This is a genomic window from Rhodoferax sp. XS2R6, from assembly GCF_056521365.1.
On the sequence record NZ_JBWMAY010000005.1, the window covers coordinates 1 to 56,796 of the forward strand.

55 protein-coding genes (1 of these 55 only partly in view) are annotated in these 56,796 nt (G+C 61.7%); 18 read left to right on the forward strand and 37 right to left on the reverse strand.

The annotated features are described in order from the left end of the window. From AC097A_RS16030 to AC097A_RS16070, 9 genes are all read right to left on the reverse strand, one after another. Positions 1-216: GTP-binding protein (locus AC097A_RS16030; protein ID WP_479621608.1), on the reverse strand; the 216-nt coding region annotated here is incomplete at its 3' end. A gap of 152 nt (positions 217-368) precedes the next feature. Beyond that, on the reverse strand, positions 369-2,471 hold the full coding sequence (gene fusA, locus AC097A_RS16035; protein WP_105261722.1) for an elongation factor G: 2,103 nt from the start codon (positions 2,469-2,471) through the stop codon (positions 369-371). A gap of 146 nt (positions 2,472-2,617) precedes the next feature. Continuing rightward, on the reverse strand, positions 2,618-3,091 hold the full coding sequence (gene rpsG, locus AC097A_RS16040) for a 30S ribosomal protein S7 (RefSeq protein ID WP_105261723.1): 474 nt from the start codon (positions 3,089-3,091) through the stop codon (positions 2,618-2,620). 177 nt (positions 3,092-3,268) lie between these two features. Beyond that, complete coding sequence (gene rpsL / locus AC097A_RS16045; RefSeq protein WP_011466063.1) at positions 3,269-3,646, reverse strand: 30S ribosomal protein S12; 378 nt, start codon at positions 3,644-3,646, stop codon at positions 3,269-3,271. A 116-nt stretch (positions 3,647-3,762) separates the two neighbouring features. After that, positions 3,763-4,947 (reverse strand): serine hydrolase, encoded by a 1,185-nt coding sequence (locus tag AC097A_RS16050; protein WP_315849404.1) that lies wholly within the window; start codon positions 4,945-4,947, stop codon positions 3,763-3,765. Between the two features lie 25 nt (positions 4,948-4,972). After that, positions 4,973-5,602, reverse strand: coding sequence for an alpha/beta hydrolase (locus AC097A_RS16055; RefSeq protein WP_479621609.1), 630 nt, complete (start codon positions 5,600-5,602; stop codon positions 4,973-4,975). 69 nt (positions 5,603-5,671) lie between these two features. Beyond that, positions 5,672-6,022, reverse strand: a complete 351-nt coding sequence (locus AC097A_RS16060; RefSeq protein WP_315494314.1) for a (2Fe-2S) ferredoxin domain-containing protein — start codon at positions 6,020-6,022, stop codon at positions 5,672-5,674. 9 nt (positions 6,023-6,031) lie between these two features. Continuing rightward, positions 6,032-7,126, reverse strand: a complete 1,095-nt coding sequence (locus AC097A_RS16065; RefSeq protein WP_479621610.1) for a VanZ family protein — start codon at positions 7,124-7,126, stop codon at positions 6,032-6,034. Positions 7,127-7,143: 17 nt separating this feature from the next. Next, on the reverse strand, positions 7,144-7,572 hold the full coding sequence (locus AC097A_RS16070; RefSeq protein ID WP_479621611.1) for a CopD family protein: 429 nt from the start codon (positions 7,570-7,572) through the stop codon (positions 7,144-7,146). Between the two features lie 1,368 nt (positions 7,573-8,940). On the opposite strand from AC097A_RS16070, the gene ltrA reads away from it, so the two are divergent. The 4 genes from ltrA to AC097A_RS16090 all read left to right on the forward strand — a co-directional run bounded on the left by ltrA (position 8,941) and on the right by AC097A_RS16090 (position 13,807). Continuing rightward, positions 8,941-10,698 carry a group II intron reverse transcriptase/maturase gene (ltrA, locus tag AC097A_RS16075; RefSeq protein ID WP_479621612.1) on the forward strand — a complete coding sequence of 586 codons (1,758 nt, stop codon included), beginning with the start codon at positions 8,941-8,943 and terminating at the stop codon, positions 10,696-10,698. 75 nt (positions 10,699-10,773) lie between these two features. Beyond that, positions 10,774-11,799: a porphobilinogen synthase gene (hemB, locus tag AC097A_RS16080; protein WP_479621613.1), complete on the forward strand. Its 1,026-nt coding sequence runs from the start codon at positions 10,774-10,776 to the stop codon at positions 11,797-11,799. A 75-nt stretch (positions 11,800-11,874) separates the two neighbouring features. Further along, entirely contained in the window at positions 11,875-12,996 is a 1,122-nt protein-coding gene (locus tag AC097A_RS16085) for a magnesium transporter CorA family protein (protein ID WP_479621614.1), read from the forward strand. A 67-nt stretch (positions 12,997-13,063) separates the two neighbouring features. Then, a complete protein-coding gene (locus AC097A_RS16090) occupies positions 13,064-13,807 on the forward strand; it encodes a substrate-binding periplasmic protein (RefSeq protein WP_479621615.1) in 744 nt (247 codons plus the stop codon). Between the two features lie 12 nt (positions 13,808-13,819). Here the strand turns inward: AC097A_RS16090 and AC097A_RS16095 are convergent, their stop codons facing one another. From AC097A_RS16095 to AC097A_RS16105, 3 genes are read right to left on the reverse strand one after another with little or no spacing between them, the layout of a single operon-like run. Further along, positions 13,820-14,509, reverse strand: a complete 690-nt coding sequence (locus AC097A_RS16095; RefSeq protein WP_479621616.1) for a dienelactone hydrolase family protein — start codon at positions 14,507-14,509, stop codon at positions 13,820-13,822. Beyond that, positions 14,506-15,501: a Bug family tripartite tricarboxylate transporter substrate binding protein gene (locus AC097A_RS16100; protein WP_479621617.1), complete on the reverse strand. Its 996-nt coding sequence runs from the start codon at positions 15,499-15,501 to the stop codon at positions 14,506-14,508. Before AC097A_RS16100 ends, AC097A_RS16095 begins: the two co-directional genes overlap by 4 nt. Before the next feature lie 60 nt (positions 15,502-15,561). Beyond that, on the reverse strand, positions 15,562-16,308 hold the full coding sequence (locus AC097A_RS16105; RefSeq protein WP_479621618.1) for an MgtC/SapB family protein: 747 nt from the start codon (positions 16,306-16,308) through the stop codon (positions 15,562-15,564). 43 nt (positions 16,309-16,351) lie between these two features. Here AC097A_RS16105 and AC097A_RS16110 point away from each other — a divergent pair, with 43 nt between their 5' ends. After that, positions 16,352-17,098, forward strand: a complete 747-nt coding sequence (locus AC097A_RS16110; protein ID WP_479621619.1) for an SDR family oxidoreductase — start codon at positions 16,352-16,354, stop codon at positions 17,096-17,098. A gap of 17 nt (positions 17,099-17,115) precedes the next feature. Here the strand turns inward: AC097A_RS16110 and AC097A_RS16115 are convergent, their stop codons facing one another. Continuing rightward, positions 17,116-18,027, reverse strand: coding sequence for an amidohydrolase family protein (locus AC097A_RS16115; protein WP_479621620.1), 912 nt, complete (start codon positions 18,025-18,027; stop codon positions 17,116-17,118). A 122-nt stretch (positions 18,028-18,149) separates the two neighbouring features. Here AC097A_RS16115 and AC097A_RS16120 point away from each other — a divergent pair, with 122 nt between their 5' ends. Next, positions 18,150-18,782 (forward strand): MarC family protein, encoded by a 633-nt coding sequence (locus AC097A_RS16120; RefSeq protein WP_315480526.1) that lies wholly within the window; start codon positions 18,150-18,152, stop codon positions 18,780-18,782. Positions 18,783-18,789: 7 nt separating this feature from the next. Here AC097A_RS16120 and AC097A_RS16125 read toward each other — a convergent pair whose 3' ends face one another. Genes AC097A_RS16125 through AC097A_RS16145 form a run of 5 tightly spaced genes read right to left on the reverse strand, consistent with a single transcriptional unit; the run spans position 18,790 to position 23,079 of the window. Further along, entirely contained in the window at positions 18,790-19,446 is a 657-nt protein-coding gene (locus tag AC097A_RS16125; protein ID WP_479621621.1) for an LON peptidase substrate-binding domain-containing protein, read from the reverse strand. Positions 19,447-19,462: 16 nt separating this feature from the next. Further along, on the reverse strand, positions 19,463-20,101 hold the full coding sequence (locus AC097A_RS16130; protein ID WP_236635360.1) for an ABC-type transport auxiliary lipoprotein family protein: 639 nt from the start codon (positions 20,099-20,101) through the stop codon (positions 19,463-19,465). Positions 20,102-20,153: 52 nt separating this feature from the next. Beyond that, entirely contained in the window at positions 20,154-21,155 is a 1,002-nt protein-coding gene (locus AC097A_RS16135) for an MlaD family protein (protein WP_479621622.1), read from the reverse strand. A gap of 14 nt (positions 21,156-21,169) precedes the next feature. After that, positions 21,170-21,961, reverse strand: coding sequence for an ABC transporter ATP-binding protein (locus AC097A_RS16140; RefSeq protein ID WP_479621623.1), 792 nt, complete (start codon positions 21,959-21,961; stop codon positions 21,170-21,172). Further along, positions 21,958-23,079 carry an MlaE family ABC transporter permease gene (locus tag AC097A_RS16145; RefSeq protein ID WP_479621624.1) on the reverse strand — a complete coding sequence of 374 codons (1,122 nt, stop codon included), beginning with the start codon at positions 23,077-23,079 and terminating at the stop codon, positions 21,958-21,960. Before AC097A_RS16145 ends, AC097A_RS16140 begins: the two co-directional genes overlap by 4 nt. A gap of 142 nt (positions 23,080-23,221) precedes the next feature. Here AC097A_RS16145 and AC097A_RS16150 point away from each other — a divergent pair, with 142 nt between their 5' ends. From AC097A_RS16150 to AC097A_RS16160, 3 genes are all read left to right on the forward strand, one after another. Further along, positions 23,222-24,493 carry a putative Na+/H+ antiporter gene (locus tag AC097A_RS16150; RefSeq protein WP_479621625.1) on the forward strand — a complete coding sequence of 424 codons (1,272 nt, stop codon included), beginning with the start codon at positions 23,222-23,224 and terminating at the stop codon, positions 24,491-24,493. Next, the gene (locus AC097A_RS16155) at positions 24,490-26,199 is read left to right on the forward strand and encodes a GMC family oxidoreductase (RefSeq protein ID WP_479621626.1); all 1,710 of its coding nucleotides are present in this window, start codon (positions 24,490-24,492) and stop codon (positions 26,197-26,199) included. Before AC097A_RS16150 ends, AC097A_RS16155 begins: the two co-directional genes overlap by 4 nt. A gap of 291 nt (positions 26,200-26,490) precedes the next feature. Continuing rightward, complete coding sequence (locus AC097A_RS16160; protein WP_105261743.1) at positions 26,491-27,255, forward strand: sulfite exporter TauE/SafE family protein; 765 nt, start codon at positions 26,491-26,493, stop codon at positions 27,253-27,255. Positions 27,256-27,264: 9 nt separating this feature from the next. Here AC097A_RS16160 and mrdA read toward each other — a convergent pair whose 3' ends face one another. The 4 genes from mrdA to AC097A_RS16180 all read right to left on the reverse strand — a co-directional run bounded on the left by mrdA (position 27,265) and on the right by AC097A_RS16180 (position 31,827). Then, a complete protein-coding gene (mrdA, locus tag AC097A_RS16165; protein ID WP_479621627.1) occupies positions 27,265-29,211 on the reverse strand; it encodes a penicillin-binding protein 2 in 1,947 nt (648 codons plus the stop codon). A 106-nt stretch (positions 29,212-29,317) separates the two neighbouring features. Continuing rightward, entirely contained in the window at positions 29,318-29,848 is a 531-nt protein-coding gene (mreD, locus tag AC097A_RS16170; protein ID WP_105261745.1) for a rod shape-determining protein MreD, read from the reverse strand. Next, positions 29,845-30,765 carry a rod shape-determining protein MreC gene (mreC, locus tag AC097A_RS16175; RefSeq protein WP_105261746.1) on the reverse strand — a complete coding sequence of 307 codons (921 nt, stop codon included), beginning with the start codon at positions 30,763-30,765 and terminating at the stop codon, positions 29,845-29,847. The genes mreD and mreC overlap by 4 nt, the downstream gene beginning before the upstream one ends. 18 nt (positions 30,766-30,783) lie before the next feature. After that, positions 30,784-31,827: a rod shape-determining protein gene (locus tag AC097A_RS16180; RefSeq protein WP_105261747.1), complete on the reverse strand. Its 1,044-nt coding sequence runs from the start codon at positions 31,825-31,827 to the stop codon at positions 30,784-30,786. Between the two features lie 203 nt (positions 31,828-32,030). Here AC097A_RS16180 and gatC point away from each other — a divergent pair, with 203 nt between their 5' ends. Genes gatC through gatB form a run of 3 tightly spaced genes read left to right on the forward strand, consistent with a single transcriptional unit; the run spans position 32,031 to position 35,402 of the window. Continuing rightward, on the forward strand, positions 32,031-32,330 hold the full coding sequence (gene gatC / locus AC097A_RS16185; RefSeq protein ID WP_315480519.1) for an Asp-tRNA(Asn)/Glu-tRNA(Gln) amidotransferase subunit GatC: 300 nt from the start codon (positions 32,031-32,033) through the stop codon (positions 32,328-32,330). Positions 32,331-32,343: 13 nt separating this feature from the next. Beyond that, positions 32,344-33,861 carry an Asp-tRNA(Asn)/Glu-tRNA(Gln) amidotransferase subunit GatA gene (gatA, locus tag AC097A_RS16190; protein WP_479621628.1) on the forward strand — a complete coding sequence of 506 codons (1,518 nt, stop codon included), beginning with the start codon at positions 32,344-32,346 and terminating at the stop codon, positions 33,859-33,861. Between the two features lie 2 nt (positions 33,862-33,863). Then, positions 33,864-35,402, forward strand: a complete 1,539-nt coding sequence (gene gatB / locus AC097A_RS16195; RefSeq protein ID WP_479621629.1) for an Asp-tRNA(Asn)/Glu-tRNA(Gln) amidotransferase subunit GatB — start codon at positions 33,864-33,866, stop codon at positions 35,400-35,402. A gap of 42 nt (positions 35,403-35,444) precedes the next feature. Here gatB and AC097A_RS16200 read toward each other — a convergent pair whose 3' ends face one another. Both AC097A_RS16200 and pyrE read right to left on the reverse strand, forming a co-directional pair. Continuing rightward, positions 35,445-36,095, reverse strand: a complete 651-nt coding sequence (locus tag AC097A_RS16200) for a DUF4124 domain-containing protein (RefSeq protein WP_105261751.1) — start codon at positions 36,093-36,095, stop codon at positions 35,445-35,447. After that, positions 36,092-36,775, reverse strand: coding sequence for an orotate phosphoribosyltransferase (pyrE, locus tag AC097A_RS16205; RefSeq protein ID WP_479621630.1), 684 nt, complete (start codon positions 36,773-36,775; stop codon positions 36,092-36,094). The genes AC097A_RS16200 and pyrE overlap by 4 nt, the downstream gene beginning before the upstream one ends. 10 nt (positions 36,776-36,785) lie before the next feature. On the opposite strand from pyrE, the gene AC097A_RS16210 reads away from it, so the two are divergent. Then, positions 36,786-37,577 (forward strand): exodeoxyribonuclease III, encoded by a 792-nt coding sequence (locus tag AC097A_RS16210; protein WP_479621775.1) that lies wholly within the window; start codon positions 36,786-36,788, stop codon positions 37,575-37,577. A gap of 66 nt (positions 37,578-37,643) precedes the next feature. Here the strand turns inward: AC097A_RS16210 and AC097A_RS16215 are convergent, their stop codons facing one another. The 9 genes from AC097A_RS16215 to AC097A_RS16255 form a co-directional block, all read right to left on the reverse strand. Next, positions 37,644-38,270: a PEP-CTERM sorting domain-containing protein gene (locus AC097A_RS16215; RefSeq protein ID WP_315494290.1), complete on the reverse strand. Its 627-nt coding sequence runs from the start codon at positions 38,268-38,270 to the stop codon at positions 37,644-37,646. A gap of 71 nt (positions 38,271-38,341) precedes the next feature. Continuing rightward, positions 38,342-39,178, reverse strand: a complete 837-nt coding sequence (locus tag AC097A_RS16220; protein WP_479621631.1) for a M48 family metallopeptidase — start codon at positions 39,176-39,178, stop codon at positions 38,342-38,344. Positions 39,179-39,244: 66 nt separating this feature from the next. After that, on the reverse strand, positions 39,245-40,624 hold the full coding sequence (locus AC097A_RS16225) for a pectate lyase family protein (protein WP_479621632.1): 1,380 nt from the start codon (positions 40,622-40,624) through the stop codon (positions 39,245-39,247). Continuing rightward, a complete protein-coding gene (locus tag AC097A_RS16230) occupies positions 40,584-41,732 on the reverse strand; it encodes an oligogalacturonate lyase family protein (protein WP_479621633.1) in 1,149 nt (382 codons plus the stop codon). The genes AC097A_RS16225 and AC097A_RS16230 overlap by 41 nt, the downstream gene beginning before the upstream one ends. Before the next feature lie 15 nt (positions 41,733-41,747). Then, positions 41,748-43,037 (reverse strand): extracellular solute-binding protein, encoded by a 1,290-nt coding sequence (locus AC097A_RS16235; protein ID WP_315494286.1) that lies wholly within the window; start codon positions 43,035-43,037, stop codon positions 41,748-41,750. Between the two features lie 29 nt (positions 43,038-43,066). Beyond that, a complete protein-coding gene (locus AC097A_RS16240) occupies positions 43,067-44,185 on the reverse strand; it encodes a sn-glycerol-3-phosphate ABC transporter ATP-binding protein UgpC (protein WP_315494285.1) in 1,119 nt (372 codons plus the stop codon). Positions 44,186-44,198: 13 nt separating this feature from the next. Further along, positions 44,199-45,071, reverse strand: a complete 873-nt coding sequence (locus AC097A_RS16245; protein ID WP_315494284.1) for an ABC transporter permease subunit — start codon at positions 45,069-45,071, stop codon at positions 44,199-44,201. Continuing rightward, positions 45,068-45,952 (reverse strand): sugar ABC transporter permease, encoded by an 885-nt coding sequence (locus AC097A_RS16250; protein ID WP_315494283.1) that lies wholly within the window; start codon positions 45,950-45,952, stop codon positions 45,068-45,070. Before AC097A_RS16250 ends, AC097A_RS16245 begins: the two co-directional genes overlap by 4 nt. Before the next feature lie 35 nt (positions 45,953-45,987). Beyond that, positions 45,988-47,142, reverse strand: a complete 1,155-nt coding sequence (locus AC097A_RS16255; RefSeq protein WP_315494282.1) for an enolase C-terminal domain-like protein — start codon at positions 47,140-47,142, stop codon at positions 45,988-45,990. A gap of 166 nt (positions 47,143-47,308) precedes the next feature. On the opposite strand from AC097A_RS16255, the gene AC097A_RS16260 reads away from it, so the two are divergent. The 5 genes from AC097A_RS16260 (at position 47,309) to AC097A_RS16280 (ending at position 52,899) form a co-directional block, all read left to right on the forward strand. Continuing rightward, on the forward strand, positions 47,309-48,073 hold the full coding sequence (locus tag AC097A_RS16260; protein ID WP_479621634.1) for a FadR/GntR family transcriptional regulator: 765 nt from the start codon (positions 47,309-47,311) through the stop codon (positions 48,071-48,073). A 139-nt stretch (positions 48,074-48,212) separates the two neighbouring features. Further along, on the forward strand, positions 48,213-49,298 hold the full coding sequence (locus AC097A_RS16265) for a porin (RefSeq protein ID WP_479621635.1): 1,086 nt from the start codon (positions 48,213-48,215) through the stop codon (positions 49,296-49,298). Between the two features lie 138 nt (positions 49,299-49,436). Then, positions 49,437-50,777 (forward strand): AmpG family muropeptide MFS transporter, encoded by a 1,341-nt coding sequence (locus AC097A_RS16270; RefSeq protein ID WP_479621636.1) that lies wholly within the window; start codon positions 49,437-49,439, stop codon positions 50,775-50,777. Between the two features lie 104 nt (positions 50,778-50,881). Then, positions 50,882-51,598, forward strand: a complete 717-nt coding sequence (locus AC097A_RS16275; RefSeq protein WP_479621637.1) for a response regulator — start codon at positions 50,882-50,884, stop codon at positions 51,596-51,598. 17 nt (positions 51,599-51,615) lie between these two features. Next, positions 51,616-52,899, forward strand: coding sequence for a sensor histidine kinase (locus AC097A_RS16280; protein WP_479621638.1), 1,284 nt, complete (start codon positions 51,616-51,618; stop codon positions 52,897-52,899). Positions 52,900-52,909: 10 nt separating this feature from the next. Here AC097A_RS16280 and AC097A_RS16285 read toward each other — a convergent pair whose 3' ends face one another. The 4 genes from AC097A_RS16285 to AC097A_RS16300 all read right to left on the reverse strand — a co-directional run. Next, positions 52,910-54,160 (reverse strand): ROK family protein, encoded by a 1,251-nt coding sequence (locus AC097A_RS16285; RefSeq protein WP_315494277.1) that lies wholly within the window; start codon positions 54,158-54,160, stop codon positions 52,910-52,912. A gap of 64 nt (positions 54,161-54,224) precedes the next feature. Next, a complete protein-coding gene (locus AC097A_RS16290) occupies positions 54,225-55,013 on the reverse strand; it encodes an ATP-binding cassette domain-containing protein (RefSeq protein WP_479621639.1) in 789 nt (262 codons plus the stop codon). Beyond that, complete coding sequence (locus tag AC097A_RS16295) at positions 55,013-55,972, reverse strand: ABC transporter permease (RefSeq protein WP_315480508.1); 960 nt, start codon at positions 55,970-55,972, stop codon at positions 55,013-55,015. The genes AC097A_RS16290 and AC097A_RS16295 overlap by 1 nt, the downstream gene beginning before the upstream one ends. Positions 55,973-56,086: 114 nt before the next feature. Beyond that, a protein-coding gene (locus AC097A_RS16300) for a sugar ABC transporter substrate-binding protein (protein ID WP_315480507.1) crosses the window boundary here: on the reverse strand, positions 56,087-56,796 show its 3' portion. The gene runs 277 nt beyond the window's last position; 710 of the gene's 987 nt are visible here — the last part of the coding sequence; its start codon lies off the right edge, out of view; its stop codon occupies positions 56,087-56,089.

Below are 56,796 nucleotides of genomic sequence, written 5' to 3' on the forward strand. Positions count from 1 at the left end.
CGTTTCGTATTCCACGTGGGCGGTGTTGATGGTAATACCGCGTGCTTTTTCTTCAGGTGCTGCGTCGATCTGGTCGTACGCCTTGGCAGAGCCGCCGAACTTGGCTGCCAGCACGGTCGTGATGGCTGCAGTCAGGGTGGTCTTGCCGTGGTCCACGTGGCCAATCGTGCCGACGTTGACGTGTGGCTTGGTTCGTGTGAATTTTTCTTTACCCATTTTTCAATTCTCCAAAAGAGCTATACCCGTGTGTTGGTTTTATGTCTGCACAGTGTTGCTAGTTCGCTCCGCACGGGCACAGAGCGGCACACTGTCGCAGACAATTCTTCAATCAGTTGAGGACAGAGCCAAAGATCTGCCCCGCAAACCCATTACTTTGCGCGCGCTGCCATGATGGCTTCAGACACGTTACGTGGGGCTTCCGCGTAGTGCTTGAATTCCATCGTGTACGTGGCACGACCTTGCGACATGGAACGCAGGGTGGTGGAGTAGCCAAACATTTCGGACAGGGGCACTTCAGCCTTGATGGCCTTACCGCCACCGACCATGTCGTCCATGCCCTGCACCATGCCGCGGCGGCTGGACAGATCGCCCATCACGTTACCGGCGTAGTCTTCAGGTGTTTCCACTTCCACAGCCATCATGGGCTCCAGAATCACGGGGTTGGCCTTGCGGCAACCTTCCTTGAAACCAAAGATAGCAGCCATCTTGAACGCGTTTTCGTTCGAGTCCACATCGTGGTACGAACCGAAAGTCAAGGTCACCTTGACGTCCACTACGGGGTAGCCAGCCATCACGCCCTGGTTCAAGGCTTCGATCACGCCCTTTTCAACAGCAGGAATGTACTCGCGAGGCACCACGCCGCCCTTGATGGCGTCGACGAACTGGAAGCCCTTGCCGGCTTCGTTGGGTTCAACGGTGAACACCACGTGGCCGTACTGACCCTTACCACCAGACTGGCGCACAAACTTGCCTTCGACATCCACCACTTGCTTGCGGATGGTTTCGCGGTAAGCAACCTGGGGCTTGCCCACGTTGGCTTCCACGCCGAATTCACGCTTCATGCGGTCCACAATGATTTCCAGGTGCAGCTCGCCCTGACCACCAATGATGGTCTGACCCGACTCTTCGTCGGTCTGCACGCGGAAAGAAGGATCTTCTGCGGCCAAACGGCTCAGAGCAATACCCATTTTTTCCTGGTCAGCCTTGGTCTTGGGCTCTACTGCCTGGCGAATCACCGAGTCAGGGAACACCATGCGTTCCAGCGTGATGACAGCGGAAGGATCACACAGGGTTTCACCGGTGGTCACGTCTTTCAAACCCACGCATGCAGCGATGTCGCCAGCGCGGATTTCATCGACTTCTTCACGGTTGTTGGCGTGCATTTGCACGATACGACCGATACGCTCTTTTTTGCCGCGCACCGCGTTGTAAACGGTGTCGCCTTTTTTCAGAACGCCAGAGTACACACGCACAAAGGTCAGCTGGCCCACAAACGGGTCAGTCATCAATTTGAACGCCAAGGCAGCAAACTTTTCGCTGTCGTCAGCCTTGCGGGTCACTTCTTTTTCGTCTTCGTCAAAGCCCTTGATGGCCTTCACGTCCAACGGAGAAGGCATCAGCTCAATCACGGCGTCCAGCATGCGCTGCACACCCTTGTTCTTGAACGCAGTGCCGCACAACATCGGCTGGATTTCGCCAGCGATGGTACGTGTACGCAGACCGGCGGTGATTTCCTCTTCGGTCAGCTCACCCTCTTCCAGGTACTTGTTCATTAGCTCTTCAGACGCTTCGGCCGCAGCTTCCACCATCTTTTCGCGCCACTCTTTGGCGGTAGCCACGAGGTCGGCCGGAATCTCTTCGAAGGTGAACTTCATACCCTGGGACGCTTCGTCCCAGATGATGGCTTTCATCTTGCGCAGATCAACCACACCGGTGAAGTTTTCTTCAGCGCCGATTGGGATCACGATTGGCACAGGGCTGGCCTTCAGGCGCAGCTTCATCTGTTCCACCACCTTGAAGAAGTTGGCACCGGTACGGTCCATCTTGTTCACAAAGGCCAAACGAGGCACTTTGTACTTGTTCGCCTGACGCCACACGGTCTCGGACTGGGGCTGCACGCCACCCACAGCGCAGTACACCATGCAAGCGCCGTCCAACACACGCATGGAACGCTCGACTTCAATCGTGAAGTCCACGTGTCCGGGGGTGTCAATGATGTTGATGCGGTGCTCGGGGAAGGAAGCATCCATGCCCTTCCAGAAGCAGGTCGTGGCAGCAGACGTGATCGTGATACCACGCTCTTGCTCTTGCTCCATCCAATCCATGGTGGCCGCACCATCGTGCACTTCACCAATCTTGTGGTTCACACCGGTGTAAAACAGAATACGCTCGGTGGTAGTGGTTTTGCCGGCGTCAATGTGCGCAGAAATACCGATATTGCGGTAGCGCTCAATGGGAGTAGTGCGAGCCATGATGGATCCTTGTTTGATCAAATTCTGTAAACCGCCAGCTGCACAGCGCAGCATGGCGTGCGGCCTTCAAAGTGTGAATGGCCCGCATGACAGCGCCATTGCGCCGCCAGGACCACCCCACCACTTGAAAGCCGCGGGGTCCGTTTTTAGAAACGGAAGTGGGAGAAAGCCTTGTTGGCTTCAGCCATGCGGTGAACTTCGTCACGCTTCTTCATGGCACCGCCACGGCCTTCAGTGGCTTCCAACATTTCGTTGGCCAGGCGCTGGGCCATGGACTTTTCACCACGCTTGCGAGCAGCTTCTTTAATCCAGCGCATGGACAAAGCCAGACGACGGACAGGACGCACTTCCACAGGCACTTGGTAGTTGGCACCACCCACGCGGCGGGATTTCACTTCCACCATGGGCTTGACATTGTTGATGGCAACCGTGAAGGCTTCCACCGGGTCTTTGTCAGGGTGCTTCTTGGCGATCAGTTCGAGGGCACCGTAAATGATGCGCTCGGCTACAGCCTTCTTGCCGCCTTCCATGATCACGTTCATGAATTTGGACAGCTCTACATTGCCGAACTTGGGATCCGGCAGGATTTCACGTTTAGGGACTTCGCGACGACGTGGCATTTTTTCACCTCTTTGCTTCAGTTGGCACCTTTGCAGGCACCGCGAGAGTTAATCAATAAGACTCTCACTTACTCGACCCAAACAGCGGGTCACTTCGTTCATTTATTGCGCCACGCAACAAACGAACACCTCTTATTTTTCGGATCCAAAGCTTTGCAGCGATGGGCCCAGGTCAAATTATTTGGCCTTTGGCTTCTTCGCACCGTACTTGGAGCGAGACTGCTTGCGGTCTTTCACGCCTTGCAAGTCCAGCGAACCACGAACGATGTGGTAACGCACACCGGGCAAATCCTTGACACGACCGCCGCGAACCAGCACAACGCTGTGTTCTTGCAGGTTGTGGCCTTCGCCGCCGATGTAGGAAATGACCTCAAAACCGTTGGTCAAGCGCACTTTGGCAACTTTACGCAGAGCGGAGTTAGGTTTCTTGGGCGTTGTGGTGTACACACGGGTGCACACACCGCGACGCTGCGGAGAGTTCTGCATCGCAGGGCTCTTCGACTTGATGGTCTCGACCTCACGGCCTTGACGCACGAGCTGGTTAATGGTTGGCATTGAAAACGTCCCTAAACGTTTGAAATATTACGAAAACGTGAATCTCTTCGGAATTTCCGAAAAGCCTTCTAATGTACCAGATTGAGGGTTTACACGCAATACATGCGCGGCGACCGTCAGCGGATCCAGAGGCGAATGCCATCCCAGGCCCGGCCGAAGATGCCGGCCTGCTCCACCCGGTCCAGCGCCACCAGTGGCACTTCGGCCACAGTTTGCTCACCGGCCAAAACCCGCAACGTGGCCAGTTGCTGGCCTGCCGCTACCGGGGCCACGACGGGTTCATTGCGTACCACTTCAGTTTTGAGGCGGCTGGCCGTACCTGCGGGCACCGCCACGATCAGCGCCTGCTTTTTGCCGACCTTCACCTCGGAAGCACTGCCTTTCCAGACCTTGGGGGTCACCACGGCCTGGTTGGCATCAAACAGCTTGACCGCCTCAAAGGCCGTGTAGCCCCAGTTCAAGAGCTTCTGCGATTCGTTGGCACGGGCGTTTTCGCTGTCGGCCCCCAGCACGATGGACAAAAGGCGGCGGCTGCCAGTCGCAGCGGCAGACCCCGCGGGTGCGCCCGCAGAGACCAAATGGGGGAAATCGCGCTTGGCGGTGGCCACCAAGCAGTAACCCGCGGCATCGGTATGCCCGGTTTTCAGGCCATCCACGGTCGGGTCGCGAAACAACAACAGGTTGCGGTTGCTGTCGTTGGCGGCGGGGGTGCCGGGGTAACGGTACTTCTTGATGGCATAAAAGTGCACGTACTCGGGGAAGTCTGACATCAGGCGGGTGGCCAGAATGCTCAGGTCGCGCGCGGTGGTGGTGTGGCCCGCCTCGGTCAGGCCCTCGGGATTCTTGAACCCTGAATTTTTCATGCCCAGCACCTTGGCCTGCTCGTTCATCATCTGAACAAAACGCTCCGCAGTGCCGCCCACGCCTTCGGCCAACGCCATGGTGGCGTCGTTGCCGCTTTGCACAATCATGCCCTTGATCAAATCCTCCACGGGCACCTGCATCTTGGGGTCGATGAACATGCGAGAACCCGGCATCTTCCAGGCACGCTCACTCACCGGCAGGGCCTGTTTGAAGTCAATTTTCTTGCTGCGCAAGGCATCAAACACCAGATAGGCCGTCATCAACTTGGTCAGAGACGCAGGCTCCACCGGCATGTCCATGTCTTTGGAAGCCAGGATCTGGTTGGCGGTCACATCCACCAGCAGGTAGGCGCGGGCGGCAATTTCCGGGGGTTGGGGGACTTGGGCGGAGACGGCCAAGCACACAGAGGCCAACAAGGCCGCAACAAAGGATTTCATGGGAGGTAGAAAAAGAAGAGAAAACTCACACGGTGCGCAAATGGCGCGCGACCAGACTGCGCAGAAGCGGCAATTGTCCATGAAAGAAGTGACCGCCCCCGGGCACCACGGTGACCGGCAGGGTTTGTGGCCGTGCCCAGGCCATGGCATCGGCCAAGGGCACGGTGTCGTCGGCCTCGCCGTGCAGCACCAGCGTGCGGTCGTGCAGCTCGGGGGCAATCGGCGCCACGGTGAAGCGGCTGGCGGCGGTACCGACCAGCACCACCGCGGCGGGGTCGCGGGCGGCCAAGGCGGCTACGGCATGGCTGGTCACAAAAGCACCAAACGAAAACCCGGCCAGCGCCAACGCTCCCTCGGGCGCACTGTGGGCCACCACCGCAAGCAGGTCCTGCAACTCGCCACGGCCTTCGTCATACGCGCCTTCGCTCGCGCCCACACCCCGAAAATTGAACCGCACCGCGCGCCAGCCGGACAGCACAAAAGCACGCGCGATGGTTTGCACCACCTTGTTGTCCATGGTGCCGCCAAACAACGGGTGAGGATGGGCAATCACCGCCGTACCCCGTGGCGCCACAGCGTCTGGCGGCAGGTCCAGCAAGGCCTCCAGGACGCCCGCAGGCCCGGTCAGGCTGAATTTCTGGGTGGATGTATTCATGCAATCACTATCATTTCAATAGCTGCTTGCGCAGTATTCATAAGGACTAGAGCCCTATTTGACTTAAAACTACCGCCCCAGGTGGGCCGGCGTCACCAGTCGCTCGACCACCTTGCCGTTTTTGAGGTGGGACTCGACGATCTCGTCAATGTCCTGCAGATCGACAAAGCTGTACCAGACGGCCTCGGGGTAGACCACGGCCACGGGACCGGCGGCACAACGGTCCAGGCAGCCAGCCTTGTTGACCCGCACTTGGCCGGGGCCGGACAGCCCGGCCGCCTTGACCTGCTGTTTGCAGCGGTCAAAGGCCTCCTGGGCCTGGTACTGGGCGCAGCAGGCCTCGCCATTCTTGCGCTCGTTCAGGCAAAAGAAAATATGCCGCTCGTAATACGAGCTCTGGGGTGCGGTGGCTTGGGTCATGGCGGGATTTTAGGTTTCCTCGCTGCGCCGCCCCAGTTGTGCCAGCAAATACACCAGGGCTCCGTACGGCCAGAGCCAGCCCAACCATTGCGCCAGCCCATGGAAGCGGATGAAGCGCCCCTGCTCCCAATGTTGCAAGGTCTGGGCAAAGTACGGACTCTCCGGCGCCTGGTTCAGCACACTGATATAGAGCCCCAAGGCCACCAGTGCCAGGGCCGCACTGCCGCGCCAGGGCATGAACGCCAGCCCCAGTGCCAGCAAGCCCCCTACCAGCAGCCCCCACTGAGCCGGCAAGTCCAGCCAGGCCCAGGCATGCAAAGGCCCCCAGCTCAGTGCGGCCGACAGCCCGGTCACGGCCACCGCCAGCAGCGCCAGCGCGCCCACCAGTACCAAGCGCCGTGCCAGCGGACGCACAATGCAAAACCCCAGCAAACAGGGGATCAGCAGGCCCAGCGCTACACAGAGCATTTCGGTCCCCGGCGCCAGGGCAGTGAGTTCGGCATCGCGCACGGGCAGCCAGTGCAGGTAGGGGGTGTCGCTCAGCCACTCGGCCAGCCCCTGCTCTACCCGCTGCAACACCTGGCCCAAACCCAGCGGCACCGGCGCCGGAAACAACAGCGCCGCTGGCCACAGGGCCAAAAGCACCAGCCCCCCTCGCGAATGCGGCACAAACCAGCGCGCCCGCACCCGGCTCCAGCGGTCAATCGCCCCCCAACGCTCCAGCAGCAAGGCACTGCAAGCCCCCACCGCACCGCCCAGGGCATTGAGCAAAAAATCTTCACGGGACGGAATGCGGGCTGGCAGGTAACTTTGCAACGCCTCCATCACCAGTGAGAGTAGCGTGGCGACCAACACTGCCCCCACCACCGGGTAGTGGCCGCGCCGGTTGCGCAAGGCCCCCAGGGCCAGGAGCGCGCCCAGGGGCACATAACCCACCACATTCACGCCCACGTCAAACCCGGTCCAGTAACGCGCCATGGGCGCAAACAGAAACTCCCAAGGCGCAATGCCCTGGTCACGCCAGCCCACAAAGGGGTAGCAGCTCGCGTACACCACCAACCCTGCATACAACCAGGCAAGGGGCCACGCGGCAGATTTGTGCATGCCGTGTACTTGTGACTTTAGAAAGGCTTGACGACCACCAGCACGACGATGGCCGTGAGCATCAGCACCGGAATTTCGTTGAACCAGCGAAACCAGACGTGGCTGCGTTGCAGCGTGCCCGCCTCCAGCTTGCGCAGCAGCGCACCACAGGCATGGTGGTAGCCCAGCACCAAGGCAACAATGAAGAGCTTGGCGTGCATCCAACCGTTGCCCGAGCCCCATCCAATACCGTACCCTGCCCAGAGCCACGCCCCCAAACCAATGGCAGGAACCGCCAGCAAGGTCGTGAAACGCATCAGCTTGCGTGCCATGAGCAGCAAGCGCGCACGCTCGGCCTCGGAACCGGGTGGCACCAGGGCCAGGTTCACAAAGATGCGGGGAAGGTAGAACAATCCCGCAAACCAGCTGGCTACGAAAACGATGTGGAAGGCTTTGACCCAGAGCATGGGGAAAGTGTAGTCGTTGAGGCCGGTTGGCGCCCGCAGACAAAAGCGGAACACACATGCTGGGCTCGCGGAGCGGGCAGGGGCGGGATGGCTGGGCATTTTGCGTAGGTCAAGGAGGAGCCCGAAGGGCGGGGGACACGGAGCAAAATGCCCAGCCATCCCGCACCAGCGCCAGAGACACCAACAAAAGTACAGCCAAAAAAAACCCCAGCACGTGGGCTGGGGTGGTAAGCCTATTTGCTGTCACACATCAAGGCCCCGCTCAGGGAGGAAAAGCGGGGGATAGCAAGCTATCCGGTGTTGAATTTAGCAATGTTGCGGCCGTGTGACAAGCACTTTTTTGTAAATCCCTCTCTAACCGCTGTGGTATTACACGAATCTTCCCCTTGGTCCGCCCACAGCGGCGCCCAAGGATTCAGGCACAATTTTCCCCATGGTGCGACTCGAAGTCGCTTCTGTAGCTGAACTAATCAGCCTTTCAAAGCGCAGTTCTCCTCTGGGAAGCTGCTGGTTTTCTCCCTCGGGAGGACACCTAAGAAGATGGTTATTTGCAAGCAAATAACCATCGTGAATTTGCCCGGGAGGGCGAGTTCTCAACGCGGAAACCATCCTTGGATGGGGTTTTCGTTGTCGATACACCACATTGAAACGTAAATGTTTGTAAATGTGGGGCCGCTGCTTTGGCGGCATACAGAGCGTTACCGCTCTCTGTGTCTTGTTTCCTAAGAAACCACGTCTGGAACGGCGTGACCTTGACCGTACGTGCGTCTGGAGTAATCCGGGGGTGCGGAGCTACGGTTAAACAACCCGTGCACATGCACACAAGGCTGGCGCGAGTCAGTCCCAACTCCATGAGCAAGAAGTGGAGAGGTTGCCGAGGTATAGGGTACGGGAAATGTAATGTGAACTCTCGTCTGAACCGTCGCGAAAATTGAACAGCTTACGCTTGTCTCTCCAGCAATGGAGGAGCTGTAGCCAAAAGGCACGAAGTCAGGATGCGCATGTCGTGGACTTCGCATCGTTCCCAAACGACTTCCGGCGGATAGAGAGTCCCTAACCCCATCGTCTGGCTTGCCAGCCAGATGGGCACAGAGGGAAACGAGGTAAGCCCCATTCACCGCCAGCCCGCAAGGGTTGGCAACCTGCGAGTAATCAAAGGCCATGGTGGAGGGGGTAGAGGATTGAGCAAAAAGCGAATGGCCGTCTGTAATGGATGGCATAGGGGCTATGCCCCGCAGTGAAAGCTGGCTGACTTGCTCAGGGTGCGACAGCGTAAAGCCGTTGCGACTTTTAACTATGACCCAGAGGGTATCTGACCCTCTGGGTCAGTGCCTTCTTCAAATGGGTTTTACCTAACTGGAGAATGGTATGGAACACATCGGCAACGATGCTGCGTCTCCGGACGAATCAAGTGAATGGCACTCCATCAATTGGAAGGCTGTCATGCAGTTCGTAGGAAAGGCGCAGATGCGCATAGCGCAGGCAGAAACGGAGAAGGATTTCCGACGGGTCGCAAGACTCACGCGGAGCCTGATCCGATCCTGGCAAGCCAAGGCATTGGCCGTCAGGAAAGTAACGGAAAACCAAGGGAAGCGAACGAGTGGCATCGATTGCGTCCTATGGGATACGCCAACTAAGAAGTGGAATGCGATTGGTTGTCTGAACACCAATGGGTATCGGGCTCGCCCCCTACGGCGGGTCTATATCCCAAAGGCTAACGGGAAGGAAAGGCCATTGGGCATACCGACCATGAAAGACAGAGCGATGCAGGCACTCCACCTGCTGGCGCTGGAACCCGCTGTGGAATGTGCGTCCGATCCGAACTCGTATGGGTTTCGGAAAGGGCGATCAACACATGATGCACGGAGCCAGCTCTTTGGGTCTTTATCCATGAAAGCCTCGGCTGAATGGGTATTAGACGCAGATATCTCTGGGTTCTTTGACAACATCAACCACAAATGGTTGCTGAACCACGTCCACATGGACAAGGTGACGCTGCGGAAGTGGTTGAAATCTGGAGTGGTTGACGCGGGTCAACTCCAGCGCACGGATGATGGCACGCCGCAGGGCGGCATCATCTCGCCGACGTTAGCGAACATCACCCTGAACGGGTTGGAGGTCGAACTCTTGAATTTCCTTCGGGAAAAGATGGGGATCGCTCTGGCCAGAAAAGGTAAGGTGCACTTGGTCCGGTACGCAGATGACTTTGTGGTGACAGGCAGCTCGAAGGAGCTGCTGGAAACCGTGGTCCGACCTTGGATTGTTGAGTTCTTGCGCGAGCGGGGACTGACTCTGTCCGAGGAAAAGACGCGCATTGTGCATATCGATCAGGGATTTGATTTTCTAGGGTGGAACTTCCGTAAATACGGGGGCAAGCTGCTCATCAAGCCGAACCAGAAAAACGTGAAAGCGTTTTACGGCAAGGTGAAGAAGATCATCGCCACATCGCAATCGAAGGTTCCTGTAGAAACGCTGATAAAGCGCCTGAATCCAGTCCTTAAAGGCTGGGCTCAGTACCACAAAGGGACGGTCGCAAAGCAAACCTTCAGCAAAACCGACCGCCTGATTTACTGGCGATTGATGCGTTGGGGTCTGCGGACGCATCCGCGCAAGACGACAAAATGGGTGTATCACCACTACTGGAAGCAGTGTGGTTCACGCAAACAGTTTGCTGGCTTGCAGGATGACCCGTTTGGGGGTGTGGAAAGGATACCGCTACCGCTGTATCGCCTCTCGGACATGAAAATTGTTCGCCACATCAAAGTGAAGGGGGATTACAACCCGTTCCACCCCGATTGGGTTGCCTATGGCGAGAAACTGCGGGTGCAACGAATGGGTGATTCCATTTGGAATGCTCAACGGGCCTCACTATGGTTCGACCAAGGTGGTAAGTGCGCTCTCTGTGAGCAAGAAATTGACATGGCTGATGAACCCATGGACGACCACCATATCGTCTATCGGCAGCTAGGTGGGAGTGATGCTCTCTCCAATCGGGTGCTGTTACACCCGGTCTGTCACAGGCGTGTCCACGCCCTAGGTTTGAAGGTTATCAAGCCGGTCTCCAGTACGGGAGACTTTAATCTGGCAAAGCAGTCGAAGGTTATGCAACCTGATGACGCTGTGTAGCCAGTGGTCGTGCATGAGCCGTGTGCGGTGAAAGCCGCATGCACGGTTCTTAGGGGGGGATATAGTAGAAATACTATGTCCCTACCCTCCACGCCCTTCGCCCCCTTTCCCCTTGGCCGCCCGCGCCGCCTGCGCCGCGACAGCTTTACCCGCAACCTGGTGCGTGAAAACGCCCTCACCGCGCACGACCTGATTTACCCCGTGTTCGTAGTGGACGGCCAGAATCAGCGCGTGCCAATTGCCTCCATGCCCGGCGTGGAGCGCCTGAGCCTGGACCTGCTGCTACCCGTGGCCGAAGAATGCGTCAAGCTGGGTATACCGGTGATGGCGCTGTTCCCCGTGGTCGACCAGTCGCTCAAAACCTACGACGGCAAGGAGGCGCTGAACCCCGACGGCCTGGTGCCGCGCGTGGTGCGGGCGCTGAAGAAAGAATTTCCTGATCTGGGCGTGATGACCGACGTGGCGCTGGACCCCTTCACCACCCACGGCCAGGACGGCCTGCCGGACACCCGGCCTGAGGAAAACGGCTACATCCTCAACGAGGAAACCGTGGCCCAACTGGTGCAGCAGGCGCTCACCCAGGCGCGCGCCGGTGTGGACATCGTGGCGCCCAGCGACATGATGGACGGCCGCATTGGCGCTATCCGCGCCGCGCTGGAAGCCGAAGGCCTGATCCACACCCGCATCATGGCCTACAGCGCCAAGTACGCCAGCGCCTTCTACGGCCCGTTTCGCGACGCGGTGGGCTCGGCCGGCAACCTGGGCAAGGGCAACAAAAAGGTCTACCAGATGGACCCCGGCAACAGCGACGAAGCCCTGCGCGAAGTGGCCATGGACATTGCCGAGGGCGCGGACATGGTGATGGTCAAACCCGGCATGCCCTACCTGGACGTGGTGCGCCGTGTGAAAGACGAATTCAAGGTACCCACCTTCGCCTACCAGGTGAGTGGCGAGTACGCGATGTTGAAAGCTGCGGCACAGAACGGCTGGTTGGACCACGACGCCGTGATGCTGGAAAGCCTGCTGGCCTTCAAACGCGCAGGTGCGGACGGCGTGCTGACCTACTTTGCAATTGACGCAGCCAAGGCCTTGCGCACATGACGCTATAAAAACAGGAGCTGTTCGCGCATACTCCACGGGCGCCAGAGGCACTTTTTATCCATATTTCGAACATCCATGCGCATCTTCCACATCCAAGCCAACAGCGTGACCGAAGGCCAGAACCTGGCCGAGCTCACGGCCCAGGGCATCCCGCCCGAGGGGTATGTGTGGGTGGCGTGTGCCCGGCGCGAATTTGAGGTGGCGCAGGCCGAGGTGCAAGCCACGCTGCAAACGCAGTGCGGTGTGCAACTGGTGGACCTGCATATTTCGGACCTGATCAACAACCAGTTGCCCTCACACTACGACTACACCTCGCAGTACGACCTGCTGGTGTTCCGCCGGCTGGCGGCGGGCAGCCGCCCCACCGATCTGGAGCAACCCGGCCAACCGCTGAATGTGGCGCCCAAACGCGGTGGCCCGCCCATTCTGCGGCGCATCGACACCAGCCCGGTGGGGTTTGCGGTGTTCGACCGCGTGTTGCTCACCGTGCACCCGACCGACTGTGCCGTGCGTGACGCCTACGCTGCCAAGCTGTTGCAAGCCGCCAGCAGCGAGTCGCGCACCGCCGGCGCCCGCCTGCCCACCAGCCCGGCCGACCTGATGCTGCGCATCGTCAACCACATGGTGGACGGCTACCTGGCCCTGCGCAAAGAACTGACCCAGCAGCTGGACCACTGGCAAACCGAGCTATTGAGCCCGCGGGCCCGCTTCAGCAACTGGGGTTCGCTGCTGGACGCACGTATGGCGCTGCACCAGCTCGACGACGTGTGTGAAGAACAACGCTCCGCCGTGCAGGACTGGATCGAGGCCATCAAGACTTGGCCCGAACCCACAAGCCCGGGTGAAGCGCGCGAGCGCGAGCTGCTGCAGGTGCGCAGCCGCGACGTGCTGGAGCACATCGAACGCGTGGTGCACCATGTGCGCCGGCTGGAGCAGAGTGTGGAAACTGCGGTGCAAATGCACTTCAGCGTGCAAGGCAGCCGCACCAACGACATCATGCGCACGCTGACCGTGCTCACCGCCATCTTTCTGCCCTTGAACCTGATTGCCGGCATCTTCGGCATGAACTTCGACTTCATCCCGCTGCTGCACCAGCAAAGCGGGTTCTGGTGGGCGATTGCCAGCATGGTGCTAACCGCGGTGCTGCTGGCGGTGTTTTTCTGGCGCAAGCGTTACCTGGCACGCTCCGAACGCTGACCCCCAGGGCTGGCGACTCCGGGCGGGCAGCGCTACACTGGCTGCGTCGTTGAAAACACCACACACCATGGCTTTGCAGCTGCGTTCCCTGCTCACCCTGATGCTGCTTGCCCTGGCCTTGCAGGGACGTGCGGACACCCTCGCACCCTACCAAATCGTCAGCGGCAACCTGCCCCCGTTCACCGTAGAAGCCGGCCCCAACGCCCCGGGCGCCTTGGGCGTGCTGGTGCGAGAGATGGCCGAACGCCTGGGCGAGGCACCACCCATCCAGTTCTACCCCTGGACCCGGGCCCTCAGCATGGTGGGCACCCAGCCCCGGACCCTGATCCTGCCACTGACCCGCACGGCCGAGCGGGAAGCCAGCTACCGCTGGCTGGTCAAGCTGTACCGCCAGCAGTTTGTCTTCATCGCATTGCGTGGCACGGCGGTCAACCTCGATACGCTGGATGCCTTGCGCGATCTGCGCATTGCCGTGCTGCGCGGCTCCCCCAATGAGGGGCATCTGTTGGGCCGCAATTTCAAACAGGTCGTACCGGCCAACTCGGTGCTGGACATGGCCCGCATGCTGGAACGTGGCATGGCCGACGCCATTTATGGTGGGGATGCCATCAACCTCGCCGTGCTGGCGGAGTACGGCATCCCGCGCACCCAGCTGCAACTCAGCAAGCCACTGGACTATGGAGAAATCTGGTTGGGCGGCTCGCTGGACATCCCGGAGTCCGAAGCCCTGCTGTGGCAAAACGCCATGAAACAGCTAGTGCGGGACGGTGTGGTGCGCCGCACCCTGGCCCGCTACGGCCTGCCGCAGTAACAAGCCCGTCGATTAGCCCTGCAGGTGCTGCGCGAAAAACGCCAGCGTGCGTTCACGTGCCAGCGCGGCCGCGTCGGCGTTGAAGGCCGCCCGGTGGTCGCAGTTGAACCCGTGTTGGGCGTTGTAAATCTCTACCCGCACCCCGGCATGTGCGGCCTGGAAGGCTTGCACCCCCTCCAGCGGAATGGCGTGGTCTTGGTCACCAAAATGGGCCAGCACCGGGCACTGCGGCTGGCGCGCCACCTCGGCCGGTGTGGTCATGCCGCCACCGTAATACGGCACGGCGGCGCGGATGCCAGAGAGCGCACACGCGGCACGCCAAGTCAACAAACCGCCCCAGCAATAACCCACCACGCCCACGGGCCCCGCCTCGGCCGCCATGGTCACCGCGGCCTGCACGTCTTGCAGCACGCCGGGCGGGGGCAGCCCCTCCACCGCAGCTTTGAGCTTCACACCCGCCGCCACATCCTCGGGTGTGTAACCCAGCTCCACGCCGGTTTGCACGCGGTGGAAGGTGGAGGGTGCAATGGCCAGATACCCTTGGGCGGCATACCCATCGGCCACCGCGCGGATATGGGCGTTGATGCCGAAGATCTCCTGCAGCACCACGATGCCACCGCGGGGCACACCGTCTGGATGGGCCACATAGGCGGGGAAGACAAAGCCATCCGCCGCGGTCAGGTTCACGGTGTCGGTCTTCATTGCGCCACAAACCCGCTGTCTTTGATCAACTTGGCCCAGACCTTGGTGTAAGCCTGCTCGCGTTTGGCCAGTGTGGCCTGGTCCATAAACCCAACGGTCAGGCCCATGGCGGTCAGGCGTTCTTTCACGTCGGGTTGGGTCAATACCTTGGCCAGCGCGTCGGAGAACTTGTCGACGGTCGCCTTGGGCGTGCCCGCCGGGGCAAAGATGCCGTAGTACGGCAGGTCTTCAAACCCCGCCAGCCCCAGCTCGGCAAAGGTGGGCACATCGGGCAGGATGGCTTGGCGCGCACCGCCCAGCACCGCCACCACGCGGATCTTGCCGGCCTTGTGGTTTTCAATGAAATCGGGCACCGAGCCCGTGCCAGCCGCAATCTGGTTGCCCAGCATGTCGGCCATCATGGGCGCGCTGCCGCGGTAGGGGGCGGACTGCAGGTCCAGCCCGTACTTCTGGCCAATCACCTTGACCAAAAACTCTGGCGTGGAGGCCGGAGCTGGCACCCCCACCGTGCCCTTGCCCCCGCCCTGCGCCTTGACCCAGGCCACGTAGTCGTTGACCGACTTGGCCGGGGTACCGCCCGAGACGGCCAGTGCATTCACAAAGGTGGCAAACCCGGCTACCGGCACAAAGTCCTTGGCCGAGTCATACCCTGGGTTCTTCACCACCTGGGGCAGGATGGAGATGGTGTGGTCGTGCGAGAGGAACAGCGTGAGACCGTCCGGCGCGGCCGCCTTCAGCGCCTGCGCGGCCAACTGCCCACCAGCACCGGCCTTGTTCTCGACCACCACCGGCATGCCCAGCTGATCCTTGAGCTTGTCGGCCAGCGTGCGGGCAATCGCGTCGGTGCCGCCACCGGGCGGAAAACCCACCATCAGCCGCACCGGGCCGCTTTGTGCCTGCACCAGACCTGCGGCCAGCAGGGCCGACACCGACACGGCCAACACGCCTGCGCGGCGCAATGTGCCGCCCCAGCCTTGCAAAGAAAAACCCATGGTCAAGCTCCTGAAAAACAAATGATGAAGAAAGGTGAAAAGTAAAAACCGCGGTGCTGTTTAGTTGCGTGCGTAGGCCACGTGGAAACGCTGCACACCGGGGAACTGCCCCATCTCGGACGCTAGGTCAGAAATCGGTGCCATTTTTTTGCGGCTGCGTGCCACGGCCACAAAGTTCCAGGTGAAAGAACCCTCGTCCATCGAAATGACGATGGTGCCACCCGCAATGTCATACCCCCGGTCGTGCGCCATGGCGCGCAGTGCGGCCTCCACCGGTCGGTAACCCGGGTCAAACGTGAGACGGATCGCCACCGCCTGGCGCGACGGCAGCCAGCTCTCCAGCTTGGACACCCAGACCATGCAAAACGCGCTGAGCAAGGCCAGCGACATGGCCGCTGCATACAGGCCCACGCCCACCAAAATGCCAATCACCGACGAGGCCCAGAGCGAGGCCGCCGTGGTCAGGCCGCTGATGTTGAAGCCCTCTTTCATGATCACACCCGCACACAGAAACCCGATGCCGGTCAGGATGCCCTGGATCACGCGCGAGAGGTCGCCGTTGCTGAACAGCGTGGTGCTCATGCCACCGTACCAAAAATTGGAATACCCACCCATGACGGCCAGCGCCGCCGAGGCCATACACACCAGCCCGTAGGTGCGCATGCCCGCCGCACGCCCGTGGTACGAACGCTCGTACCCCACCATCAGCCCCAGCACCAGCGCCCCCAGCAGGTGCAGCAGCACAAAAACGTTGGCCTCTACCACCGGGGTGGACCAATACGCGGCAAAGGTTTGCGAATTGAGCATGGGTACAAACATACCCCAAAAAGCCGCGCGCTACCATGGCGCCATGCAAGCTATCGCACTCATCACCGGCGCCTCCCGTGGCATTGGCGCAGCCACCGCCCTCTCCCTGGCCCAGGCTGGCTACGCCGTGGCCGTGAACTACCGCGATAACTCGCTGGCCGCCGACGAGGTGGTGCGCCAGATTCGCGGCCAAGGCGGCAACGCCATCACCGTGAAAGCCGATGTGGCGGTAGAGGCCGAGGTGCTGGCCATGTTTGCCAAGGTAGATGCCAAGCTGGGCACGCTGACAGCGCTGGTCAACAACGCGGGCGTGGTGGATGTGGCCAGCCGCGTGGACGCCATGTCCAGCGCGCGGCTGCAACGCATGCTGAACACCAATGTGCTGGGCAGCATGGTCTGCGCACGCGAAGCGGTGCTGCGCATGAGCACCCGCCACGGCGGCAGCGGCGGTGCCATCGTCAACATCTCCAGCGTGGCGGCCACACTGGGCTCGCCGGGCCAGTATGTGGACTACGCGGCCAGCAAAGGCGCCATCGACAGCTTCACCGTGGGCCTGGCGCGCGAGGTGGCGGCCGAGGGTATCCGCGTGAATGCCGTGCGCCCCGGCATCATCGACACCGAGATCCACGCCAGCGGCGGCCAACCCGACCGCGCCCAACGCCTGGCGCACCAGGTCCCCCAGCAGCGCCCGGGCACCGCGCAGGAGATTGCCAACGCCATCGTCTGGCTGCTCAGCGATGCAGCCAGTTACACCACAGGCGCGATTCTGGACGTGAGTGGCGGGCGCTGAGGCCGCACCACCCACCCTCAGGGCGAGGGCAGACCAAACAGCCGGGCACCGTTCTCCCACGCCACCTTGCGGGCCACGGCGGGTGGCAAGTCGCCCAGCCAGCTGCGGTACTCCTGCATCTGCGCTTCGTAGTACTGCCAGCGTGGATTGATCCAGGTGTCCGACCCCAGCAAAAAGCGGTCCGGGTAGTCCAGCAACAGCGCACGCCATTCGGGGCACAACACGGTGCCACCCTGCACACCGGCACAGGTCAGGCCCGGGCGGTAAGACAGCTCCCCCATCAGCGCTGGGTATTGGGCCAACAAGCCCCGCACCCGCTCGACCGACGCGCCGCCAATACCGGTGTGCGCCCAAATCAGCCGGGTGGTTTTCCCGGCGGAGGGCGTGGCCGCCATCAACAGGTCAATGGCTGCGTCATCCACATGCGCCAGCACCACCAGGCCGCGTTGGTCGGCCAGCGCCATGAGCTGCTGCGCCACCTTGCCACGCGCGTTGGCACTATCGTAGAGGTGGAATTCGCCAATGCCGCGGTAGGGGCCGGCGGCGGTGCCACGCGCCAGTTCGGCCTGCACCATGTCAAAAATTGTGGGGTCCTGGAACCAGTTGGCGTAGTCGTCGCGGTTGCGGTACAGGCGCACCAGCGGCACCACGGTGACGCCTGCGGCACGGGTCTGTGCGCCTGCCTCGGTCAGGGCCCGTGTGCCGTCGTTGGGCCGGGAATTGGCCACGATGGCACGCACCCCGCTGCGCTGCATACGCGCCAGCACATCGGGAATCGGGTGGGGCTGCTGCGCCTCCACGTTGTAGTGCAGGTGGGCGTCAAACAGCGGGCCCGTGTAGTCGGCGGCTTGCGCCTGGCCACTGGTGCCCACGGCGAGGCACAGCGCCGCACAACGGGTGCGCCAGGAAAAGCGAGGGGGTGTCAGCATGGGCGGCCTCCGGCCAACAATGTTTATGAGGTGGTGTGCGGGTTTGTAGCGTGTTTTCCCATTCCTTGCAGCGCACGGGTGCAGTACCATGCCGCCACCCTTCCCTCCCCAGGACACGCCGTATGGACCTCAAACCGCTGGTGACCTTGCTGGCCATCGTGAACCCGCTGGCCATCGTGCCCTTTTTTATCCACTACACCCAGGGCTTTGACGCCGCCCAACGGCGCCACACGGTGTGGGTCTCGTCCTTCAGCGCGTTTGTGGTGATTGCCATCAGCGCCGTGGCGGGTCTGCATATCCTGGAGTTTTTTGGCATTTCGCTGGCCAGCTTCCAGGTGGGTGGCGGCATGTTGCTGCTGACCAGTGCGCTCAACATGCTGAACGCCCAACCCGCCGAGGCCAAGACCAACACCCACGAGCTGGAGGACGGCGCCGAAAAGGCCGCCATGGGCGCCAGCATTGCCGTGGTGCCGCTGACCATTCCGCTGCTCACCGGCCCGGCCACCATGTCCACCGTGGTGATTTATGCGGACAAGGCCAAGACCTTCTGGGCACTCAGCACGCTGGTGGGCTACGGCGTGGTGGTGGCGCTGGCCACGGCGCTGTGTTTCTCGTTGGCCGAACCGATTGCGCGTTTTCTGGGCAAAACCGGCATCAACGTGATGACACGACTCATGGGCCTGATTTTGGCGGCGCTGGCGGTGGAGGTGATGACCGACGGGCTGACCAAGCTGTTCCCGGCGCTGGCCGGCTGAGGCCGCGTTAGCCGCTGATACCTGCGCGGCTTAGAAAGTCGCCCACCAGCTCCAAGCGCAACAGGGGGTTGTCGAGCTGCATCAGGCTTTGCTTGAGCTCGGGCGGCAGCTGCAGCAGCTCGCACCAGCGGTTGGCCACCCAGCCGCAGTCGTCCAGCCGGTGGGGCGGCAACAGCGCCGCGGGCAACGCGCCACCCCGGGCCTGCAGCTGGGCGATCACGTTCTGCAGGGCCTGCGACACCAGCTGAAGATCGGGCGGCACCGGCGTGGGCACATCGGCGGGCAGGGTTTGCACATCGGCCACCCACAGCCCGTGTTTGAGGCGGCTGCGCCGGGTGATGCGAAACCGCTCACCAGCCGTGCAGCGCAACACCATGAGGCCGGGCTGCGGGCTGGAAAACTCGGTGATGGTGGCCAGCGTGCCAATGTCGACAAAAGCCTCATTCGCAAAACCGTCGCCGCTGGGGGCCTGCGGGTCGGCGCGGCGCACCTCGCTGCCCTGGGTGAGCGCCACCACTCCAAACGGCGCGCCGGTTTTGTGGCACTTGCCCATCAGGTCCAGGTAACGCACCTCAAAAATCTGCAGCTGCAGGCTGCCACCGGGGTAGAGCACCGTGTTCAGCGGGAACAGCGGCAGTTGGTGCAGGGCAAGCAGCTCGGGCATGGTGGCGTGGCGGGCCTTAGCGGGGTGGCAGGCTGGCCTGGGTTTGCTGCACCCACTGGTCGAGCTGCTGCACGGCGCTGTCCACTGCGGCGGTCAGCGCACGCACGCCACCGGCAGCGTCGGCGCTGGCTGCGGGCTCGCGCAGCACAAAGCTGCGCTGGGCCACCAGGGCGTCGCCACCGTGGGCCGGATGCGACAAAGTGGCACGCAGGCGCAGCACGCCGGCGCTGCTGGCCGCAGCGTCAAACAGCTGGCTGAACTCTTCGAGCTCCAGGCGCAGCGTGAGGGTGCCGGGCGGCGCCAGCACACCATCGGCCAGGTTGAGCACCGCGCGGCGCTGGCCCAGGGTTTCGCGCACACGCTGGCGCAGCAGTTGGGCCGGGGGCATGCTCCAGCGCGCCTGCGCGTAGGGGCGTAGCTGCTGGGCATCGCTGTAGCCCAGGCGGTAGACCACGGGCAGGTTGTCCAGCGCGGTGGGCGCATGCACCTCGCCCAGCGCCAGCGTGGGCAGCGGTGCCATGCGGTTGCTGGGCAGCTCTTGCACCAGGCCGGGGCCGAAGTCGTACACCGCCACCGCAGGGCCGCCCTTGGGCAAGGCGCCACAGCCGGCCAGCGTGGCCGCCAAAATCAAACCAAACAGGGCTCTAGAGCCCATGGAATATGCGCAAACAGCTATCATTTTCATAGCAAACCAGTCTCTCTAAATATCAAGGGGCCGCGGCGGCCGGTGCCACAAAACCGCGCTCGCCCGGGCCCGGCGTAGCGCTGCCCTTGCCCCACAGCAAGGACTGTGGGTTGTCACCCACCGCGTCGGCCGCGCGGCCGACCTGGCGCACGGCGCGGGCGGTGTCATCGGTGGCGCGGTTCAGGCGGGGCAGCAGCTGGGCGTTGACCTGGCGACTGGTGTGCGCCAGCGACTCGGTGCTCTGGGAAATTTTGTCCAGCGTGCCACCGGGCTCGTTCATGCGGCGCGACATGCGCTGGAACTCGGAGGCCGAGGTGCGCACCGCATCGGCGCTGGCGCCCAGCCGCTCCGAAGTAGCCTGCATGCTTTTGAGCGTGGCATCGGCCTGGGCCACCATACGCGGCAGGTTCATGGCGTCCGCCCCCCCCTGCGCGCCCAGCACCTGGTCGGCCCGGCGGGCCAGGGTGCTGACGTTGGCGGCGGCCTGGCCCATTTGCTGGATGGCGCCCATCAAGGCTTTCTGGTTCTCTGCGTCCAGCAGGGTGTTGACGCGCCCGCTGGCCTGCTCCATCTGCGTGAGCAGGTTGCCGCCTTGTTCGGTGAAGCGTGCCACCATGCTGGGGCGCATGGGGATGCGGGCCGGGGTGCTGCCGGTGGCGGCCAGCGGCGCAGGGCTTTCGCCTTTGTCGTCCAACTGCACAAAGGCCAGCCCGGTGACACCCTGGAAGCCCAGCGTGGCAAAGGTGGACTGGGTGATGGGGGCCTGCTCATTCACCGCAATGCGCAGCAAGACATTGCCACGCTGCACCGTATCCAGCGCAATGTCGGTCACCCGGCCCACCAGCACGCCCTTGAAGCGCACACCGGCCTGGGGCTGCAGGCCGGTCACGCCCTCGGGGCTGGAGATCTCGAACACCCGTTGCTCGGACGTGTCACGCGTGAGCCAGACGGTCAGTGCCGTGAGCAGAGCCGCCACCACCAGCACAAAAGCACCGGCAGCAAAGGCATGGGATTTGTTTTCCATAGATATCTGTCTTTCTACACGGCATTCGGGGTGGGGTGCAACAGGGCCTGCGCCCGGTGCCCGCGCCCACCTCGGAAAAAGTCATTCACGAAGGGGTGCTCAAAGTCCACCACCTCGCGCGGTGGTGCATCCACCACCACATGTTTGTCCGCCACCACGGCCACCCGGGTGCTGAGCTCAAAAATCGTGTCCAGGTCGTGTGTGACCATCACCACCGTGAGGCCCAGCTCGCGGTGCAGGCTTTGCAGCAGCGCGCAAAAACCGTCGGCACTGTCCGGGTCCAGCCCGGCGGTGGGTTCGTCCAGCAGCAAAAGCGGCGGGTCCATCACCAGTGCGCGCGCCAGCGCCACCCGCTTGACCATGCCCCCCGACAAATCGGCCGGCATCTTGTGCGCGTGGCGGGCGTCCAGCCCCACCATCTGCAGTTTGACCATGGCCACATCGCGCACCAAGTCTGCGGGCAAGGTGCCGAGTTCGCGCAGCGGAAAGGCAATGTTCTCCAGCACGGTAAAAGCCGAAAACAGCGCCCCGTGCTGGAACAGCATGCCCACGCGGCTGGCCGCACCGGCGCGGCCCAGCTCGGTTGCCGGGTGGCCCAGCACGGTCACACTGCCACGCGCCGGTGTTTCCAGCCCCAGCATTTGCCGCAGCAGCACCGTCTTGCCGCTGCCCGATCCGCCCACGATGGACAGCAGCTCGCCCTGCGCAATCTTCAGGTCCAGGTCTTGGTGGATGACGGTGGGCACGCCCTCGGCGCGGAACACCGACCACAGCTTGTTGATGTCGACCACCCACGGCGCGCTCACAGGCCCACTCCCTTGAACAGCACCGCAAACAGCGCATCCACCAGAATCACCACCGTGATGGACGTGACCACGGAGGCGGTGGTGCCCTCGCCCAGGCTTTGGGTGTTGGGCTTGACGCGCAGACCGTAGTGGCAGGCAATCAAGGCAATCAGCACCCCAAACACCGTGCTTTTGGCCAGCGCCAGCCAAAGGTTGGCAATCTGCACGGTCTTGGGCAGAGCAGTAATAAAGTAGGCCGGAGTGAGCCCCATAGCCAGGTCGGCCGCCAACATGCCACCCAACAACGCGGCCAGCGTGGTCCAGACCGAGAGCAGCGGCATGGCTACGGCCATAGCTACGGTGCGCGGCATCACCAGCCGAAAGCCCTTGGCAATGCCCAGCACGCGCATGGCATCCAGTTCCTCGGTCACGCGCATGACGCCAATTTGGGCCGTGATGGCCGAGCCCGAGCGCCCGGCGATGAGGATGGCGGCGAGCACCGGCCCCAACTCCCGGATCAGTGACAGGCCCAGGATGTTGACGATGAAGGCGTCGGCGCCAAACTGGCGCAACTGCTGCGACATCAGGTAGGCCAGCACCACCCCAATCAGAAACCCCACCAGCGCGGTGATGGGCATGGCGGTTGCGCCAATGCGATAGAGGTGGCCCGAGATATCGCGCCACGGCGCATGCAGCGGATGGCGCACCAGGCGCAACAGGTCCAGCAGCAGTTGCCCCAGCAGGCGCACCGCGCCGGCCAAGTGCTGGACCATGCCCATGACACGGCGCCCCAGACCCAGGTACACGGCATGCCAGGAATACGGCACGGGCGCAGGCGCAGGTGCGGTGAATTGCGCTACCCGCTCCAGCATCGTGCGTTGCTCGGGCAAAAGTTGCAGCTGTGCGGGCCACTGCTGGCCCCAGGCATTCCACAACAACTGGGCGCCGGTGTGGTCCAGGCGCTGCAGCATACGCAGATCCCATGCGCTGCCGTCCTTCACTGATTGCAGCAGCCGTGCCGGCAAACCCTGCCACACGGCAGGCACCGCCAGTTGGTCGGCCGTCCAGCGCCCGTGCAAATGCATCACCGAGGCCGTTGACTCGGTACGCATTTCCAGACGCGGCGTGGTGTCCTCCACAAGGGCATTCAGAGAGTGGTTAAGGTGCGCATCGTACCCGCAAGGAAATGCAAGCAAAATAGGCCCACAGGAGACACCATGCCAAACCACGACCCATTGCCCAACCCGCCCCACCACAGCAACCGCACGGGCGCATAACGGCATGGGTACCGAGTGGGTCCATAGCGAGCTGATGCACCAGATCGCGGCCGTGCTGTTTGGCCTGGCTTTGTTGCACACCTTTGGCGCCAAGTTTTTTGAAAGCCTGGCCCACCGCCATCCGCAGCACGCGGGCCTGTTCCATTTGCTGGGCGAGGTGGAGGTGGTGTTTGGCTTCTGGGCCTTTGTGCTGATTGCCTGCATGGCCCTGGTGGCGGGCAGTGGCCCGGCCATTGCCTATGCCGAGTCGCGCCAGTTCACCGAACCCCTGTTTGTGTGTGTGGTGATGGTGGTGGCAGCCTCGCGCCCGGTGCTGGACGTGGTGGGTCGCAGCATGAATACGCTGGCCCGCCTGCTGCCACTGCCCCGGCCGCTGGCGCTGGCCTGGTTGGGCCTGGCGGCAGTGCCCTTGCTGGGGTCGCTGGTCACCGAGCCGGCCGCCATGACGCTGGCCGCACTCATGCTGGCGCCCCTCTTGTTCACCCCCGCCATGCCCGAGCGCCTGAAGTACGCGGCGCTGGGGGTGCTGTTTGTCAACATCTCCATCGGTGGCACGCTCACCGCCTACGCTGCGCCGCCAGTGCTGATGGTGGCAGCCGCCTGGCAGTGGGACACCGCCTTCATGGCCAGCACGTTCGGCTGGAAGGCCGCGCTGGCGGTGCTGCTCAACGCCACGGTGATGGTGGTCCTGCTGCGCAAACCCCTGCGGGATGCCGCCCCCGTGGCCACCACACACCAAGCCCCCATTCCCTGGATCGTGAGCGCGGTGCACCTGGCCTTTTTGGCCGGTGTGGTGGTGCTGGCGCACCACCCGGTGCTGTTCATTGGCCTGTTTTTGTTCTTCCTCGGCTACACCCAGGCCTACGCCCGTTTCCAGAGCCCCTTGATCCTGAAAGAGGGGTTGCTGGTCGGTTTCTTTTTGGCCGGGCTGGTGGTGCTGGGTGGCATGCAGCAGTGGTGGCTGCAGCCGATTGTGGAAAGCCTGGCCCCCACCGCCTTGTTTTTTGGCGCCCTGGGGCTCACCGCGGTGACCGACAACGCGGCGCTGACCTACCTGGGCTCACTGATCGTAGGCATCTCGGACCCGGCCAAGTACATGCTGGTGGCCGGTGCCGTGGCCGGTGGTGGCCTCACCGTGATTGCCAATGCCCCCAACCCCGCTGGCGTAGCGCTGCTGCGCGCGGGTTTTGAAGACCAGTCCATAGGCGCGGGCGGCTTGCTGCTCGGTGCCCTGCTTCCTACTGCGGTGGCTGCCGCCTTTTTTCTGCTTCTATGACCAACGACACCACCTTCGACTACATCATCATCGGCGCCGGCACGGCGGGCTGCCTGCTGGCCAACCGGCTCAGCGCCAACGCGTCCAAACGCGTGCTGCTGATCGAGGCTGGCCGCAAGGACGACTACCACTGGATCCATATTCCCGTGGGTTACCTGTACTGCATTGGCAACCCGCGCACCGACTGGTTGTTCAACACCGAGGCCGAGGCGGGCCTGAATGGCCGCAGCCTGCGTTACCCGCGTGGCAAAACGCTGGGCGGCAGCTCCAGCATCAACGGCATGATTTACATGCGCGGCCAGGCGCGCGACTACGACCAGTGGGCCCAACTCACCGGTGATGCGAATTGGACCTGGGACAACAGCCTGCCCTACTTCAAGCTGCACGAAGACCACCACAAAGGTGCCGATGCCATACACGGCGCCAAGGGAACCGCCTCGCCGCTGTTGCACGACAGCGGCACCGACTACCGCAAGGTGCTGCGCCACCACCAGGCCGGCGGCGAATGGCGGGTTGAGAAACAACGCCTGCGCTGGGATGTGCTGGACGCCTTTGCCCAGGCCGCCACCCAGGCCGGCATTCCGGCCACCGACGACTTCAACCGCGGCAGCAACGAAGGCGTGGGTTACTTCGAGGTGAACCAGAAAGCCGGCTGGCGCTGGAACACGGCCAAGGCCTTTTTGCGCCCCATGTGTTACGCCCGCCCCAACTTCGAGCTGTGGACCAGCGCCCAGGTGGCCAAGCTGGTGGTAGAGCCGCAAGCCGAAGGTGCGGGCCTGCGCTGCACCGGTGTGCAGGTGTGGGACGGCCGCGAGATGGTGACCGCCACCGCCCGCGGTGAAGTGTTGCTGTGCGCGGGCGCCGTGGCCAGCCCCCAAATCCTGCAGCTCTCGGGCCTGGGCCCGGCCGAGTTGTTGCAGGCGCGTGGCGTGCCGGTGCTGCAAGACACCCCCGGCGTAGGCGCCAACCTGCAAGACCATTTGCAAATCCGCGCCGTCTTCAAGGTCAAGAACACCCCCACGCTGAACACCCAGGCCAACAGCCTCTGGGGCAAAGCCAAGATCGGGCTGCAGTACGCCCTCAAACGCAGTGGCCCCATGAGCATGGCGCCCAGCCAGCTCGGCGCCTTCACCCGCAGCGACGCCAGCCAGCCCCACCCTAACTTGGAGTACCACGTGCAACCGCTGAGCCTGGACGCCTTTGGCCAGCCCCTGCATACCTTCAACGCCTTCACGGCCAGTGTGTGCAACCTCAACCCCACCAGCCGCGGCACGGTGCAGATCAAAACCGCAGAGTTCAAGGACGCACCGGCGATTGCGCCTAACTACCTGAGCACCGAAGTCGACCGCAAGATTGCCGCCGACTCGCTGCGCGTGACACGCAAGATCGTGGCGCAACCGGCGCTGGCCAAGTACCAGCCCGAGGAATACAAGCCCGGCGTCCAGTTCCAGAGCGACGCCGAGCTGGCCCAACTGGCCGGCGACATTGCCACCACCATCTTCCACCCCGTGGGCACCACCAAGATGGGCCAGGACGATGACGCCATGGCCGTGGTCAACAGCCGCCTGCAGGTGCGCGGCGTAGCCGGCTTGCGGGTGGTGGATGCGGGGGTGATGCCACTCATCACCAGCGGCAACACCAACTCCCCCACGCTGATGATTGCGGAGAAAGCCGCGCAGTGGATTGCGGAGGACGCAGCGCGTTGAGCGGTAGAGGGTTTGTCCTGATGCCGCTGCCCCCGCAGGGCGGATACATTGCATGGCAACGCAGACCTGACAGCAACTGCGAGGTCTGCCAAGACCAAGCTTGAAACGACGCCGAGGAGACGGCTAAAACCAACAACAAACCCTGCACACCACGATGCAGTTTTACAAAAGCACCGGTATCCCCGGTGCTTTTTTTATGCCTTTTTGGCCTCCAAGCCGCATGGACTATGCGCAAGCAGCTCCTGATTTCATAGCAAATAACCCCATTGGGCCGGATGCGACAATTCCCCCATGGAAATGTTTGTTGTCACGCTGGCCTCGCTGCTGGCCGGTTTTGTGGACGCGATTGTGGGCGGCGGCGGCCTGATTCTGACCCCCGCCCTGTTCGCCACCTTCCCCAACGCCCACCCGGCCACGCTGTTTGGCACGAACAAGGGCGCCTCGGTCTGGGGCACCGCCTTTGCCACTGTGCAGTACCAGCGCCGAGTGCAGATGCAGTGGCACGCCATTGCCCCCGCGGCCGCGGTATGTTTTCTGGCCTCGCTGGGGGGTGCCTGGTTGGTCACGGTGGTGTCGCCCCAGCACCTGCGCAAGGCCCTGCCCCTGGTGCTGGTGCTGGTACTGGCCTACACCCTGGTCAAAAAGGACCTAGGGCGGCACCACACGCCCCGGTTTGCGGGGCAACACGAAGCACTGGTCGCCTGTGCCATTGGCGCCACCATTGGTTTTTACGACGGGTTTTTTGGCCCCGGCACGGGCAGTTTTTTCGTGTTCCTGCTGGTGCGGGTGCTGGGCTACGATTTTCTCAACGCCTCGGCCAGCGCCAAGCTGCTCAACACCGCCTCCAACCTGGCGGCGCTGCTGCTGTTTGCCTACAAAGGCCATGTGTGGTGGCACTTTGTCGTGGCCATGGCGGTAGCCAATGTGCTGGGCAGCCTGGCCGGCACCCACATGGCGCTCAAACACGGCACGGGGTTTGTGCGTGGCATGTTCATCGTGGTGGTGTCGGCCCTGATTCTCAAGACCGGTTACGACGCGTTTGTGCGCGGCCTCTAGGCCGCGGGCTTAACGTGCTGGCGGCCAGGGCAGATCGGCCGCCACGCGGGGCTTGCCAATGGGCGCACCGGCCTGCCCTTTGCTCACGGCGGCCAAGTCTTCTTCGCTGGGGTACTGGCCCAGCAGCCAATAGTCAAACGCGCGGCGCGCAATCGGTGCGGCCGAGGCCGAACCAAACCCCGCGTTCTCCACAATCACCGCCAGCGCAATCTTGGGCGACTCCGCTGGCGCAAAGGCGACGTAGAGGGAGTGGTCGCGCTGGTGCTCTTCCATCGACGAGGCGTTGTACTTCTGGTTTTTACCCAGACTCACCGCCTGCGCAGTGCCGGTTTTGCCACCACTCACATACCCAGAACCCGCAAACACCCGCGTCCCGGTTCCCCCCTGCGTGACGCCGACCATGGCGTCACGGATAACCGCCACGTTCTCAGGCTTGTACCCCAGGTCTACCGGTGGCTCTGCGGGCACTGGCACGCGCACACGGGTGGTGGCATCCTGAGTCGCAATCACCAGCTGTGGCTTGTGTTTCACCCCGTTGTTGGCCACGATGGCAACCGCCTGCGCCAACTGCAGCATGGTGAAACTGTTGTAACCCTGGCCAATGCCCAGCGAGATCGTCTCTCCGGCGTACCACTTTTGCTGCTCGGGGCGCTTGTAGTAGCGGCGTTTCCATTCCTGGCTGGGCAACACGCCCCGCACTTCACCGTGGATGTCGATGCCCGTGTGCTGGCCAAACCCCAGCGGTTTCATGAAGTCGTGCATGGTGTCCACACCCAACTCGTTGGCCAGCGAATAGAAGTACACGTTGCTGGATTCGACAATGGCGCGGCGCATGTCCATGATGCCGCCCTTCTCGTTCTCGGGGCTGCCGAAGCGGTTGCCACCAAACATGTAGAAGCCCGGGTCGTTGATGAGTGTCTGCGGCGTGCGCGCGCCAGTCTCCAGCGCGGCCAGCGCCATAAAGGGTTTGTAGGTGGAGCCCGGCGGGTAGGTGCCACGCAGGGCGCGGTTGAGCAGCGGTTTGTCGATGGACTCGTTGAGCATCTGCCAGTTTTCCTGGTCAATGCCTTCGACAAACAGGTTGGAGTCAAACGTGGGTTTGCTCACAAAAGCCAGCACCTCACCGGTCTTGGGGTCCAGCGCCACCAGCGCCCCCCGGCGGCTGCCAAACATGTCCTCGATCAGTTTTTGCAGCTTGATGTCGATGGACAGCACCACCACATTGCCCGGCGTGGACGGGTTGCTGGCGAGTTTGCGCACCGCGCGCCCTCCGGCCGAGGTTTCGATGCGTTCCACCCCGGTCACGCCGTGCAGCATTTGCTCAAAACTCTGCTCCACACCCAGCTTGCCGATGTACTCGGTACCCCGGTAGTTGGCCTGGTCTTCGCTGTCCTCGATCTTCTCTTTCTCGGACTGGTTGATGCGCCCGATGTAGCCAATCACGTGGCTGGCCAGCTCACCATAGGGGTAGCTGCGGAACAGGCGGGCTTTGATCTCGACCCCGGGGAAACGGAAGCGCTGCGCCGCAAAACGGGCCACCTCGGCGTCGGTCAGTCGGGTGCGGATCGGCAGGGACTCAAAGTTCTTGGACTCTTCCATGAGCTTCTTGAAACGGCGCCGGTCGCGCGGCGTGATGTCGATCACGCTGGCCAGTTCGTCAATGGTCTTTTCCACGCCACCGGTTTTGGAAGGTGTGACTTCCAGCGTGTAGGCCGAGTAGTTGGTGGCCAGCACCACACCGTTGCGGTCTTCGATCAGCCCCCGGTTGGGCACGATGGGCACGATGGACGTGCGGTTGCTCTCGGCCTGGGCGCGCAGATCGTCGTGGCGCACGATTTGCAAATACGCCAGGCGCAGGGCCAGCAACACAAAACAGCACAGCACCACCACACTGACCACAAACACACGGGTCCGAAAGCGGGCCAGGTCGGCCTGGACGTTGCGCAGCTCAGTCATGGTTTAGCTGCGATAGTCAAACCGGTTCGCCGCAGGGCCGCCCCAAGGCGAACCAGCCCCCTCGGAGGGGCAGTGCAGCACCCGCAGTGGCAAGCGTGGGGGCCATTCACAACGGACGGTTGGCATCGGGATCAGGGGCGCGGCGCTGCGGGGCCAGCAACACAATGCTGGCCACGGGCCACAACGCAGCCTCTAGCACCGGCGCCAGCAGCACCCACCAGCCTGGAAACGTGCCGCCACCCAGCAGGCGCAGCAACAGCTCCAGGGCATGGGCCGCTACAAACAATGGAAACACCTGCGCGGCCTGCGAGGGCACGGTAAACCACAACAAACGGCGGTGCACAGTAATGGCCAGAAAACTCAACACCGTGTAGGCCATGGCATGCTGGCCCAGCAAACCACCCTGGTGCACATCCATCAACAGGCCAAATACAAAGGCGGCCCCAATGCTCACGCGCAGCGGCTGGTGCACGGTCCAGAACACCAGCACCACGGCCAGCACATCGGGCGCCCAGGCCGCACGCCCCCACAGGCCCATGTTGTTGACCATATTAAGAAGCAGTGCCACCACCACGCTGCCCCAAATGAACAGGGGATTGGCGGGCAACAAAAGCTGCTGACCGGGACGCATGATCATCGCAAACCAGCTCCTTTGGGGGACGCCGCCAGGGCATCCGGCGCGGGCCGCGCAGGCATCTGGCTCGACAACGGGTCCAGCACCAGCACATGGGTAGTACCTGACACCATGGCCAGCGGCACACAGTAAATACGGGCAAACACCGCGTCCACTTGGCGCTCCACTTTTTCCACCCGCGCCACCGGTAAACCGGGCGGGTACACACCATCCACGCCGCTGGTGGTCAGCAGGTCGCCCACGGCCACGTCGGCGTTGGCCGCCATGTAACGCAGCTCCAGCGCATCGGCATGGGTAGACGTATCCCCGAAGGCCACACCGCGCGCACCAGTGCGTGCATTGAGCACCGGGATCGCATGGTCCCGGTCGGTGATCAGGGTGACCTCACTCATGGCGGGGTAAACACGGGTAACCTGGCCAATGACGCCCATCTCATCCAGCACCGGTGAGCCCAGGGCCAGCTGGTGCATCAGCCCTTTGTTGATGACCACTTTGCGGGTGAAAGGGTCGGCCGCGTCGTACAACACCTGGGCGGCTTTGGCCGGTGCGGTGAGGCGGGGCGACAGGTCCAGCAGCTTGCGCAGGCGCAGGTTTTCCAGCTCCAGCTGCTCGACCTGGTTGGCCCGCAGGGATTGCAGGCTGAGTTTTTTACGCGCCTCTTCCTGGGCCGACTCGGCGGAGGCTACGGTGGTGAAGTAGGTGGTGGTGGTTTGCACCAGCAGCACAGGCTGCAAGGCCAGCCACTGCACCGGGTACAGCGCGGTGGCCAGTACCACGCGCAGGGGCTGCATCATCTTGAAGCGGGAATCGGCCACCATGAGAAACAGCGCCAAGGCGCTGCAGACGGCCAACTTGGACAGGGCCGAGGGGCCCTGGCGGAAGAAGGGGGGAGGATCTCTGTCCAGCGTACCGAGTGGCATCGCTGTGTCCGGTGCTGCTTATTCGCTCGTGAAAATGGAACCCAGGCGCTCCATCTGCTCCAGCGCAATGCCGCAACCACGCACCACACAGGTGAGCGGGTCTTCGGCCACCAGCACGGGCAAGCCGGTTTCTTCGGCCAGCAGGCGGTCCAGGTCACGCAACAGCGCGCCACCACCGGTGAGCATCATGCCGCGGTCGGCAATGTCGGCGCCCAGTTCGGGCGGGGTTTGTTCCAGCGCGTTTTTCACGGCCGACACGATGTTGTTCAGCGGGTCGGTCAGCGCTTCCAGGATTTCGTTGCTTGATATCGTGAAGCTGCGGGGCACGCCTTCGGACAGGTTGCGGCCGCGCACTTCCATTTCCTTGACTTCGGAACCGGGGAAGGCCGAGCCGATTTGTTTCTTGATGGCTTCGGCGGTGGGTTCACCAATCAACATGCCGTAGTTGCGGCGGATGTAGTTGATGATGGCTTCGTCGAACTTATCACCACCGACGCGGACCGAGCCCTTGTAGACCATGCCGCCCAGGGAAATGACTCCGACCTCGGTGGTACCACCACCAATGTCCACCACCATGGAGCCAGACGCTTCGGACACCGGCAGGCCGGCACCGATGGCAGCCGCCATGGGTTCTTCAATCAGGTACACATCGCTGGCACCAGCGCCCAGGGCCGATTCGCGGATCGCGCGGCGCTCCACCTGGGTGGAGCCGCAGGGCACACAAATGATGATGCGGGGGCTGGGCTTCAAGACGCCACGGGGCAGCACCATTTTGATGAACTGCTTGAGCATCTGCTCGGTCACCGTGAAGTCGGCGATCACGCCGTCTTTCATGGGGCGGATGGCTTCGATGTTGCCGGGCACCTTGCCCAACATGGCCTTGGCCTCTTTGCCGACCGCCTGGATGGTTTTTTTGCCCTGTGGGCCGCCTTCGTGGCGAATCGCCACCACTGAGGGTTCATTCAGAACGATGCCCTGTCCGCGCGCCACAATCAGGGTGTTGGCGGTACCCAAGTCAATCGCCAGGTCGGTGGAAAAGTACCGACGGAAAGCTCCAAGCATTACGTATCCTCTCGGGCACGGAGGGCGCTTCGGCCGTCCGTCGCCATGGTTTTAGCAGTTCAAACGTGTAAGTTTGGCGTCAAATACCGCGTATCCACGGTACTTTTACCAAAGGCAGGATAATACCCCATCGCCTGTGAATAACTCGTGCAAAAGCCTGCGGCCAGACACGATTTACCCTTGGTTTCAACTCTTCTACACCCATGTCCCTGACATCTTCCGACATCGCCCGCATTGCCAATTTGGCGCGCCTGGAACTGGCGCCCGCCGAAACCGCGCGCCTGCAGACCCAAATGAACGACTTTTTCAGCATTGTGGAAACCATGCGGGCCGTCGACACCACCGGACTTGAGCCCTTGTCCCATCCTGTGGCAGCCATCCAGGACATCGTGCTGCGCCTGCGCGAGGACGTAGTGAGTGAGCCCAACCAGCGGGAGGCCAACCAACAAAGCGCCCCCGCGGTCGAACGTGGCCTGTTCCTGGTTCCCAAAGTCATCGAATAAGAAGATAGCCCGTATGTCGACTCCCCTTTCCCAAACCGCCCTGCATGACCTGTCTGTGCGGGAGCTTGCCCAGGCCCTGCGCGACAAGCAGCTCAGCGCGGTCGAAGCTGCCGAGTATTTTCTGCAGCGCGGCCAGGCCCATGCCGAACTTGGCGCCTTTGTCGCCACCGACACCGCCGCCACGCTGGCCCAGGCCCGTGCGGCCGACGCCCGCATTGCCACAGGCAGCGCAGGCGCACTCGAAGGCGTGCCCATCGCACACAAAGATATTTTTGTGACGCGCGACTTCGCCACCACGGCTGGTTCGCGCATGCTCAAAGGCTACCGCTCGCCGTTTAACGCCACCGTGGTGGACAAGCTGGCGCAGGCTGGCGCCGTCACGCTGGGCAAGCTCAACTGCGACGAATTCGCTATGGGCTCCAGCAACGAAAACTCGGCCATTGCGCCGATCGGCAGCGAGAGCGTGCAGCCCGTGCACAACCCTTGGAACACGGACCGCATTCCCGGCGGCTCGTCCGGTGGCAGCGCGGCCGTGGTCGCCGCCCGTCTAGCCCCCGCCGCCACCGGCACCGACACCGGCGGCTCCATCCGCCAGCCTGCCGCGTTTTGCGGCATCACTGGCATCAAACCCACCTACGGCCGCGCTTCGCGCTACGGCATGGTGGCGTTTGCCTCTAGCCTGGACCAAGCCGGTCCCATGGCCCGCAGCGCCGAAGACTGCGCGCTGCTGCTCTCGGCCATGTGTGGTCCCGACCCGGACCGCGACTCCACCTCGCTGGACGTGCCGGCCGAAAACTTTGCACTCAAGCTCAACGACTCCATCGAAGGCCTGCGCATTGGTGTACCCCAAGAGTTTTTTGGCGAAGGCCTGAGCGCCGATGTGCGGGCCAGTGTGGACGCTGCGCTGAAGCAGTACGAAGCCCTGGGCGCCAAACTCGTACCCATCACACTGCCGCGCACCGAGCTGTCGATTCCGGTGTACTACATCATTGCGCCCGCCGAGGCGTCGAGCAACCTGAGCCGCTTTGACGGCGTGAAGTTCGGCCACCGTGCCAAGGACTATGGCGATCTGGCAGACATGTACAAAAAGACCCGCGCCGAAGGTTTTGGCGACGAGGTCAAACGCCGCATCATGATCGGCACCTATGTGCTGAGCCATGGCTACTACGACGCCTACTATCTGCAGGCGCAAAAAATCCGCCGCATGATTGCCGACGACTTCCAGAACGCCTTCAAGGACTGCGACGTGATTGCCGGCCCCGTGGCCCCCACCGTGGCCTGGAAAATCGGTGAAAAGTCGGACGACCCTGTGGCCAACTACCTGGCTGACATCTTCACGCTGTCCGGCTCTTTGGCCGGCTTGCCGGGCATGAGCATCCCCGTGGGTTTTGCCAAGGCCGAAGCCGACAAGGGTATGCCGATTGGCATGCAGCTGCTGGGCAACTACTGCCAGGAGGCGCGCCTGCTCAATGCCGCGCACCGCTTCCAGCAAGCCACCGATCACCACCTGGCCAAGCCCGCAGGATTCTGACCATGAGCGAACCCGTGAACACATTTGAAGCACAACAACAGGGCCGCCCTACCGGCCCGCTGGTGCACGGCTACGAAGTCATCATCGGCTTTGAGACGCATGCCCAGCTCTCGACCCAGTCGAAGATTTTTTCACGTGCCAGCACCGCCTTTGGTGCCGAGCCCAACACCCAGGCCTGCGCAGTGGACCTGGCCTTGCCTGGCACGCTGCCCGTGATGAACAAGGGCGCGGTCGAACGCGCCATCCAGTTCGGCCTGGCGATTGGTGCGCACATTGCGCCGCGCAGCATCTTTGCGCGCAAGAACTACTTCTATCCCGACCTGCCAAAGGGTTACCAGATCAGCCAGTTCGAAATCCCCGTGGTGCAGGGTGGCGCGGTCGAGTTTTTCCTGGGTGACGAAAAGAAGGCGGTGCGCCTGGTGCGTGCCCACCTCGAAGAAGACGCGGGCAAATCGCTGCACGAAGACTTCATTGGCCAAAGCGGTATCGACCTGAACCGCGCCGGTACGCCGCTGCTGGAGATCGTGACCGAGCCCGATATGCGCTCCAGCGCAGAGGCTGTGGCCTACGCCAAGGAACTGCACAAGATCGTGACCTGGATCGGCATCTGCGACGGCAACATGCAGGAAGGCTCGTTCCGCTGCGATGCCAACGTGTCGGTGCGCAAGCCGGGCAGCCCCTTAGGCACACGGCGCGAGATCAAGAACCTGAACAGCTTCAAGTTCATGCAGCAGGCTATCGACTACGAGGTGCGCTGGCAGATCGAGCAGATTGAAGACGGCCACGCGATCCAACAAGCCACCGTGTTGTTCAACCCTGACACGGGCGAGACGCGCGCCATGCGCACCAAAGAAGATGCGGCCGACTACCGTTACTTCCCCGATCCGGACTTGCCACCGCTATACATTTCAGAGCAGTGGGTGCAGGACGTACGTGGGAAAATGGCCGAATTGCCACGCAATATGGCGGCACGCTTCCAGGCTGACTATGGTTTGAGCGAGTACGACGCCACACAGCTGACACATAGTCGAGAGATGGCGGCCTACTTTGAATCGGCTGTGCGTCTTGGTGCTGAAGCAAAGCTTGCAACTAACTGGCTGCTAAATCAGGTGTCTGCAGAATTGAACCGCTTGAGTATTCAAATTGACCAGTTCTGCATTTCGCCGGGGCAACTGGCACGGTTGCTCACTCGCATCTCAGACAGCACCATAAATGCCCGCACTGCGAAGGATGACGTCTACACGGAATTGCTTAAGAAACAGGGTGGATATGCGGCCATGTGGAGCGCACAACACCCGGAAGCAAACGCAGACGACGTGGATGCCATCATTGAATCCAAAGGCCTCAAACAAATGAACGACACCGGCGCGCTCGAAGCCATCGTGCAGCAGGTGATCGACAAGAACGAGAAAAACGTGGCCGAGTTCAAGGCGGGCAATGACAAGGCGCTCAACGCGCTGGTCGGCCAGATCATGAAAGCCAGCCAGGGCAAGGCGAACCCACAGCAGGTGAACGACCTGCTGCGCAGCAAGCTGGCTTGACACGCCACGCCCCCGTAAAAAAGGCCTCTTGCGAGGCCTTTTTTACTTGCCGGCAGGGGCCATCTGGGCCCACAGCTGGCGCAAGCGCACCAGTTCGTCGTCAAAACGCGCGTTCAGGCGGCGCGCCTCAGCCTCTTGCTCTGCAATGAAGCGCTTTTGTACGCTCTGGCTCTGGGTGTTTTCTTCGAACTGGCGGCGCACATACGCAGGTGCCTTGGTCGGGTCCTTCTTGTAGAACTCCATCTCTTCGTCGATGGCCACGCGCTGGCGAGTGAGCTCAGTCAGGCGTGTGGTGGCGGCTTTGGCAACGGCCTCAATTTGGGCCAGCGCCTCCGCACGCTCCTGGTCATGCACCCCTTTGTTTGGGTAACGGGTCAGCAAAGCCCGGTCCCGACGCTTTTCTTCGGCCGCGCGACCGCGCTCCTCGGCTTCGCGTTTTTCCTTTTGCTCCAGCTCCAGCTTCTCCTGGGCGGTCAGCGAAGGCCCCACTTTGGCACGCACGGTGCCACTCGGGTTCAAAACCTTTTGCTCGCGGTCAATACATTCCACGATGGGGCGGTCTGCCGTAAGTTTGCGCCCTTTTGCATCGATGCAGGTGTACACCCCACCCGCCAAGGGTTGGCTCTGGGCCCAGACCGACGAACCCGCCACGGCGACAACGGTCGCTGCGGCCAAGCAGTGATAAATCCTCATGCGTCTCCTTCATCGACACCGTATCGCTGGCGGTAGGCCAGCACGCGCTGGTGGTCTGCATCCGAACCGGAAGCATTGCGTGCCGCCAGATACTGCATCAAATCGCCGAGCTTCGCAATTGCACAAACCTGCAGGCCCAGTTGACCGCGCACATACTGCACGGCGCTGTAAGGCACATCCTGGCCATTTTCAGTGGCTTTTTCCTGCCGATCCAAGGCAATGCATACGGCATGAGGCGTCGCGCCCGCGGCGCGGATGATGGCAATCGACTCGCGCGCGGCCGTGCCAGCCGACATCACATCGTCAATCACCAGGACACGGCCTTTCAGCGGCGCCCCTACCAGGGTGCCGCCTTCACCGTGGTCTTTGGCTTCCTTTCGGTTGTAGGCAAAAGGCACGTTGCGCCCGTGCCGCGCCAGCTCAATGGCCACGGCCGCCCCCAGAGGAATGCCTTTGTAGGCCGGGCCAAACACCATGTCGAATTCAATGCCGCTGGCCAGCAAGCGCTGGGCATAAAATTCAGCGAGACGCCCCAGTTTGGCCCCATCGTCAAACAGGCCAGCGTTGAAAAAATAGGGGCTCATGCGGCCGGCTTTGGTTTTGAACTCGCCAAAACGCAGTACCCCGCATTCCACAGCAAATTGCACAAATTCCAGGGCCAATGGGTCACGGTCCGACATGGGGGTTTCCTTGTTCAAATTAAGCAGTCTCAATCTCAACGGCATTCGCTCCGCCACCAGCAAAGGGCTGGAGGCCTGGCTTGCCACAACGCGGCCCGATTGTATTTGCGTGCAGGAAGTCAAAGCGCAAGCCGCTGATGTCGCTGGCAAATTTGAGTCCTTGAGCGGCCTCCAAGGACATTTTCACTATGCAGAGAAAAAAGGCTACTCTGGCGTGGCGGTCTACACCCGCCATGAACCCAGCGATGTGGTGGTGGGCTACCAATCCCCCGAATTTGACGCCGAAGGCCGGTACGTTGAATTACGGTTTGACACTCCCCAGCGCAAGCTCTCCCTGATCAGCGCGTACTTCCCCAGTGGGTCGTCCGGCGAAGAACGCCAGCAGGCCAAGTTCCGCTTTCTGGATGAGTTTTACCCTCACCTGCAGGCACTGCGCAGCGAGCGCGAATTCATCTTGTGCGGTGACGTGAACATTGCCCACCAGGAAATCGACCTGAAGAACTGGAAAGGCAACAAGAAAAACTCCGGCTTCTTGCCTGAAGAGCGCGCCTGGATGGGCAAGCTCTTGACCGACGGCGGCTTGGTGGACGTGTACCGCCAGCTGGAGCCCACCGCCACCGACGAGTGCTACACGTGGTGGAGCAACCGCGGCCAAGCCTATGCCAAGAATGTGGGCTGGCGGCTGGACTACCATCTGGCAACCCCCGCCTTGGCGACGCTGGCCCGAAGCCCGCAGATTTACAAGACAGAGAAATTCTCGGATCACGCGCCCATCACGCTGGACTACGATTTTTCACTTTAAAAACCTGCAAGCACCAACACAAAGAGCCCTCGAAGGGCTCTTTGTGTTTGACTGATCCCGAAAGTGTCAGACTTGATGTTTGCGGCGACGGGCCACACCACCCAACAAAGCCAGGCCAGCAAGCAGCATGGCGTAGGTTTCAGGCTCGGGCACCGGTGTAGTGATCGCCACCTTGATCACCATGTCATCAAAGTCGCCGTCACGTCCTTTGTCGTTGAACAACAGCAAAGCACTCTTGGAGTCGTTAGCCATTACTAAGCCAATTGAATGGCTGCCGTTGGCAAACAGGTTCCAGCCGAGGTTGGAATTGAATGCAAACTTCAGGGCGCCACCGGCTACGGATGCCAGCGAGAAGGACGTCCCCATGGGCGAGCCGTTGTTAGTGAGGGCCCCTGCTGCCAAGGGCGAGATTGTGTACGCGCCAAAGGCGTTGTTGAATGCAGCCTCCTCGCCCAAAAAGGTGTAAGTCAGGTCGGCTGTACCGCTCAGGGACAAAGTCGCACCTTGTTGCATGCTGTCCAAGTTGTAAGCGCTGTAGTCACCCGCCAGCAGTGTCGGGTTAAAGGTACCGGGCAAACCGGCCAAGCTTGTCGTACTGCCACCGGCGAATGTCAGCGTAGCTGCCATGGCTGCCGGACTAGCCAACCCCGCCAGCAGTGCGACGGCAGCAGCCGCTTTTGCAATGAACTTCATACGTTCCCCAGAATTTGTAAGTAGTTGTGATTTTCAAGGGATGCTGCACCTGCAGCAATAGTCCAAAGGACCTAAGGTCTTGCCTTGCGGGCCCGTTCGTAGAGCGGCAGCACCTGGGGCAAATTCGCCTCGATCTGGGCAATCCGAGCATTGCCCGAGGGGTGGGTGGACAGCCATTCCGGCGGAGCACCCTTGTTGGCAACCCCCATTTTTTGCCACAGGCTCACTGCGGCGCGGGGGTTGAAGCCGGCGCGGGCCGCCAGCTCCATGCCCACCAAATCTGCCTCGGACTCGTCTTCGCGGCCAAACTTCAGGGTCAGCAGCTGTGCGCCGTACTGCGTCACAGTCTGACCGATGTCACCCAGGCCCAGGACTTGGCTCAACAGACTAGCCCCCAGGCCGGTAGCGGCATTTTTGCCCATGCGTTCGCGCGCGTGTTCGCGCAAGGCATGGGCAATTTCGTGTCCCATGACCATCGCCACTTCGTCATCGGTGAGTTTCAGTTCATGAAGAATGCCGGTGTAGAACGCGATTTTCCCGCCGGGCATGCAAAAGGCGTTGATTTGCTTGGCGCCTATCAGGTTGACCTCCCACTTCCAGCCCTTTGCGCGCTCATTCCAGACGTTGGCAAACGGGATGATCTTGGTGGCAATCGCTCTCAAACGCCGTACTTGCGGGTCATCCGCGCCTGCCAATGCATTCTGGGCCCGAGCCTGGGACAGCATCTGCGCATATTGCTGCGCTGCGCCCTGCTCCACCTTGTCGGCAGGCACCAACTTGCTAAAAGCCGAGTTTCCACCCACGTTCACACCATCGCGCGTCTGCGCCCCCGAAGCACACGCAAGGCACAAGCCCAGGACCAAGCCTGCAAATGATCTGTAAACGAAAAAAGGAGTCCGATGTGTCATAACCACCATTATTCCTCCATGACAGGGAGGCCTGCCCAGCCATACGGCTGGGCAGAAACAGCAGCCTTACAAGCCACCAGCCCCGGCGGAGGCGCGCACGATGCGGGCAACGTCCTTGCTGGCATCTATCTGGCCGTGCAGCGAGGGGCTCCACCCCACATCAGCACTGACCGAGGCCGCAGGATTGGCAACCCGCAAGCCCGCCACCAGATCGACAACTTGGCCATTCTGCAGGCTGCCACGGTCAAAAAACGCCGTACCTTTCCACAGTTTGGTAAGGGCACTGGCCGGGATGTTGGCTGCCGTTTCCCACACATTGTTTTCACTGAATATCTGTGAGTGCACCCCGACACCGATCGAGTATCCATAGGCATAGGGCGCGCCCGTGTCCGCGACATACAGATTGTTGTACACATGGACTTGCCCATAACGTACACGTGGAGCGCGCTCTTTGGTGTTCTCCCACAGGTTGTGGTGAAAAGTCACTTTGAGCTTTCCCGCATCCAGCGTTTGGCTGTCACTGGAGCCAACGAGGTTGGTCTTGTCGTGCTGTTTAAAGTGGTTATAGGATACGGTCACCCAATTGGACTGCAAGGTAATGTCCAGCAGCCCATCGTGGTGTTGCATGGGCCGCCCCAGCGCGCTGCGGGCCGTATGGTCGGGGCGGTCCCCGTCACTAAAACTGCAGTGATCAACCCACACGTGGGTAGCCCCGCGCAGGCTCACGTTGTCGTACTCGGAATTCCATTCCCCACTGGCGTTGTCCTTGGGGTCCCACGCTGGGAAATGATCAAACGCATCGGCAAAATGGATATTGCGCAGGATGATGTTGTCGACCTTGTCCAGCAGCAGCATGCCATGCACCAACATGGCATCGCGACCCACGCCCACCAGCGTAGTGTTGGAAGGCAGGCGAACAACCACCCGTGCGGCCTGGTTGGCGGCAGAGCGCACGCGAGCCTCTTCTAAAGGGCCCGTGAGTGGTTTTTTGCCCCAACTGACTGGGGCATAGGTTTGCAGATAGGCCTCGAAATCGAAAGCGGGATCGCGGTAGTCCGCCGCAGTCAAAGGACGATTGGCATCGTCCACACTCAAGTCAACGCGCCCGTGCAGGCGAATGATCTTCGGCTTGGCGCCAGCCAACTGCAGGGCAGCCACCAATTCTGCGCGGCTGCGCACGTCAAACTGGTGCGCTGGCACAGCATCAGCCCCGCCTCGGGTACCTCCTTCGGCAGCCGCCCAGCCATCTGTGGGAGACAGCACCTGGTGAGCAATATCGCCTGCAGCAAGGGATGGGGTCCGGCCGCCCATGGTGCAACCCAGCAAGCCCAGCACACAGCCAAGCACGGCGAATGCGCGGCAATAAAAGAGTATCGACATCAGAGTCTCCAGGGTTTCAGATTGCTCACAGATGGGCCAGATACAGCCCGGGTTCGCCTTCTGCATCGGTGGTGTAGAGCACCTGCTGCTCATCCGGGGTGAAGGAAGGATGCGGATGGGTCACCTGCCGGTTACCCAGGTAGACACGCCAGGAGCTGTCATGCCGCGCGATGCGGCGTGTACTGCCTGCATCCAAATCAAACAGATACAGGTAGGGGTCGTTCTGCACCTTGTGTGCCGCACCGTCAGAGACATCTACCGGGGTTCCAGAACCATCCCCCACGATCAGGCGGCCATTGGCATTGCTCATGAGGTGAGAGCATGGCGGCATATTGGCCAGCGTGCGTGTCTGCAGGGTCACAGGATCGAGGGAGCGGATGGCGCGCTCCGGCTGGCCCTTGAAATACGAGACGTACACCATGGCCGAGCCATCGGGCACCCAGAACTCGTGGGTACAACTCTCCCCGGTCTCATGCACCTTGCCGCAGCGCAAGTTGGTGCCATCTTCATTCACAAACCACATGCGTGCATCGATCAGGTCGTGGGTTCCTTCATGGCAGAAAGCGACGGTGTTGTCGTCAAAAGGGCGGTACTGCGGGTGACCAAGCCACAGATTTTCTTCATGAATCACCGTCCGTTCGCCACTGACCAAGTCGATCCGTATCAAACGACAACGCGGCTTGGAGTGGAACATTTCGCCAAACTTTTTCCAGTCCGTCAAAGGGAACCAATCGGTGGCCAATATTTCGATACCGACCATCTTGGTACACCCACTATTGGCCACCCAGGTGCCATATCCCACCCACCCGGAAGGCACGGTATAGACACGCTCCTCTTTCAGGGAGGCCAGCTCCAGGCGAATCAACTCCCGCTCCGCCCGCACAAAATACAAATACCTGTCGTCCGGGCTGAGAAAACCACCGAAAGTGTTCTCTCCCGCCTGGTCGGTCAACTGTGTCGCAGTCTGCGAAAGCAAGTCCAGCACATGGTAATTCCAGTGCTCACCAAAACGTGCCCCAAAAACCAGCTTCTGGCCCTCGTTGGTGAAACACTTTTGGTAGAAGTACGTGCGGTGGCACGCGGTGTCCGGCGGTGTGAGCCGCGTCACACGCGCACCGGTGTCCGGGTCTTGGTGCACTGCAAATTGAAACTGCCTAATGCTGGCTTTACTCATGAATAGAAGATCCGATTACTTGATGCGCTGCAACAAGGCGTTGCCCTCTTCGACAAGCCGTTTGGCGGCTTCCTGGTCAGTCGTCTTTCCATAGGCTACGGTTTCAAAAACGTCTCGCATGAATTTGTTGAAGCGGGCGTTTTCAAACAGAGGGGATGGTGTGTCGATCTTTCCTGTGTCTTTCTGCTTTTTGATCTGCAGGAAAGCCTTGAGCTCGGTCCCCTGCAATGCATCGGTGCGCACGATCGCCCTGAATTGGCTGTCAGCAGATGGCACGCCGCGGGTAAGACCCAGGATGCCGATAGCCTCCGGGTCGGTCACCATGAAGTTCAGAAACTTCGCTGCAATCTCCGGCTGCTTGGTTTTCTTACTCACGGCAAACATCAGTGCCGGGCGTCCGAAGATTCCGGTGTTCTTGGCATTGGGCAAGGTCAGGAAATCGCCAACATCCAGCTTCTGGTCTTTGTTCAAGGTACTGGCACGCAAACCAATCACGCTGTCCCAGGTGTAGTTGCCCGCCCAGTTACCGGTCACCCAATCCTGCTGCTGCTCCGTGGGTTTTTCGGCGCCCCCTAGCGACGCACGCACGGGCAAGGGCACCGCCACGTTGCTGGCCACCAGCTTTTTGTACACCTGCACCCATTCCAGGGCAGCAGCCTCACTCATGGCGACCTTGGGCGCCGTGGGGCTCACATACGGCGTGCCGTACTTCTGCATGATGTAGGTCTGCGACAGGAGAATCATGTCGTAGAGCTCGCCATCAACGGCATAGGCCTTGTCCCCCAGCTTTTGCTTGAACACCGGTCCTGCAGCAAACAGTTCGTCCCACGTGGCGGGCATTTTCAGACCGACGCGCTCATAAGCCGCCCGGTTCCACAACATCACGCGCGCGGTGTAGGACACCGGCAACGCATTGAGTTTCTTGTTCACCACCCCACTCTGCAAGTCGGCATCTGAAAACTGATTCAGGCCGATCAGTGATTTGTACTTGTACAGATCCTGAAAGCCGTCACCAGTTTTGGAAAACGTGGAAAGCCAGGCCCAGTTGATCTGCATGATGTCGGGCTCGCTCCCCCCCGCATACTGTGTGGACAAGCGCTCCAGGTAGCCGCCAAACCCCATGTATTCAGCTTTGATCTTGACACCAGGATTTTTGGCTTCAAAGGCAGCAATCGCTTTCAAGGTGGCGTCATGGCGTGCGCCACCACCCCACCAGGAAAAGCGCAAGGTTGCCGTTTCCTGCGCGCTGGCGGCAAGCGCAAAAGAAAGCGCAGCGGCAGCTGCCACCACAGAACGTCGTTTCATTGTTGTCTCCTTATAGGTATTGATTTACGTCACAAAAACAAATTGAGCCCGCTGTCCATGCCAAAGGCATGGCAGGCCCCCATCTGAAAACCAAAGAGGTGTTTGTCCCCGCGTGATTTGCCCGCCAGCTCGCGCAGTTGGTCCGATGGAACACGCGCGGTCAACGGGGTGTCACCCAGGGAAAAATGGATATACACCTCGCTCCCCATGTGCTCCATGAAACGCAACGTTCCCTCCACCATGTGCACGGCCACCTCGGAATGGCCACCAGCCGTGATGTGCTCGGGCCGAATACCCAACTTCACCTTCTGGTGCGACTGCAAAGACGCAACACGCTGCTCTGGCATGGGCAGAGTCACGCTGCCAATCACGACCTGCCGACCACCGGCTTCCACCTGGGCGGGCAGGATATTCATCTCAGGTGAGCCAATAAAACTCGCCACAAAAACGTTGGCTGGCTTTTCGTACAAAGCGGTAGGTGTATCGACTTGCTGTATTTCTCCGTCTTTCAATACGCAGATACGCTCACCCATCGTCATCGCCTCTACCTGGTCGTGTGTCACATAGACCACCGTGGACGGTTGACCACGCTCCCGCAGCGTGCGATGCAGCTCGGTGAGGCGCACACGCATCGAGGCACGCAACTTGGCATCCAGGTTCGACAGAGGTTCATCGAACAAAAACACCTCCGGGCGTTTGACAATCGCGCGTCCGACTGCGACGCGCTGCGCCTGCCCACCGGACAGTTGCTTGGGGAAACGATCCAGCAAATGGTCCATCTCCAGCAGGCGTGCAGCTTCGCGCACCCGCTGGTCGATTTCAGACTTGCTGGTGCCCGCCAGCTTGAGCCCAAATGCCAGGTTGTCGTACACCTTCATGTGGGGATAGAGGGCGTAGTTCTGGAACACCATGGCAATGCCGCGCTGCTTGGGGGGCAGGCTGTTAACCACCGTGCCACCAATCAAGAGTTCGCCCCCAGAAATGCCCTCCAGCCCGGCAATCATGCGCAAGATGGTGCTCTTGGCGCAGCCGGATGGCCCAACAAAAACCATAAACTCGCCATCGCGGATTTCCAGGTCCACGCCATGCACGGCTTTGAACCCGTTGGGATAAGTCTTCTCAAGTTTTTTTAATTGCAGTTGCGCCACGTGAGGCTCCTCTTTAACCCTTGATGCCGCTGCTGGCGGCACCTTCGATGAAATGGCGTTGCGCCAGGAAGAAGACCACGAGCGACGGCACCAGGGCCACCACCGAGATGGCAATCACACTGGCCCACTCGACCTCTTCGGTGGCGCCGATACTCATCTTCAATGCCAATGAAACCGGGTAGTTCTCGACACTGGAGAGGTAAATCAGCGGCCCCATAAAGTCGTTCATGCTCCAGATGAACTGGAATACCACGACAGAAATAATCGCCGGCTTCAGGATGGGCACGAGGATGTACCACAGCAACTGCAAGGCATTGCAACCATCAATCTGCGCCGCCTCTTCCATGTCACGCGGAATGCCGCGCAAGAACTGCACAAGCATGAACACAAAAAAAGTGTCGGTAGCAAATGCCGAAGGAACAATCAACGGCAAGTAGGTATCCACCCAGCCAAACTCTTTGAACATGAGGTACTGGGGCAAGCGCAGAATGATCAAGGGCAGCATCATGGTGCCCACCATCACGCTGAACAAAAACTTCTTGCCCCAGAAGTCGAAACGCGCAAACGCATAGGCCACCAGCACACACGAGATCACCGTCACGATCACTTTGGGAATAATGATCAGGAAGGAGTTCAGAAAGTAAGTTGCGAAGGTGTACTCAGAACTTGTCTTCCAGCCCTTCACATAAGCGCCAAAGTCAAACCGACTTGGCCAGAAACCGATCTCTGTGAACACCTCCGCATTGCTTTTGAACGACGCCCCTACCAGCCAGATCATGGGATAAAGCATGACCAAACCCATCAGGAGCAACACGGTATAACGAACAAGGGCACTGAACTTTTCAAGCCGCACCTGCTTCAGTGCGTGGGCATCAGAAACTGTCACTTGCGCTCCTTTTCACCTGAGTAGAAAACCCAGTATTTCGATGTGAAGAATGAGATGGCGCTCAGGCTGGCCACCAGAGCGAACAAGACCCACGAGAGCGCACTGCCGTAGCCGAGGTTGAAGTACTTGAAGCTCTGGTCGTAGATATAGAGCGAGAGCACATAAGTAGAGTGCAGCGGACCACCCTCGGTAATCATGTACGGTCCATTGAACTCCTGGAAGGCATGCACCATCTGCATGATCAGGTTGAAGAAGATGACCGGGGTGATCAACGGAACGGTGATGCGGAAGAACTGCTGGGTTTTGCTGGCCCCATCAATTTCCGCCGCCTCGTACAAGGAGGTGGGCACGTTTTGCAGCGCAGCCAGGAAGATGACCATGGCTGATCCAAACTGCCAGGTGAACAACAGCACCACGGTCCACAGCGCATAGTGCTCATCGGCCAGCCACGCGATAGGCTGCAGGCCCAGCTTGACCATGACAATGTTTACCAAACCGTTCTGGGAAAAGATGAAGCGCCACATGATGGCCGCCGCAATAGAGCCACCCAGAATGGACGGCAGGTAGTAGGCCGAGCGGAAGAAGTTGATGCCGCGGAGCTTGAAGTTCAACACATGCGCCATGAAAAGCGCAAACCCCACCCGCAATGGCACCCCCAACACGACAAACAACAAGGTGACTGATAGCGACTGGCGAAATAACGGATCCTTCAGTGCAAGCTCCTGGTAGTTTTCCAGGCCGATGTACTGGGGAGGACTGATGAAGTCATACTGCGTGAAACTCAGCGCAAAGCTCATCACGAAGGGGAACAGCTTGAACCCCAGTACCCCCAGCACAAAGGGCAGCACAAACAAGAACCCAATCTTCTTGTTCTCATACATGGCACATCACTCCTGTTGATCGCATGGCTCGGCGCTCAGTAAGACGCCACGGTGTGGGCTTCGATGTAGTCAAAGTTAATGTCTTCCCCCAGACCAGGTTTTTGCGATACATGCACCCATCCCTCGCTGTCCATAGGGTCTGGCAAAGTATGGAGATAGGCGGGCGCAACGTCGTAGTCCAAAAATGGATGCAATAGGCCGCGTTCGTACCAACTGCAGTTTTTAATAGCCGCGCACACTGCCAGGTTGGCAGCCCCGTTGCCATGTACTTCACAGTGCATGCCAAATGCTTCGGCCAGGTGCGCCACCTTCAGCGCGGGCGTAATACCGCCGACCCCCGGCACACCGGCCCGCAAGATGTCGCAGGCACCCGCCTTGACCCACGCGGCACGGCTGTAATGTTTTCCGGACAGGCTTTCAGGCCCCAGGATGGGGATGTCCAGTTGATCGGCCAACCAGGCATACGACTCCATGCTCTGTTCGTTCATCATTTCCTCGAACCAGGCGAAGTTCAACTTCTCCAGCGCGCGCCCAATGCGCAGGGCATCGGTCCGGCTGTAGTTGTGGTAACCGTCGATCATCAGCGCAATGTTCGGGCCCACCGCCTCGCGGACTGCCGCGCAAGCCCTGATGTCCATGTCCGGGTCCGGCGCAAACCGCACGGGGGGCATCCAGGTATGGATCTTGATGCCCTTGTACCCGCGTGCCACCAATTTTTCGGCAAACGCTGCGTACTCGTCCGGGGTCGACAGGCCACCGGGCAGTTCGTCTCCGCACATCGTGCTTGCATACGCGGGAACCTTGTCGCGGTAACCCCCCAACAATTGGTAGACCGGCGTGTTCAGTGCGCGCCCGGCCAGATCCCACAGCGCCTGCTCCACCACGGCCAGCGCGCGGTCGGTCAGCTGTCCGGCGCTGCCCCGCTGCCGGTGCTCCAGCGCTTTCCATAGCTTTTCACGCTGAAATGGGTGCTCACCCAGCAGCACCGGGCGCACAAAGGCATCCAACACGTGCGGACGCACGACCTCTACCGGAGAGAATGCATAACCCTTGTCGCCCGTATCGGCCTGCACGGTCAGCAGCGCCATGCGAGCCAGGGTTTCCGGCCCGGGATGGGCATGGCCATCCGTGTCGACGGCGCGGCGCGTGGGGTAGGTAAAGACCGCCGCCTCTACTTTTTCTATTTTCATGGGCCTTCCTGGGAATGAGCTAACTTGGTGGCAATATACAACCAGACGTCTGACGACTTAACAGTACTAACCCTAAGCCCCAAACAAACTCCGAGCAACACCACCGCCACACCCCACACGGCAGAAACCCACCGCCACACCCATTCATTCGTAGAATCCGGCCAGCATGACCTCCAGCACCCCCCACCGCGGCAACAGTAGCAAAAGCCAGCCGCAACGCGTCGTAGACAGCATCCAGACCCGCATCCTTGACGGAACTTTGCGCCCCGGCGACCGGATTCCGCCCGAGCCGAATTTGATGCGAGAGTTCGAAGTCAGCCGCACCGTGATCCGCGAAGCCATGTCCAGCTTACAGGCCAGCGGACTGGTCAAAACACGGCATGGCATCGGCACCTTTGTGTTGGAGCGCGCAGCCTCCGGGCTGCTGCTGGCGCCCTTGCCTGCAGAGGTGCACATCAAGCAAACACTGGCCATGCTGGAGCTGCGCATCAGCCTGGAATCGGAAGCCGCCCACCTTGCTGCCCTGCGCCGCACCCCGGCACAACTCCAGACGATGCAGCGGGCCCTGGAGGACTACCGCACCCACTGGGCCGCCGACCTCAGCACGATTGAAGACGACTACCGCTTCCACGCCGAGGTCGCCGCGGCCACTGACAACCAGTACTTCCAGGAAGTACTCAGCAGCCTCGGCAGCGCCACCCTGCGCTCACACAACACCCAGGCCGACCCCACCGCGAGCACGGCCGAGGTGAGCGGACAGTTTGGCGCCCCCTTGCCCATCCTGTCCGACGGCAAAGAGGTCGTGCAGCGCGAGCACGAAGCCATCTACGAAGCCATCCTGCGCCAGGATGCAGCCTCCGCCAAAGCCGCCATGCTGATGCACCTGAGCAACAGCCGCGAGCGCCTGCGCCGAAAAATCAACTTGCCCTAAGACCACCCGGCAGCCCGCCTGCCTGGCAGGGTTTTCACCAATTTGAAGAAAAAAAATCCTCCTTAGACTGCGCACAGTCATCTGACGTCTGACTTCAAATCATGGATGACTGTCCATTACTACACCGAGGAGAACCCAATTGCAACACTTCAAATCCACCCTGGTGCCTCTGGCATTGAGCACCTTGGTCAGCGCCGCCTTTGCGCAAACGGCAGCACCCGCAGCCCCACCCGCTGCGGAGCCGATTGCTGTCACCTCATCCATTCCCCTGAAAATTTCCGGTCGCGTGGACATCGGCCTCAAAAGCGCCATCCCGTCGGACCTGTCCACAGGAACCAACTCCTCCGAGTCCGTCGATGAGGGCTCCAATGCCAGGTTGAATTTCTCCGGTTCGTCGAACATCAATGCCGACCTGAGCAGCTTCTTCATGCTGGAAATGCGTTTCTCGGCCGACACAGGCGCCACGGGCAGTACAGACCCCCTCTTCAAAGACAAGGCCTGGGTAGGACTGGCCAGCAAAAAATACGGCGAAGTCAAACTCGGCCGTTTGCACTCGCCTCAATACGGCGTGTCGACCGCCGGTCGTTACGAAGCCTTTGTGGGCGACAGCTATGCATCCAACGGCACGCGTGGCGCCCTGGCTTCCAACCAGTGGAACAACGCCATCTACTACACCACACCCACCGCCAAGGGCGTGAACGCGGGTTTGATTTTCAGCAAAGGCGAGAAAACAGCCGCCAACGGCATTGGTGCACACCTTGCCTACACCGACGGCCCAGCCTCTGCCGCCATCAGCGTTCAGCAAGAGCAGGACAAATGGGACACCACCACACAAAAAACCATGGACACCCTGGCCATGGGCGCGTACTACGACTTTGGCATCGTCCGCATCGGCGGCACCTATGCACGCTCAAGCAAAGCCAACATCACCAGCTCGGGCTCCCAAGCTGTCACCACCCTGGGCGCACGGGTGCCGTATGGCCCCGGTGAATTCCGCGTGTCCTATCGCATGATTGACGAAACCGCCAAGACATCCGCAGCGGACGCCAGCAAAGATGTCGACAGCAATCGCCTGGGACTGGGCTACGCCTGGTTGCTGGACGCCACGACGGGCGTGCACTTCTCGTTGGTGCGCGACACCCAGATCCGCTTCAACGCCAACGGCTCCGAGCGGCGCAGTGACACCGGAGAAGGAATGGAGATTTCCCTGCGCAAGACGTTCTAAACGCGACACGGCATCGGCCAATAACAAGAAGGAAGACGAACGGGTTAGGGATCCAGGCCAAGCTGGATCCCTTTTTTTACGCCTGCGCCGGGCCCAGCCCCGCAGTTCCAAGTCAGTGCGGCCGCTATTATTCCCGGCATGACAGCGCCACTTCCCCCCTCTCCAGCCCCCACACCAACAAGCTGGCTCGCGACCCTCAAGGTCTATGCCGAACCCGCCTCGCTACGCATGCTGGCCCTGGGCTTCTCGGCCGGCCTGCCCTTGCTGCTGGTGTTTGGCACGCTGAGCTTTTGGTTGCGCGAGGCCGGTGTGGACCGCACCACCATCGGTTTTCTGAGCTGGGTGGGGCTGGCCTACGGCTTCAAGTGGGTGTGGTCGCCGCTGGTGGACCGGTTGCCCATTCCCGTGCTGACGCGGCTGCTGGGCCGGCGGCGCAGTTGGTTACTGTTGTCACAAACCGTGATCATGGCCGCACTGGTCATGATGGCGCTGACCGACCCCACGCTGGCGCTGGCCCCCATGGTGTACTGCGCCGTGGCCGTGGCCTTTGGCTCCGCCACGCAGGACATTGCGCTGGACGCCTTCCGCATCGAATCCGCCGACACCGAGCACCAAGCCGCATTGGCCGCCACCTACCAGGCGGGCTACCGTCTGGCCATGATCTGGGCCGGTGCCGGGGCCTTGTGGATTGCCGCCCGTGCCGAGGTGCCCAACGCCGCGCTCTACCAATACGGTGCCTGGCGCACCGCCTACCTGGTGATGGCCGCCAGCATGTTGCCCGGCGTGCTGACCGTGCTGCTCTCCCGCGAACCCGTGCGCCAGGCACTGGCCCCGGCCCGCAATGCGGCCGAGTGGCTGCAAGGCGCGTTGGTTGCCCCCTTCACCGACTTTGTGGGGCGCTACCGCTGGCACGCGGCGCTGATCCTGGCGCTGATTGCCACCTACCGCATCAGCGACGTGGTGATGGGCATCATGGCCAACCCGTTTTACGTGGACCTGGGCTTTAGCAAGGACGAGGTGGCCGCCGTCAGCAAAGCGTTTGGCATTGCCATGACGCTGCTGGGCGCCTTCATCGGCGGGGTGATGGCCCTGCGCCTGGGCGTGATGCGTGTGCTGATGCTGGGCGCCGTGCTCAGCGCCGCCAGCAACCTGCTGTTCGCCTGGCTGGCCACCCGCGGCCACGACCTGAGCGCGCTGGTGTTTGTCATCTCGGCCGACAACCTCTCGAGCGGCATTGCCAGCGCGGCCTTCATCGCCTACCTGTCCTCGCTCACCAACGTCCAGTACTCGGCCACCCAGTACGCGCTGTTCAGCTCCATGATGCTGCTGTTGCCCAAGTTTCTGGCCGGATTCTCGGGGCAGTTTGTGGACCACTTTGGTTACCCCAACTTCTTCACCGCCACCGCCTGCTTGGGCGCGCCCGTGCTGCTGCTGGTGTGGCTGGCTTCACGCATCAAAATGGCACCTAGCCCCCGTTAATACTGCGCAAACAGCTATTATTTTGATAGCGTTATTTACCTAACTTTACCGGACCGACAAAGAGCCGGTATACGTCCGCAGTGGTGTGGCGATAGACTGCGACCATGCGCCAACACCTGCTCATGATCGAAGACGACGCCCGCCTCGCCACCATGGTGGCCGAGTACCTGGAGCAATCGGGATTTGCTGTCAGCCACTGCGGCGACGGCCTCAGCGGCCTGGGCCACCTGACCCAGCCACCCGCCGGCGCCGTGCCCGAGCTGGTGATTCTGGACCTGATGCTGCCCGACATCGACGGCCTGGAAGTGTGCCGCCGCATCCGCTCCCTGCCCGCACCTGCCTCCAGCGTGCCGGTGCTCATGCTCACCGCCAAGGGCGACGCCATGGACCGCATCATTGGCCTGGAACTGGGTGCCGACGACTACCTGCCCAAACCCTTTGAACCCCGCGAGCTGCTGGCCCGCGTGCGCGCCATCCTGCGCCGCAAGGTGGAGAACGCAGCCCCCAGCGGCAAGGCACTGCGTTTTGGCAGCCTGGAGATTGACCGCGACGCGCGCACCGTCACCGTGTCCGGCGCCGCCTGCGAACTCACGTCCTACCAGTTTGACCTGCTGGTGGCACTGGCCGAACGCGCCGGGCGCGTGCTCACGCGGGACCAGATCATGGAGGCCGTGCGCGGCCGCGAGCTCGAAGCCTTTGACCGCTCCATCGACGTGCACATGGGCCGCATCCGCGCCGCCATCGAGGTCGACGCCAAAGACCCCAAACGCATCCTCACGGTGCGTGGCGTAGGGTATGTGTTTGCCCGGCAACAAGACTAAGCCTGGTTTTCTCTCCCATGTTTTTCAAGCAGTTGTATGTGCGTATCTGGCTGGCCGTGGTGCTGGCTGTGGCCGTGCTCACCCTGCTTGTGGGTTGGGCCTGGCGCCTCACCACGGAGCCGCCGCTGCGCGAAGTGGTGGTGCGCAATGAAGCGGGAGAAGTGATTGGCAACGGGCACGCGCGGCTGCGCCGCCCCCTGCAACGCGGGGATTACCCGCCCATGCTGCGCAGTGACACACCCGGCCCTGCCGGAGACCCGCCGCCAACGCCGCCCGACATGGACGCCCCGCCTGACGACGATATGCCGGGCCGCTTTGGCCGCGGCCCCGAGTTTCTGGTGCGCATGCAGGATGGTCAGACGGTCCATATGCACCTGCCACGTCCGCCAGCGTCCAGCTGGAAGGCCCCGTTTGGCTTTTTCTGGACCCTGGGGCTGGTAGGCATTGCCGTGGCACTGGCCACCTACCCGATTGTTCGCCGCCTGACCCGACGCCTAGAAACCCTGCGCCAGGGCGTGGAACGCTGGGGCGATGGGGACCTGGGTGCACGCGTAGCCTTGGGGGGGGATGACGAGGTGGGTTTTCTGGCCACCCGCTTTAACCACGCGGCCCAACAAGTGCAAAGCCTGGTGCAGTCCCACGAAGCCCTGCTGGCCTCACAAAAATCCTTGCTGGCCAATGCCTCCCACGAGCTGCGCTCGCCTCTCGCGCGCATCCGCATGGGCATGGAACTGATGGGCAGCAGCCCCAGCCCCACGTTCAAGGCCGAGATCGCCCGCAACATCAGCGAGCTGGACCAGTTGATTGAAGAAATTTTGCTGGCCAGCCGCCTGGACGCCAAAGACGCCGACATGGGCACCGTGGAATCGGTAGACCTGGTGGGCCTGGCGGCAGAGGAATGCGCACGCACCCAGGCCAACCTGGACACCACCACCGCCACACTGGCCGTGCCCGGCATCACCAAGCTGCTGCGCCGCGCCGTGCGCAACCTGTTGGAAAACGCCCGTCGGTATGGCGCGGGTGAGGTCACGCTGGTGCTGACCCAAGACAACGCCCACGCCACCCTGCAGGTGTGTGACCGCGGCCCCGGCGTGCCCGAGGCTTTGCAAGACCGGATTTTTGAACCGTTTTACCGCTTGCCCGGGGCGTCCGAGCGCGAAGGCGGTGTGGGCCTGGGCTTGGCGCTGGTCAAGTCCATCACGCAGCGCCATGGCGGCACCGTCACCTGCCGCAACCGGCCCGACGGTGGCGCGTGTTTTGAGATTCGCCTGCCGCTGCAGGCGCCCGCCAGCCCGCGCTAAGGCCGGTGGCTCAGGACGCGGCCTTTAAAAACAGGTCGCGGTCCGGGGCAAAGTTTTCATGCAGCGGCAACAGGGCGCCGCCCAGCGCGCGCGCGTCCGACCCGATGCTGCCCGCAATCACGGTGGCGGGCCACAGGCCTTCCCAGTTGTAACGACGCAGGGCCAAGCCGGTTTCCTCAATCAAGCGCTGCAACATGCCGCGCGAAAACGAGCCGTCAATCACCACCGCATCAATGTCCAGAAACGCGGTGCCGCTGACCACACACTGGGCCAGGCCGAGTGCGGCGCTGCTGATCCAGGCATCCGTGTGCACGGCAAACGGCGCGGACATGGCGCGGTCGTCATAGGCGGCGCTGGGGTCCAGGCCCTCGGCCTGGTAACGCTGCTCCAGCTCCCACAAGGAAGCATGGGCAATCAGCTGCTCAGGCATGCTGCCGGGAGCCGCCACCTGCAGGGGCAACGAGGCCACGGCGCCCGCATTGCCGTGGATGCCACCGTGCAGGTGCGAGTTAAGCACCAGCCCGCCGCCCACAAAGGTGTCCACAAACAAATACAAAAAACTTTTCAGGTCGCGGCCACGGCCGGCCACCAGCTCGGCCACACAGGCGGCCGAGGTGTCCTTGGCAAAACTCACGGGGGCGTCGGTCATGGCCTGCACCTGCGCGCACAGGTCAATATGGTTCCACTGGTCCGACACGGCCTCGGACAGGCCCAACATCTTGTGCCAGCCGCCCAGGTTGAACGGCGCCGCCACGCCCACGCCGACCAGGCGCGGCGCCAGCGCGCCCAGGCCGTCCTGGATGGCGCGCATACGCGTCTGCACCACGGGCAGCAAGGCGTCGGCATCGGGAAAGTCGTAGGCCAGGGTTTCACGCACCCGCACCTTGCCGGTGAAGTCCACCAGCAACCAATCCGCGCTGCGCCGGCCAATCTTGATGCCCAGCGCAAACGCGCCATCCGGGTTCAGCGCCATAGGTACCGAGGGCTGGCCAATGCGGCCACGCACCCGCTCCTGCTTCAGCAGCAGGCCATCGTCTTCCAGGCGGGTGGTAATGAGACCGATGGTCTGCGCGGTGAGGCCGGTGAGGCGGGCCAGGTCGGCCTTGGGCAGGCTGCCATTGAGGCGGATGGCGTGCAACACCACCCGTTCGTTGAACTGGCGCATGCCCACATGGTTGGAGCCCCGCGGCCGCAGGACCGGAGGGGAAGCAGCCACCGCCGTGTCGGGGCGGGTGGCAGGTGCGTTGTCAGCAAGGTTCATGGTGGGGCGATTTTGACCCATGAAGCGCCCCACCCGCCAAAACTTTTTGGCACTCCGTGGTGGTTCAGGCCAGCGCCGACGCAGGCAGATCCTCGACGACTTTGGCGCCCGTCATCACCGCCACGGTGTCGCTCATGCTGATGGTTTTGGGGTTGACCACACAGGCTCGTTTGCCCAGGCGCTGGATGTGGATGCGGTCCGCAATCTCAAACACATGCGGCATGTTGTGGCTGATGAGGATGACGGGGAGGCCCTTGTCGCGCACGCGGCGGATCAGCTCCAGCACCATATTGCCCTCTTTCACTCCCAGTGCGGCAGTGGGCTCGTCCATGATGACCACGTGCTGCGCAAAGGCCGCCGCACGCGCCACAGCTACACACTGGCGCTGGCCGCCCGAGAGCGTCTCCACCGCCTGTGTCATGGAGCGGATGCCGACCTTGAGGTCGTTCATGCGCGAGATCGCCTCGTCCAGCATGCGCTTCTTGTCCAGCGAGCGAAACACACTGCCCAGCACGCCGGGACGGCGCAACTCGCGGCCCAGAAACAGGTTTTCAGCAATCGACATGGCGGGTGCCACGGCCAGGTCCTGGTAGACAGTTTCTATGCCATGGCGGCGCGCATCAATGGGCGAACGGAAATGCACCGCTTGGCCGTCCAGCTCCATCGTGCCTTCGTCGGGCACCACGGCGCCGGACAGGGCCTTGATGAGGCTGGACTTGCCCGCGCCGTTGTCACCAATCACGGCCAGAATTTCACCGGCGCGCAGTTCAAAGTCCACGCCGTCGAGTGCGGTCACACCGCCATAACGCTTGACCAAACCAGTGGCTTTGAGAACGATTTGCGGTATAGCCATTAGCGGGCTCCCTTGCGTGAGAGTTGGTCTGCGGCCACCGCCAGGATGACCAAAATTCCGGTGATCAGGGTCTGGTAGACCGAAGCCACGTCCATCAGCGTGAGGCCATTGCGGAACACACCCACAATGACGGCGCCCACCAAGGAACCCAAAATGATGCCGCGGCCACCAAACAGCGAAGTGCCGCCCAGCACCACGGCGGTGATGGCATCCAGGTTTTCGGTCTGCCCCGCTTGCGGGTCGCCCACCCCGGTGCGTGCCACCGACAACAGGGCGGCGATGCCATACAGCACGCCGGCCAGCACATAGACGCCTAGCAGCACACGCTCGACGGAAATACCACTCAGGCGCACGGCCTCGGGGTTGTTGCCCACGGCGTACACATGGCGACCTGCCGCGGTGTCCCGCAACAAATGCCAAGCCAGCAGGTACATGCCCAGCATGACCACGGTACCCCAGGCCACGGATGTGCCACCCAGGGAAAAGGTATTCCCCAGCACCGTCATGCTCTCAGGCAGGTTGCCCACGGTTTGGGCTTCGGAGTAAATCTGGGTGATGGCAAACGCAATATTCATGGTGCCCAGCGTCACGATGAAAGAAGGCAGCTTGACCCGGGTCACCAGCAGGCCGTTGAGCAGGCCAAACGCCGCCGTCACCAGGATGCCGCACAAGATACCCAGCGCGGGTGGCATGCCAAGGTCCATGGTGAACTTGGTCATCACGATGCCGCCGAGCGCCATCACCATGCCGCAGGACAAGTCGATACCGGCAGTCAGGATGATCAGGGTCTGGCCGATGGCCAGCAGGCCGACCACCATGACCTGCTGTAGCACCAGGGAGAGGTTTTCGCCAGTCAAAAAGCGGTCGGATTGCGTGGCAAAAAACACGCAGGCAGCCAGCAGGGCCAGCCAAGGGCCGAGCAGGGCCCATGGAATAGGTTTGGAAGAATTCGTTGCCATAGGGGCTTACCAGTTGGCGCGCTTCAGCGCAATGAAGAGAGGGAACAAGGGCCCGGCACTGTAGTGAACAGCCGCCGGGCCCCGGGCACTCACAGGGCGCGAGCCCGTGTCAGCTTACTTTTTGCCCCAGCACAGGTCGGTACCGGTCTTGACGTCTTTGCTGTCCACGCCAGCCACTGCTTTTCCGGCAATCAGGGTCACGCCGGTGTCCACATAACCCGAAGCCTTTTTGCCGCCCTTGGCGTAATCCACACCGGCGGCCACACCCATGGCGGCCATCTTCAGGGGGTATTGCTGCGAGGTGGCGGCAATCACGCCCTTGCCCACGTCGGCCACACCGGCGCAACCACCGTCCACCGACACGATCAGCACGCCTTTGTCTTTGCCGGCTTTCTTCAGTGCGTTGTACGCACCGGCCGCTGCGGGTTCGTTGATGGTGTAGACCACGTTGATGGCGGGGTCCTTTTGCAGGCAGTTTTCCATGGCGGTCTGGCCCTTGGCCTGGTTGCCATCGGTGTCGGCCGCGCACACGGTTTCTGCAGTCTTCGAGAGTTCGTTGGACTTGGCGTCATTGGCTTGCAGGCCAAAACCCTTCATGAAGCCGTTGTGGCGTTGCGCGCCCACGGGGTGGCCGGGGAACAGGTCCAACATGGCGATCTTGGCGGGCTTGCCACCCAGGGCGGCCTTGGCGTACTGGCCAATCAGCTCACCGGCCTTGTAGTTGTCGGTGGCAAACAGGGCGTCGGCGCCTTCAAACGGGCTGTCCAGCGCAATCACTTGCACGCCTTTTTCCTGCGCCTTTTTCACGGCGGGCAGGATGGCGT

Bases quoted from the DNA above. Each gene is read 5' to 3' on its own strand.
- fusA (WP_105261722.1), bottom strand. From the start codon at position 2,471: ATGGCTCGCACTACTCCCATTGAGCGCTACCGCAATATCGGTATTTCT.
- rpsG (WP_105261723.1), bottom strand. From the start codon at position 3,091: ATGCCACGTCGTCGCGAAGTCCCTAAACGTGAAATCCTGCCGGATCCC.
- rpsL (WP_011466063.1), bottom strand. From the start codon at position 3,646: ATGCCAACCATTAACCAGCTCGTGCGTCAAGGCCGTGAGGTCGAGACC.
- AC097A_RS16050 (WP_315849404.1), bottom strand. From the start codon at position 4,947: ATGAAATCCTTTGTTGCGGCCTTGTTGGCCTCTGTGTGCTTGGCCGTC.
- AC097A_RS16055 (WP_479621609.1), bottom strand. From the start codon at position 5,602: ATGAATACATCCACCCAGAAATTCAGCCTGACCGGGCCTGCGGGCGTC.
- AC097A_RS16060 (WP_315494314.1), bottom strand. From the start codon at position 6,022: ATGACCCAAGCCACCGCACCCCAGAGCTCGTATTACGAGCGGCATATT.
- AC097A_RS16065 (WP_479621610.1), bottom strand. From the start codon at position 7,126: ATGCACAAATCTGCCGCGTGGCCCCTTGCCTGGTTGTATGCAGGGTTG.
- AC097A_RS16070 (WP_479621611.1), bottom strand. From the start codon at position 7,572: ATGCTCTGGGTCAAAGCCTTCCACATCGTTTTCGTAGCCAGCTGGTTT.
- ltrA (WP_479621612.1), top strand. From the start codon at position 8,941: ATGGAACACATCGGCAACGATGCTGCGTCTCCGGACGAATCAAGTGAA.
- hemB (WP_479621613.1), top strand. From the start codon at position 10,774: ATGTCCCTACCCTCCACGCCCTTCGCCCCCTTTCCCCTTGGCCGCCCG.
- AC097A_RS16085 (WP_479621614.1), top strand. From the start codon at position 11,875: ATGCGCATCTTCCACATCCAAGCCAACAGCGTGACCGAAGGCCAGAAC.
- AC097A_RS16090 (WP_479621615.1), top strand. From the start codon at position 13,064: ATGGCTTTGCAGCTGCGTTCCCTGCTCACCCTGATGCTGCTTGCCCTG.
- AC097A_RS16095 (WP_479621616.1), bottom strand. From the start codon at position 14,509: ATGAAGACCGACACCGTGAACCTGACCGCGGCGGATGGCTTTGTCTTC.
- AC097A_RS16100 (WP_479621617.1), bottom strand. From the start codon at position 15,501: ATGGGTTTTTCTTTGCAAGGCTGGGGCGGCACATTGCGCCGCGCAGGC.
- AC097A_RS16105 (WP_479621618.1), bottom strand. From the start codon at position 16,308: ATGCTCAATTCGCAAACCTTTGCCGCGTATTGGTCCACCCCGGTGGTA.
- AC097A_RS16110 (WP_479621619.1), top strand. From the start codon at position 16,352: ATGCAAGCTATCGCACTCATCACCGGCGCCTCCCGTGGCATTGGCGCA.
- AC097A_RS16115 (WP_479621620.1), bottom strand. From the start codon at position 18,027: ATGCTGACACCCCCTCGCTTTTCCTGGCGCACCCGTTGTGCGGCGCTG.
- AC097A_RS16120 (WP_315480526.1), top strand. From the start codon at position 18,150: ATGGACCTCAAACCGCTGGTGACCTTGCTGGCCATCGTGAACCCGCTG.
- AC097A_RS16125 (WP_479621621.1), bottom strand. From the start codon at position 19,446: ATGCCCGAGCTGCTTGCCCTGCACCAACTGCCGCTGTTCCCGCTGAAC.
- AC097A_RS16130 (WP_236635360.1), bottom strand. From the start codon at position 20,101: ATGGGCTCTAGAGCCCTGTTTGGTTTGATTTTGGCGGCCACGCTGGCC.
- AC097A_RS16135 (WP_479621622.1), bottom strand. From the start codon at position 21,155: ATGGAAAACAAATCCCATGCCTTTGCTGCCGGTGCTTTTGTGCTGGTG.
- AC097A_RS16150 (WP_479621625.1), top strand. From the start codon at position 23,222: ATGGGTACCGAGTGGGTCCATAGCGAGCTGATGCACCAGATCGCGGCC.
- AC097A_RS16155 (WP_479621626.1), top strand. From the start codon at position 24,490: ATGACCAACGACACCACCTTCGACTACATCATCATCGGCGCCGGCACG.
- AC097A_RS16160 (WP_105261743.1), top strand. From the start codon at position 26,491: ATGGAAATGTTTGTTGTCACGCTGGCCTCGCTGCTGGCCGGTTTTGTG.
- mrdA (WP_479621627.1), bottom strand. From the start codon at position 29,211: ATGACTGAGCTGCGCAACGTCCAGGCCGACCTGGCCCGCTTTCGGACC.
- mreD (WP_105261745.1), bottom strand. From the start codon at position 29,848: ATGATCATGCGTCCCGGTCAGCAGCTTTTGTTGCCCGCCAATCCCCTG.
- mreC (WP_105261746.1), bottom strand. From the start codon at position 30,765: ATGCCACTCGGTACGCTGGACAGAGATCCTCCCCCCTTCTTCCGCCAG.
- AC097A_RS16180 (WP_105261747.1), bottom strand. From the start codon at position 31,827: ATGCTTGGAGCTTTCCGTCGGTACTTTTCCACCGACCTGGCGATTGAC.
- gatC (WP_315480519.1), top strand. From the start codon at position 32,031: ATGTCCCTGACATCTTCCGACATCGCCCGCATTGCCAATTTGGCGCGC.
- gatA (WP_479621628.1), top strand. From the start codon at position 32,344: ATGTCGACTCCCCTTTCCCAAACCGCCCTGCATGACCTGTCTGTGCGG.
- gatB (WP_479621629.1), top strand. From the start codon at position 33,864: ATGAGCGAACCCGTGAACACATTTGAAGCACAACAACAGGGCCGCCCT.
- AC097A_RS16200 (WP_105261751.1), bottom strand. From the start codon at position 36,095: ATGAGGATTTATCACTGCTTGGCCGCAGCGACCGTTGTCGCCGTGGCG.
- pyrE (WP_479621630.1), bottom strand. From the start codon at position 36,775: ATGTCGGACCGTGACCCATTGGCCCTGGAATTTGTGCAATTTGCTGTG.
- AC097A_RS16215 (WP_315494290.1), bottom strand. From the start codon at position 38,270: ATGAAGTTCATTGCAAAAGCGGCTGCTGCCGTCGCACTGCTGGCGGGG.
- AC097A_RS16220 (WP_479621631.1), bottom strand. From the start codon at position 39,178: ATGACACATCGGACTCCTTTTTTCGTTTACAGATCATTTGCAGGCTTG.
- AC097A_RS16225 (WP_479621632.1), bottom strand. From the start codon at position 40,624: ATGCAGAAGGCGAACCCGGGCTGTATCTGGCCCATCTGTGAGCAATCT.
- AC097A_RS16230 (WP_479621633.1), bottom strand. From the start codon at position 41,732: ATGAGTAAAGCCAGCATTAGGCAGTTTCAATTTGCAGTGCACCAAGAC.
- AC097A_RS16235 (WP_315494286.1), bottom strand. From the start codon at position 43,037: ATGAAACGACGTTCTGTGGTGGCAGCTGCCGCTGCGCTTTCTTTTGCG.
- AC097A_RS16250 (WP_315494283.1), bottom strand. From the start codon at position 45,952: ATGTATGAGAACAAGAAGATTGGGTTCTTGTTTGTGCTGCCCTTTGTG.
- AC097A_RS16255 (WP_315494282.1), bottom strand. From the start codon at position 47,142: ATGAAAATAGAAAAAGTAGAGGCGGCGGTCTTTACCTACCCCACGCGC.
- AC097A_RS16260 (WP_479621634.1), top strand. From the start codon at position 47,309: ATGACCTCCAGCACCCCCCACCGCGGCAACAGTAGCAAAAGCCAGCCG.
- AC097A_RS16270 (WP_479621636.1), top strand. From the start codon at position 49,437: ATGACAGCGCCACTTCCCCCCTCTCCAGCCCCCACACCAACAAGCTGG.
- AC097A_RS16275 (WP_479621637.1), top strand. From the start codon at position 50,882: ATGCGCCAACACCTGCTCATGATCGAAGACGACGCCCGCCTCGCCACC.
- AC097A_RS16280 (WP_479621638.1), top strand. From the start codon at position 51,616: ATGTTTTTCAAGCAGTTGTATGTGCGTATCTGGCTGGCCGTGGTGCTG.
- AC097A_RS16285 (WP_315494277.1), bottom strand. From the start codon at position 54,160: ATGAACCTTGCTGACAACGCACCTGCCACCCGCCCCGACACGGCGGTG.
- AC097A_RS16290 (WP_479621639.1), bottom strand. From the start codon at position 55,013: ATGGCTATACCGCAAATCGTTCTCAAAGCCACTGGTTTGGTCAAGCGT.
- AC097A_RS16295 (WP_315480508.1), bottom strand. From the start codon at position 55,972: ATGGCAACGAATTCTTCCAAACCTATTCCATGGGCCCTGCTCGGCCCT.